Source organism: Candidatus Tokpelaia sp. (assembly GCF_008636115.1).
Lineage (GTDB): Bacteria > Pseudomonadota > Alphaproteobacteria > Rhizobiales > Rhizobiaceae > QLZD01.
In genome coordinates, this window is record NZ_QLZD01000004.1 from 1 (window position 1) to 57671 (window position 57671).

General features: G+C 52.4%; 48 protein-coding genes and 1 tRNA gene (1 of these 49 running past the window's edge). 19 read left to right on the forward strand and 30 right to left on the reverse strand.

Features of this window, described 5'->3' with window-relative positions; translation table 11 throughout:
- Positions 1-93: 93 nt before the first annotated feature.
- The 3 genes from DPQ22_RS00090 to DPQ22_RS00100 form a co-directional block, all read right to left on the reverse strand.
- Positions 94-1497, reverse strand: a complete 1404-nt coding sequence (locus DPQ22_RS00090; protein ID WP_150212553.1) for an NAD(P)(+) transhydrogenase (Re/Si-specific) subunit beta — start codon at positions 1495-1497, stop codon at positions 94-96.
- Between the two features lie 13 nt (positions 1498-1510).
- Complete coding sequence (locus DPQ22_RS00095) at positions 1511-1912, reverse strand: proton-translocating transhydrogenase family protein (RefSeq protein ID WP_150212554.1); 402 nt, start codon at positions 1910-1912, stop codon at positions 1511-1513.
- 136 nt (positions 1913-2048) lie between these two features.
- On the reverse strand, positions 2049-3335 hold the full coding sequence (locus tag DPQ22_RS00100) for a Re/Si-specific NAD(P)(+) transhydrogenase subunit alpha (RefSeq protein ID WP_150212555.1): 1287 nt from the start codon (positions 3333-3335) through the stop codon (positions 2049-2051).
- A 298-nt stretch (positions 3336-3633) separates the two neighbouring features.
- Here DPQ22_RS00100 and folD point away from each other — a divergent pair, with 298 nt between their 5' ends.
- From folD to DPQ22_RS00120, 4 genes are all read left to right on the forward strand, one after another.
- Positions 3634-4530 (forward strand): bifunctional methylenetetrahydrofolate dehydrogenase/methenyltetrahydrofolate cyclohydrolase FolD, encoded by an 897-nt coding sequence (gene folD, locus DPQ22_RS00105; RefSeq protein ID WP_150212609.1) that lies wholly within the window; start codon positions 3634-3636, stop codon positions 4528-4530.
- Positions 4531-4612: 82 nt separating this feature from the next.
- A complete protein-coding gene (locus tag DPQ22_RS00110) occupies positions 4613-5275 on the forward strand; it encodes a hypothetical protein (RefSeq protein WP_150212556.1) in 663 nt (220 codons plus the stop codon).
- Between the two features lie 15 nt (positions 5276-5290).
- Complete coding sequence (locus tag DPQ22_RS00115) at positions 5291-5479, forward strand: hypothetical protein (protein WP_150212557.1); 189 nt, start codon at positions 5291-5293, stop codon at positions 5477-5479.
- Between the two features lie 175 nt (positions 5480-5654).
- Complete coding sequence (locus DPQ22_RS00120; protein WP_150212558.1) at positions 5655-5930, forward strand: hypothetical protein; 276 nt, start codon at positions 5655-5657, stop codon at positions 5928-5930.
- Positions 5931-6019: 89 nt separating this feature from the next.
- Here the strand turns inward: DPQ22_RS00120 and DPQ22_RS00125 are convergent, their stop codons facing one another.
- The 7 genes from DPQ22_RS00125 to DPQ22_RS00155 form a co-directional block, all read right to left on the reverse strand.
- Complete coding sequence (locus DPQ22_RS00125) at positions 6020-6988, reverse strand: hypothetical protein (protein WP_150212559.1); 969 nt, start codon at positions 6986-6988, stop codon at positions 6020-6022.
- Positions 6985-7806 carry a DUF4123 domain-containing protein gene (locus tag DPQ22_RS00130; RefSeq protein WP_150212560.1) on the reverse strand — a complete coding sequence of 274 codons (822 nt, stop codon included), beginning with the start codon at positions 7804-7806 and terminating at the stop codon, positions 6985-6987. The genes DPQ22_RS00125 and DPQ22_RS00130 overlap by 4 nt, the downstream gene beginning before the upstream one ends.
- A 19-nt stretch (positions 7807-7825) precedes the next feature.
- The gene (locus tag DPQ22_RS00135) at positions 7826-9079 is read right to left on the reverse strand and encodes a hypothetical protein (RefSeq protein WP_150212561.1); all 1254 of its coding nucleotides are present in this window, start codon (positions 9077-9079) and stop codon (positions 7826-7828) included.
- Positions 9080-9332: 253 nt separating this feature from the next.
- Positions 9333-11774: a contractile injection system protein, VgrG/Pvc8 family gene (locus DPQ22_RS00140; RefSeq protein WP_190323069.1), complete on the reverse strand. Its 2442-nt coding sequence runs from the start codon at positions 11772-11774 to the stop codon at positions 9333-9335.
- A gap of 165 nt (positions 11775-11939) precedes the next feature.
- The gene (locus DPQ22_RS00145) at positions 11940-12647 is read right to left on the reverse strand and encodes a 6-phosphogluconolactonase (protein WP_150212563.1); all 708 of its coding nucleotides are present in this window, start codon (positions 12645-12647) and stop codon (positions 11940-11942) included.
- Positions 12648-12839: 192 nt separating this feature from the next.
- Positions 12840-12916 (reverse strand) — tRNA-His (locus DPQ22_RS00150).
- A 342-nt stretch (positions 12917-13258) separates the two neighbouring features.
- Positions 13259-14428, reverse strand: a complete 1170-nt coding sequence (locus DPQ22_RS00155) for a quinone-dependent dihydroorotate dehydrogenase (protein ID WP_150212564.1) — start codon at positions 14426-14428, stop codon at positions 13259-13261.
- Between the two features lie 299 nt (positions 14429-14727).
- Here DPQ22_RS00155 and mscL point away from each other — a divergent pair, with 299 nt between their 5' ends.
- Entirely contained in the window at positions 14728-15204 is a 477-nt protein-coding gene (gene mscL / locus DPQ22_RS00160) for a large conductance mechanosensitive channel protein MscL (RefSeq protein WP_150212565.1), read from the forward strand.
- A 122-nt stretch (positions 15205-15326) separates the two neighbouring features.
- Here the strand turns inward: mscL and DPQ22_RS00165 are convergent, their stop codons facing one another.
- Complete coding sequence (locus tag DPQ22_RS00165) at positions 15327-17759, reverse strand: two-component system sensor histidine kinase NtrB (RefSeq protein ID WP_150212566.1); 2433 nt, start codon at positions 17757-17759, stop codon at positions 15327-15329.
- Positions 17760-18127: 368 nt separating this feature from the next.
- Between DPQ22_RS00165 and DPQ22_RS00170 the strand changes: the two genes are divergently transcribed.
- The 4 genes from DPQ22_RS00170 (at position 18128) to DPQ22_RS00185 (ending at position 24591) form a co-directional block, all read left to right on the forward strand.
- Positions 18128-20023, forward strand: a complete 1896-nt coding sequence (locus DPQ22_RS00170; RefSeq protein WP_150212567.1) for an MFS transporter — start codon at positions 18128-18130, stop codon at positions 20021-20023.
- A gap of 63 nt (positions 20024-20086) precedes the next feature.
- On the forward strand, positions 20087-21121 hold the full coding sequence (locus tag DPQ22_RS00175; RefSeq protein WP_150212568.1) for an HlyD family secretion protein: 1035 nt from the start codon (positions 20087-20089) through the stop codon (positions 21119-21121).
- 198 nt (positions 21122-21319) lie between these two features.
- The gene (locus tag DPQ22_RS00180; protein WP_150212569.1) at positions 21320-22525 is read left to right on the forward strand and encodes an efflux RND transporter periplasmic adaptor subunit; all 1206 of its coding nucleotides are present in this window, start codon (positions 21320-21322) and stop codon (positions 22523-22525) included.
- A gap of 11 nt (positions 22526-22536) precedes the next feature.
- Positions 22537-24591, forward strand: a complete 2055-nt coding sequence (locus DPQ22_RS00185) for a MacB family efflux pump subunit (protein WP_150212570.1) — start codon at positions 22537-22539, stop codon at positions 24589-24591.
- 257 nt (positions 24592-24848) lie between these two features.
- On the opposite strand, the gene DPQ22_RS00190 is transcribed toward DPQ22_RS00185, so the two are convergent.
- The 3 genes from DPQ22_RS00190 to ftsE form a co-directional block, all read right to left on the reverse strand.
- Positions 24849-25505, reverse strand: a complete 657-nt coding sequence (locus tag DPQ22_RS00190) for a YdcF family protein (protein ID WP_150212571.1) — start codon at positions 25503-25505, stop codon at positions 24849-24851.
- Positions 25506-25659: 154 nt separating this feature from the next.
- On the reverse strand, positions 25660-26793 hold the full coding sequence (locus tag DPQ22_RS00195) for a cell division protein FtsX (protein WP_150212572.1): 1134 nt from the start codon (positions 26791-26793) through the stop codon (positions 25660-25662).
- Positions 26786-27445: a cell division ATP-binding protein FtsE gene (gene ftsE, locus DPQ22_RS00200; RefSeq protein WP_150212573.1), complete on the reverse strand. Its 660-nt coding sequence runs from the start codon at positions 27443-27445 to the stop codon at positions 26786-26788. The genes DPQ22_RS00195 and ftsE overlap by 8 nt, the downstream gene beginning before the upstream one ends.
- A 491-nt stretch (positions 27446-27936) precedes the next feature.
- Here ftsE and hpt point away from each other — a divergent pair, with 491 nt between their 5' ends.
- The gene (gene hpt / locus DPQ22_RS00205) at positions 27937-28473 is read left to right on the forward strand and encodes a hypoxanthine phosphoribosyltransferase (protein ID WP_150212574.1); all 537 of its coding nucleotides are present in this window, start codon (positions 27937-27939) and stop codon (positions 28471-28473) included.
- A 39-nt stretch (positions 28474-28512) separates the two neighbouring features.
- Here hpt and DPQ22_RS00210 read toward each other — a convergent pair whose 3' ends face one another.
- Positions 28513-29919: a M48 family metalloprotease gene (locus tag DPQ22_RS00210; RefSeq protein ID WP_246681407.1), complete on the reverse strand. Its 1407-nt coding sequence runs from the start codon at positions 29917-29919 to the stop codon at positions 28513-28515.
- Positions 29920-30268: 349 nt separating this feature from the next.
- On the opposite strand from DPQ22_RS00210, the gene DPQ22_RS00215 reads away from it, so the two are divergent.
- The 3 genes from DPQ22_RS00215 (at position 30269) to DPQ22_RS00225 (ending at position 33179) form a co-directional block, all read left to right on the forward strand.
- Positions 30269-30901, forward strand: a complete 633-nt coding sequence (locus DPQ22_RS00215; RefSeq protein WP_150212576.1) for a thiamine diphosphokinase — start codon at positions 30269-30271, stop codon at positions 30899-30901.
- A gap of 180 nt (positions 30902-31081) precedes the next feature.
- On the forward strand, positions 31082-31372 hold the full coding sequence (locus DPQ22_RS00220) for a glycine zipper 2TM domain-containing protein (RefSeq protein WP_150212577.1): 291 nt from the start codon (positions 31082-31084) through the stop codon (positions 31370-31372).
- A 571-nt stretch (positions 31373-31943) separates the two neighbouring features.
- Positions 31944-33179 (forward strand): hypothetical protein, encoded by a 1236-nt coding sequence (locus DPQ22_RS00225; protein ID WP_150212578.1) that lies wholly within the window; start codon positions 31944-31946, stop codon positions 33177-33179.
- 78 nt (positions 33180-33257) lie between these two features.
- On the opposite strand, the gene DPQ22_RS00230 is transcribed toward DPQ22_RS00225, so the two are convergent.
- The 6 genes from DPQ22_RS00230 to DPQ22_RS00255 form a co-directional block, all read right to left on the reverse strand.
- Positions 33258-35084 (reverse strand): RecQ family ATP-dependent DNA helicase, encoded by a 1827-nt coding sequence (locus DPQ22_RS00230; protein WP_150212579.1) that lies wholly within the window; start codon positions 35082-35084, stop codon positions 33258-33260.
- A 190-nt stretch (positions 35085-35274) separates the two neighbouring features.
- The gene (locus DPQ22_RS00235) at positions 35275-36000 is read right to left on the reverse strand and encodes a DUF4167 domain-containing protein (RefSeq protein ID WP_150212580.1); all 726 of its coding nucleotides are present in this window, start codon (positions 35998-36000) and stop codon (positions 35275-35277) included.
- A gap of 609 nt (positions 36001-36609) precedes the next feature.
- Positions 36610-37401, reverse strand: a complete 792-nt coding sequence (locus tag DPQ22_RS00240) for an inositol monophosphatase family protein (protein ID WP_150212581.1) — start codon at positions 37399-37401, stop codon at positions 36610-36612.
- A gap of 104 nt (positions 37402-37505) precedes the next feature.
- Complete coding sequence (efp, locus tag DPQ22_RS00245) at positions 37506-38069, reverse strand: elongation factor P (protein WP_150212582.1); 564 nt, start codon at positions 38067-38069, stop codon at positions 37506-37508.
- Between the two features lie 276 nt (positions 38070-38345).
- On the reverse strand, positions 38346-39269 hold the full coding sequence (gene rpoH, locus DPQ22_RS00250) for an RNA polymerase sigma factor RpoH (protein WP_425305129.1): 924 nt from the start codon (positions 39267-39269) through the stop codon (positions 38346-38348).
- Between the two features lie 161 nt (positions 39270-39430).
- The gene (locus DPQ22_RS00255; RefSeq protein WP_150212583.1) at positions 39431-40459 is read right to left on the reverse strand and encodes an RluA family pseudouridine synthase; all 1029 of its coding nucleotides are present in this window, start codon (positions 40457-40459) and stop codon (positions 39431-39433) included.
- Between the two features lie 139 nt (positions 40460-40598).
- On the opposite strand from DPQ22_RS00255, the gene DPQ22_RS00260 reads away from it, so the two are divergent.
- The 3 genes from DPQ22_RS00260 to DPQ22_RS00270 all read left to right on the forward strand — a co-directional run bounded on the left by DPQ22_RS00260 (position 40599) and on the right by DPQ22_RS00270 (position 41690).
- A complete protein-coding gene (locus DPQ22_RS00260) occupies positions 40599-41171 on the forward strand; it encodes a hypothetical protein (RefSeq protein ID WP_150212584.1) in 573 nt (190 codons plus the stop codon).
- A gap of 109 nt (positions 41172-41280) precedes the next feature.
- Positions 41281-41508: a hypothetical protein gene (locus tag DPQ22_RS00265; RefSeq protein ID WP_150212585.1), complete on the forward strand. Its 228-nt coding sequence runs from the start codon at positions 41281-41283 to the stop codon at positions 41506-41508.
- Positions 41505-41690, forward strand: a complete 186-nt coding sequence (locus DPQ22_RS00270; protein WP_150212586.1) for a hypothetical protein — start codon at positions 41505-41507, stop codon at positions 41688-41690. Before DPQ22_RS00265 ends, DPQ22_RS00270 begins: the two co-directional genes overlap by 4 nt.
- 185 nt (positions 41691-41875) lie before the next feature.
- Here the strand turns inward: DPQ22_RS00270 and DPQ22_RS00275 are convergent, their stop codons facing one another.
- Positions 41876-43162 carry an MFS transporter gene (locus DPQ22_RS00275; RefSeq protein ID WP_246681409.1) on the reverse strand — a complete coding sequence of 429 codons (1287 nt, stop codon included), beginning with the start codon at positions 43160-43162 and terminating at the stop codon, positions 41876-41878.
- A gap of 181 nt (positions 43163-43343) precedes the next feature.
- On the opposite strand from DPQ22_RS00275, the gene dapE reads away from it, so the two are divergent.
- The gene (dapE, locus tag DPQ22_RS00280) at positions 43344-44591 is read left to right on the forward strand and encodes a succinyl-diaminopimelate desuccinylase (protein ID WP_150212588.1); all 1248 of its coding nucleotides are present in this window, start codon (positions 43344-43346) and stop codon (positions 44589-44591) included.
- Positions 44592-45575: 984 nt separating this feature from the next.
- Here dapE and DPQ22_RS00285 read toward each other — a convergent pair.
- The 7 genes from DPQ22_RS00285 to DPQ22_RS00315 all read right to left on the reverse strand — a co-directional run bounded on the left by DPQ22_RS00285 (position 45576) and on the right by DPQ22_RS00315 (position 55061).
- The gene (locus DPQ22_RS00285) at positions 45576-46412 is read right to left on the reverse strand and encodes a lysophospholipid acyltransferase family protein (RefSeq protein ID WP_320411406.1); all 837 of its coding nucleotides are present in this window, start codon (positions 46410-46412) and stop codon (positions 45576-45578) included.
- Between the two features lie 225 nt (positions 46413-46637).
- A complete protein-coding gene (locus DPQ22_RS00290; RefSeq protein ID WP_150212590.1) occupies positions 46638-47948 on the reverse strand; it encodes a cytochrome c in 1311 nt (436 codons plus the stop codon).
- A gap of 14 nt (positions 47949-47962) precedes the next feature.
- Positions 47963-49732 carry a GMC family oxidoreductase gene (locus DPQ22_RS00295; RefSeq protein WP_150212591.1) on the reverse strand — a complete coding sequence of 590 codons (1770 nt, stop codon included), beginning with the start codon at positions 49730-49732 and terminating at the stop codon, positions 47963-47965.
- A 20-nt stretch (positions 49733-49752) separates the two neighbouring features.
- Positions 49753-50469, reverse strand: a complete 717-nt coding sequence (locus DPQ22_RS00300) for a gluconate 2-dehydrogenase subunit 3 family protein (RefSeq protein ID WP_246681408.1) — start codon at positions 50467-50469, stop codon at positions 49753-49755.
- A gap of 398 nt (positions 50470-50867) precedes the next feature.
- Entirely contained in the window at positions 50868-52400 is a 1533-nt protein-coding gene (locus DPQ22_RS00305) for a YifB family Mg chelatase-like AAA ATPase (protein ID WP_150212593.1), read from the reverse strand.
- 523 nt (positions 52401-52923) lie between these two features.
- On the reverse strand, positions 52924-53508 hold the full coding sequence (locus tag DPQ22_RS00310; RefSeq protein ID WP_150212594.1) for a DUF1465 family protein: 585 nt from the start codon (positions 53506-53508) through the stop codon (positions 52924-52926).
- A 305-nt stretch (positions 53509-53813) separates the two neighbouring features.
- Positions 53814-55061, reverse strand: coding sequence for an OpgC family protein (locus DPQ22_RS00315; RefSeq protein ID WP_425305130.1), 1248 nt, complete (start codon positions 55059-55061; stop codon positions 53814-53816).
- 290 nt (positions 55062-55351) lie between these two features.
- On the opposite strand from DPQ22_RS00315, the gene DPQ22_RS00320 reads away from it, so the two are divergent.
- Together DPQ22_RS00320 and DPQ22_RS00325 are read left to right on the forward strand one after the other, a co-directional pair.
- Positions 55352-56023 (forward strand): thiamine phosphate synthase, encoded by a 672-nt coding sequence (locus DPQ22_RS00320; protein WP_150212595.1) that lies wholly within the window; start codon positions 55352-55354, stop codon positions 56021-56023.
- A 71-nt stretch (positions 56024-56094) separates the two neighbouring features.
- Positions 56095-57141: a tetratricopeptide repeat protein gene (locus DPQ22_RS00325; protein WP_150212596.1), complete on the forward strand. Its 1047-nt coding sequence runs from the start codon at positions 56095-56097 to the stop codon at positions 57139-57141.
- A gap of 332 nt (positions 57142-57473) precedes the next feature.
- On the opposite strand, the gene fdxA is transcribed toward DPQ22_RS00325, so the two are convergent.
- Positions 57474-57671 carry the 3' portion of a ferredoxin FdxA gene (gene fdxA, locus DPQ22_RS00330; RefSeq protein ID WP_150212612.1) on the reverse strand. The gene runs 141 nt beyond the window's last position, so 198 of the gene's 339 nt are visible here — the last part of the coding sequence; its start codon lies beyond the right edge, outside the window; it ends in the stop codon at positions 57474-57476.

Consider the following 57671-nt stretch of genomic DNA (forward strand, 5'->3'; position numbering starts at 1 on the left):
CCTATGAGCCTATGAGCCTATGAGCCTATGAGCCTATGAGCCTATGAGCCTATGAGCCTATGAGCCTATGAGCCTATTGGCGCTCTCCGGTTTTTATTCATCAAGGGCTTTAATAATATTTTCCACCGTTTTTTTGGCGTCTCCAAACAGCATCATAGTATTATCGCGGAAGAAAAGCTCATTTTCTACGCCGGAATAGCCTGCCCCCATACCGCGCTTTAAAAACAGCACTGTGCCCGCTTTTTCCACATCAAGCACCGGCATGCCATATATAGGAGAGGTTTTATCGGTTTTGGCGGCGGGGTTGGTTACATCATTGGCACCAATAATAAAAGCAACATCAGTCGTGGCAAATTCTGAATTAATATTTTCCAGCTCGAAAACCTCATCATAGGGCACATTGGCCTCAGCCAGCAGCACATTCATGTGGCCGGGCATGCGCCCCGCCACCGGGTGAATAGCATATTTCACCTCTACCCCGTCTGCTTTCAGCTTGTCGGCCATTTCCCGCAAAACATGCTGCGCCTGTGCTACCGCCATGCCATAGCCCGGCACAATAATCACCTTGGCAGCATTTTTCATAATAAAAGCGGCATCATCAGCCGAGCCTTGCTTGACCGGGCGTTGTTCCTCTGCCCCGGCTGCGGCACCGGCCGCAACCTCACCGCCGAAACCGCCCAAAATCACCGAGAGGAAAGAGCGGTTCATGCCTTTGCACATAATATAGCTCAATATGGCGCCGGAAGAGCCGACCAGCGCCCCGGTAATAATCAGCGCCAGATTACCCAGCGTGAAGCCGATACCCGCCGCCGCCCAGCCGGAATAAGAATTCAGCATGGAAACAACAACCGGCATATCGGCACCGCCAATAGCGATAATCATGGTAACGCCAATAACAAAAGCCAGCAGCACAATCAGCCAAAAAGCAAAATGGCTCTCACATATGGCGAAAACAAGCAGCACCAGCACCAAAGCCGCGCCCAGGCCAATATTTAACAGCCCGCGCGCCGGCAGCAAAACCGGCCGGCCGGAAAGGCGGCCGTCAAGTTTTAAAAAAGCAATAATCGAGCCGGTAAAAGTCATGGCGCCAATAGCTGCGCCCAGCCCCATTTCTACCAAAGCGCGCGCGTGGATCTGCCCCGTTTCGCCAATACCGAAAGAAGAAGGCGAATAAAGCGCCGCCACCGCCACCATAACCGCCGCCAGCCCGACCAGAGAATGAAAAGCCGCCACAAGTTGCGGCATGGCGGTCATGGCAATTTTCCGGGCAATATAAGCGCCGATAGCCCCGCCTATGGCAAGGCCAATCCCTATCAGCACCAGGCCGCCAATCGAGGGCGCCGCCAGCAGAAGCGTGGTGATAATAGCCAGCGCCATGCCTGCCATACCGTAAATATTGCCCCGGCGAGCGGTTGTCGGGGTCGATAGACCGCGCAGCGCCAGAATAAACGAAACGGCGGCAATCAAATAAAGCAGAGCAGCAAAATTTACACTCATGAGTCTTACCCCGTCATTTATCTTTTTTGCGATACATAGCCAGCATGCGCTGGGTTACCAGAAAACCGCCGAAAATATTGATACTGGCCAGAATCAGCGCCAGAAAACCGAAAAAAGCGGCAATAGCGGAAAGAGAAAGAGCCACTGCCAGCACAGCGCCGACAATAATCACTGAAGAAATGGCATTGGTCACCGCCATAAGCGGCGTATGCAAAGCAGGAGTAACTGACCACACCACATAATAGCCGACAAAAACAGCCAGCACAAACACGGCCAGTTGAAACATAAACGGATCTGCCCCGCTTGCTGCCTGAGCTTTATGCAAGGCCAGCGCAACATCACCGCCCGCAGCCCTGACTGCTGCCGCTGCCGTTTCCAGATTATCCAATGCTTTACTAAGGGCTTCTACCGCCATTATTCAGCTCCTCGCTTGTTTCCCGTTTGTCCGCCGTAATCTGCCGAGCCGCCGGCCCTTTTTCCGACTGCAAAATATTTATTTTGTTTGCCCAATCTCCGACTCTATGCGGCCGGGCGGCCTGAGGCGAAACATCTCATATTCTCGGCTCCAGATTGACAGATTCCGCTTTATCGCTTTCTTCACCCTCAGCAGCATTATTCACCACGGCTTTGGCTGCAGCTTCATCGCTCTCTTCGGCAGTTTTTTCCGGTTTGACAGCAGCTTTATCACCCTTGGACAGATACGCAAAAGCGGGGATAACCGGTAACAGGCACCCTTCTGCCATAAGCAAACTCGCTTTGACCAGCTCATCATTGCTGTCAGGGGCAAAAATACCGCTTTCTTTATCGGTAAATTGGGCGATAAAGGCATAAAGATTGCGCGCATAAAGCTCAGAGGCTGTTGCCGCCACCCGTCCCGGCATATTTTGCCAGCCGATAAGCTTGACCCCGTCTATCTCAATTATATCATCAGCCGCCACGCCCTCAATATTACCGCCGCGCTCCACCGCCAGATCCACCAGAACCGAACCGGCGCGCATGGATTTAATCATTGCAGCGCTGACCAGACGCGGCGCCGGGCGCGAAGGAATGAGCGCCGTAGTAATAATAATATCCTGTTTGGCAATATGCCCGGCAATGAGCGCCGCCTGGCGCTGCTGATAATCCGCCGACATTTCCCTGGCATAACCGCCTGCTGTTTCCGCCGCGCGGAATTCTTCATCTTCCACTGCGATAAATTTTGCCCCCAGCGAGGCCACCTGCTCTTTGGCTGCCGGACGCACATCAGTGGCAGTTACCACGGCACCCAGGCGGCGCGCCGTGGCAATGGCCGACAGGCCCGCCACACCGGCACCCATGACAAAAACTCTGGCAGCGGGCACAGTGCCGGCGGCTGTCATCATCATCGGCAGCAGCCGGCCATAATGCGCCGCCGCCTCAATAACAGCACAATAGCCCGCCAGATTGGCCTGAGAAGACAGCACGTCCATGGATTGGGCACGGGTAATGCGCGGCATCAATTCCATCGAAAAAGCCCGCAGCCCGGTGGCGGCCAAAGCAGCCAGCTCAGTTTCGGCATTATGCCCATAAGGATCAAGCAGACACAGGCAATAAGCGCCTTTTTTATAAAATTCAGCCTCTTGCAGAGTCGGGCGGCGCAATTTCAGCACAATATCGGCTTTGGCGGCCTCTTCCCGCTCGACAATTTCCGCCCCGGCAGCGGCAAAAGCCGCATCAGGCTGAGCCGCAGCCTGCCCCGCGCCCCTTTCCACCATCGGCGCAAAGCCGAGCATTTTATATTTCCTGATTGTTTCGGGCGAGGCGGCCACCCGCTTTTCTCCCGCAAAGCTTTCTTTGGCAACAAAAACAGACAGCGCCACAGCATATCTCCCGACAATAAGGCCTTCGCTTTATATATGGTTTCGACAGCACTATACAAGCATTCTGCCGGCCAAGGCAAGGAGGCCCGGGTGCCGGCCGGCCAAATTGCGCAAAAATTTATCAGCGCGCACAAAGAGAGCAGAAAAAACAGTGGGCAAACTCTTTGGGAGAGAAAGCGGGAGCCTTGCTATAAAGATTTTTGCAACTTATAGATAAAGGCGAAACAAAACGGCCTGTCCCGGCCGCAGTGCCGATATGCGGCGCGAAACTGTCGAAATAGTAAGAGTATACGCAATTATGGCCAAAATCATTGACGGCAAATATCTTGCCGAAGAAATACTCACCAGGGTCAAAAGCGAGACTGCCCGCCTGCAGCAGCACGGCCGGCAACCGGGGCTGGCGGTTATTCTTGTCGGAGCAGATCCGGCAAGTGTGCTTTATGTTGCGTCAAAAAGCCGCAAAGCTTCAGCCTGCGGCTTTCATTCCCGCACAATCCGGCTGGAAGACACGGTTTCCCAAGATGAAATACTGGAGCAGATCCGGCAATTAAATGCTGATGAAGCAGTGCACGGCCTGCTGGTGCAACTGCCTTTGCCCAAACATATTGATACGCAAACAATAGTGCAGGCTATCGCGCCGGAAAAAGATGTAGACGGCCTCACTTACAGCAATGCCGGGCGGCTGGCAAGCGGCGGCAGCGGCGGTTTTACCCCCTGCACGCCGGCGGGCATTATGTATATTGTGCGTCATATTCACGGTGATGATTTGTCAGGCCTTGATGCGGTTATTGTCGGCCGCTCCAATATTGTCGGCAAGCCGACCGCCGCCTTGTTGCTGGCAGCCAATGCCACAACCACAATAGCCCATAGCCGCACCCGCGATTTGCCTGAAGTTATTCGCAGCGCCGATATTCTGGTAGCAGCAGCCGGGCAGGCGGAAATGATCAAGGGCAGTTGGATAAAACCGGGGGCAACTATTATTGATGTCGGCATAAACCGCATTCCCGCCTCGCGGCATAGCGGCGAAAAAACCAGGCTTGCCGGCGATGTGGAATTTGATACGGCCTCTATTATTGCCGGGCATATCACCCCTGTCCCCGGCGGAGTGGGGCCGATGACCATTGCCATGCTGATGGCCAATAATTTGACGGCAGCTTATCGCGCCGCCGGCGCCGATGTGCCGGAGCTGAGCTAAAGGGGAAGTCAGAGAGCATTAGCGGCAAATTGTGCAACCCGGGCATTTTTGCAAATTACCGCTAAACAAGGGGGGGGGCAGTGTGAATCAGCTGGTCATATCTCTCATTGTTTTACTAATTCCCGGGCTTATTGCCGCCCTTGTCTATGATTCCATCACACAGCATGAGAAATGGAATAATTTTACATTTTCTGTAGCAGCTATCTTGTTTGGTTGGTTTAGTTATCTGCCGCTTTATCTGATAAACTGGCTGTTTAGCGTCTTTTCATGCTTACATATAAATTTTCGCTTTAATATCTTAATTACATTATTAAAATTACTGAACAACGAAGCAATAGATAATTCTATTTATATGGATATTATCTTCGCTTCTGTGTTTGCTATTGGTTTTGCTTTTCTTACTTCACGTTGTGTCAATAGAAAATATTTAAATCACTTGGCGCAAAAAATGCATATTTCCAGTAAATATGGCGATGAAAATCTTTTTTCTTATTATCTTAATTCCGATGAAATAGATTGGGTTTATGTTCGCTGGCCTGAACGGAATTTAATATATAGAGGACTCATTTCAAAACATTCAGAGACACTCGATATACAAGAGATTGTCCTGCTTGATGTAGATATTTATAATTACCGGGATTCCGCTTTTTTATATCATGTAAAAACTATATATTTATGTGGCAAAGCAGGAGATTTTACAATAGAACTGGCGAAAGAAAAGAAAAAAGAAGATGACAATCCATAAATCAGGAATTTTACTATGAGCGCCCATATAAAACTGACAGAAGGGTATATAAGAGGCCAACCAAAAGGCCGCCCTGTTACAGGCGGAGTGACCCAAGTGACCAACGGGCAGATAAAAAGTGCCTCAGGCTATTCTCCGCGCCTGAAGGCGGAAATTGCGCCGCCGCCGCCGTTACAGCCGCAAAAACACAATGGCAAGAAATAAATACTTATTCTTTTTGCCGATAGCCTGCGTGTTTTTTACTTTCTGCTCCCGCCGTATATTTTCCTGACAGTCAAAGAGAGGATAAAACACTCTGCAATACAACAGGCGGGGCTTTACCGGTAAAGCTTTTATATGTAAGGCTGATTTCTGTTTTACCAGAAAAGGGAAAAATCTGATGAGTAAACTCCCCGCCTTGACATTGACTATATTGCTGGGTTTGAGCCTTCCCGGTCTGGCCTCTTCCAATGCAGACGAATATCAGAAAGAAATAGATACGCATCAGGAGGAAAAAGATCAGGCCTATTGGGAAAAAAGAGACGAACATTTGCAGCCTAGCCCTAAAGAGGCCGTAGATGATCATAAATACAGGTTTGGGGAAGACGATCCGGAATATGAAAATCAGACGGCAGTTGAGAAGCAGTTCGACAATGAGAAACACCGGAAAAAATAAAGCGTGAGAAATATGTTACGCATTATAAAAATTATTCCGGTTGGAATGCCGCATAAAAGCACAAGGATTTCTCCGGGAGGTGCGCCCTTTCACCCTCCTGCCAATCGGGCAAAGTGTTTTTGTGCCAGGCTGATAAAATGACGGGCGCGATCGGCCGCCGGTATTGTGCGGTTTTGTAAAAAATAAGCCCAGGGATAAAGCGGGCTTTGCTCAAAAGCGCGGCCGAAATAAATATTTGCCAAAAGATAAAACAGGCTGTCTTTGACAGAAAAGCCAAGATTGCGGGCATAATCCAGGCTCATACTGACAAGTTTATGCCGGGTTTGTGCTGTCCATAATCCCGCCCGCACGGGGAAAATGGTTTCCAGAATCTTTTCGCCCAAAGCCAGCCGCTCCGGTAGTGACATATTTTCCAAAACTGAATTGCCAAAATGCGGGCCGGCATAAAACTCGGCAATATAGCGCAGTTTTTTGTCAAAATCCGTAAAGTCTTTTTCACATTCTACCGCATATTCGTCAATAATGCCCAGCAGCCTGTCCAGTAACAGCATTTTGTCACTATAAGTCTCGTGCCAGCCAATGAGGCTCAGCATATCGGCATATTGCATGTCCTGCTCAAAGAAAAAACCGCAATAAACAACCGCTATTACATAATGCCAAATCTGCTTCTCGGTAATAAAGCCTTTTAACGCTGCGCGTTTTTGCACTTTTAGTGCCAGTTTCTCCAATTCGTTTGCCGTCAAGGTTCCCGTATAAGCGGGGAAAGAGCGGCGCATAAACAAGGCCGTGCGCTTCTGAAACAGCACAAGCTGATCATCGGCAAATAAATCTTCCAGCATTTCTCCGGGGCGGATAAAAGCCGGCAAGCCGGATTTATTCGCTCTTTCCGGCAGCGGCCAATCCATATGGTCAAAAATATCCTGCATTTCACTCTCATCTGCCGGTTTTTGCACAACAGGGCCAAGATAAAACAGCGGCAATAAAGGTCTTGCCGCGCCGTCCATAATCACACCAACATCAGCACCGCCCCAATAAACCGGGGAAACAGGCTTTATCAAGCAGGCAACTCAGGAAACAAAGAGCGGACAAGCGCTTCACTATTTTCCTTTTCCAGGTCATATTGTTCTTTTTTATAGCCCTGCGGATAAAAGCGATAAATATGAAGCTGACGCGGATTAAAATAGTCGAAGTAAATTATCATTTCCAGCAAAGAAGATATAGTTTGATATTCTTTTTTACCCAGATTTTTTATTAAAGAATGAAAGAAACGCGGATTATAAAAACGAAAATAGGCCGTTTTAGCATCAGAAAACCGGGCATGGCTGAAACGCTGCCAAAAAGCCTTTATTTGCAAAAACGGCGCATGGCTGACAAAAAACACGCCCAGGCGGACAAAATCCCGATTGGCAAACAACCAATCGGCAAAACCGGTTAAAGGCGCGCCGCCCGACCGCCAGACCGGCGCCTCCAGGCTGATAAGATAAGGTGCCACTTCTTCCAGATTTTCCGGCTCCGGCAAAAGTATAGACCATTGCTGCGGCGGATAATCTTCTATCGCTGCCAGTAAATCACTGGTGGCGCCGTTCATGGCGCTGCCGGCTTCCAGCAAAGCCAGAAATGTGCCATAGTGCTTGTATTGGTTCAGGAAAGCAGCAAGATTCAAAGCAAAATCACGCTGCTTTTGATATAATTCCTGCCCTGCTCCAAAACGCATTACACTTTCCGCCATAAACCGCCCCGTTTCCTGCCCTGCTTTTCTGCCCGAATCTGCGCGGCAACAGCTTGCCTGCAACAAAACACCATATTTAGGGCGAAAAACAGCCGAGGCAAAATTCAGCCCCGGCAGGCGGGCGATCATAATATAGCGATCAGACAATCGCTCTGCCGGCTCTGCTTTATCGCCATTCGGTCACAGGCGCTGCCGCCGCGCCGGAAGCCTGCTGCCCGGCAAAATTCTGCCAGATATTCTGACTATATTTTTTATTGGCAAAACCGGCTTTATGAAAATCCGTTGCGGCCCAATCCTGCTCCATCAAGTCGCGCTCTATAGCCGCCTGTAACGCCCGGTCATCAACCTGTTCCTTGCCATAGGCCCCATTAACAGGCAGGTCGCCGGCGCCTGGCCGCCGCCCGTCCGGCCCGGCGGCAGCCTGTTGCGCTTCATAAGCAGGCTTGTCGGACGCTTCCATTTGCCGCTGTTTTTGCCGCGCCAGAATTTTTTCCTCAAACAGCGCCGCCCACGGCGTTTGCTCCAGCTTGAAATGCTCCTTGCACGGGTGATACCCGGCCGGCAGACGGAAAGCCGCAATATTGGCAGCAGCAAAGGCGACAAAGCCAATGCGATTGCCCGGTGCCCGATTGCCCGGTGCCATGCCTTTATCCTTCACCCCCAGCCCCAAATAAATAATTGCGGTGCTTTTCTGCCCCCCGGCGCCGTTGACCGGCACAGACAAAACACCAAGACAAAAGGCAATATTATAAGTTCCCTGCTGCTCTGCCACCATGAGCGCTCCAAGGCAGGCCTCGCTCCCCACGCCATAATGCAGCCAGTTTTCAGCGCCAGCGGCACCCGCAGCAAGCCCGGCATAATATTGGCCGGTTTTGGGGTTAAAAGCGTGCGCCAGGCACCAATCGGCATAGAGGCCGCTCCATGAGCCTTCCCGGCGCGGCCCGGCCGGCACGGTCTGATAACCGGCCGGCGCGCGCGCTGCCGGCAAAAGTGACAATTCCTCTGCCGGTAACAAACCGTTTTGTTCTGCTCCTGCCGCCAGAGGCGAAAAAACCAGCGGCAGATTTTTCTTATCATTATTTTGCTCAGCAGCAAGAGCAGCCTGCCGGTCATAAGCCATATAAAGCCCGTTTTGCCTTTGTGCCTCGTGCAGCCAAACAGGATAATCGCAGCAAGCGCCGCCGCCGCAGGCAGCGCAGGCCGCATTTTCAGTCGGTGAAACCGAACGCCCCAGGCAAGCATTGCGCCTTTGCCGGCGCATCGGCCTTTGCGGTATAAGGGCGCGCGGCAATGGCTCACTATCATTCAGAGGCAACGGCTCACCGCCGCCTTGCGGGCCGGCAATCTGCCCCGGCATAGGCGTGCAGCCGCCAAGCAGCAAAACTATAAAGGTTAAAAAGCATAAATAGCCGTATTTCACGAAACAAATCCCTGTTTACCGCTTTTTTTCAGTTAATATTTCTTAATAAACAGTTAAATTTGGCAAATATCCTGATTATCAACATGGATATAGCAAGAAATACGGCAGAAATTATATTTTATCTGTGTTATGTGGCGGCAAAAACACAATCAAGACTTTAATAAAATAATCAATAAAGCAACAGACCCCGCTTTTATAAAAGCGAGATCTGTTGCCGGTAATATTTCCGGTTTTTCTGCGGCAGCGCGCCTGTTTAACTACCGGTGCCGCTATCTGTCTCATGAGCGCCGGCAGCATTATGGCATTCCGTTACTAAAGGCAATTCATCGCGAATGGCAATTTTTATCCCTTCCTGTCGATCAAAAGCGTCTTCTTCCACCAGCAGGCGCCCTTTAAGGCGGATAATGGGGGCCTCCAGGGTCATGGAATGTTTATCAATAATAATTTTGCCGCCCGGCCCGCGCACAACCAATCTGTCAGCGGCGTTAATATTCACGGCTTTTGTCCGGCAGAGATATTTTTCACCGCAATTCAGCTCATAAATACCGTGAATATCTTCTCTCTGATGCTCTCCTACCTGTAAGAAGCGCGAATTAACAGCAGTTTCTCCCTGTTGGTTACCGGTAAAATTATGCTTATCCAGCTCGAAGCCGGGTGCCGCCCAGCTTTGCCCGGGCGCTGTGCTGTTTTGCAAATCTGCCCGCAAATGCGCCAGCGGAATAGCAGCGCCACGCGGCAAAGCCGGCATTCTCACCCCGCTGCCGGCGGGCAAAGCCGCAGCCGGCCCTCCGGCAGGATTGCCCGTATTCAACCGGTGCGCGGGCGGAATATGGATAAAATCCTGCGGCCCGGCGGCCTGAGCATAAAGGCCGCGCGGCACAGATTGCCCGGCATAATGCGGCACAGGCGGGGAGATCTCCGCTGTCGCGCCGGCCGGCTTTGCCGCTGCCCTGTTTTCTGCCCGGTTCCACGGCATATCAGCCAGAACATGCTTGACCTGTTCTTCAAAATCCGCCTCATCAAAAGCTAAAGCTGCCCCATTTTGCGCTGCCAAATCACCGCCGGCAGGCTCTGCGCTTTCGGCGCGGCCGGTCATAGCACCGGCCACAGCACCGGCATTATTCCGCTGCAGCACAATCGGCTTATCAGGGTTACCGCCTAAAAATTCCAGTATCAGCTCATTAGCGGCCGGAGCAGCGCCAATATCAGCCGCCTCAGTGCCACTGGCAGTAGCGGCCACGGCAGCACCCAAAGAGGAATCGGCATCAGCCCAGAAGCATACTTCTTCTGCCTGCCGGCGGCCAAAAGCGCTAATAAGCAAAGCCAGCCTGTAACGGCGCGCTCTTTTATCTACCTCGACAATTTGCGCCGCTTGCGGCCCGGCAATAACAGGGCGCATAGTCATAGGCGGGCGATAGCGGGCCGAGCCGGCCAAAGCAGTAAAGGCACAGGCATAAACAGCCTTGTGCCCCGTTTGGGCTTTATTTTGTCGGGTATGAGCACTGCCCGGCATGGAAACAACATTAGACACGGCCTTATTATAGGGCACACCATAGGCCGAAAAACCCGCCGCCTCATCTTCACAAACCGGGCCGCCATTGACCTGACACAGCCGCGGCAACAGGCTGGTGGCGCCAAAAGCACGGCCATAAGCGCCGTTCACGGCCGTCTTTTCGGCATAAGCGGCGCTGATACTGGCCCCGCCTTCAGCAAAATAATCGGCCAAATCCCGCGTGAGCCGGCTGCCATCGGCGCCAAGCCCCTCATGCCGCACAGCGGTGAGATACCATATGGCATTCAGGCTTTTATCAAAAGGACATTGCAAAGATAATTTGTGCCCGCATAAAGGCAAGGGCAAATGCGCAATGCCGGAAAGCATGGCGCCGCCGGATATATCGGCCGCGCCGGCAAAACTGCCTGCCGGCTGTGCCGGCCGGTTTTGGCCGCTTTGGTGCAGAAAATCGGCCTGCGACATTTGCCGCGGCATTTGGGTGCCGAAACTGCGGCGCAGCGAATGGCAATAAATTTCTTCCGCCCCGGCTATATCATAAAGACCGTGCGAACCATGGCTGTCATGCTTTAAACTGCTGCGATTCGGGCAATCCAGCAACAGGCTGATATTATTGCATAAAACCGGGCGCTGGCGGCCTTTGTCTTCATGAATAAAATAATAGAAAATATCTTCTTCTGCCAGAATACGGTGCATAAAAGCCAGATCGCTTTCACCATATTGCATACAAAAACTACGCGGAGCAAACTCACCTTCCAACTGCCACAAAGCATTGACAATGCCGTGCTCGCATAAAATTGTTTCGACAATATCCGGCACTGTCAAATCCTGAAATACGCGATAACGCGGCTCTTTTTCCAGTTTTGCCAGTTCAGGCAGCAGGATAAACCGCGTCAATACATTGCCGGCTTCAAAAAATTCTGTCACCTCGGCAATAAAGCCGGAAAAACAGGCCGGCACAGCCAGACCTTCCGCCTTGATCTGCAGGCTGGCCCGCTTGCCCAGACGATCGGCAGAAACAAAAGTGGAAGAGGATAAATTCAGCAAAACTTCAATTTTTGTCAGCGAAAACAGCGCCTCTTCCACCTTAAAGGCAGTGAGGCGATATTCTGCCTGCTCGTCCCCCTCCAGCCAAAAGGAAAATTGCACGCCTTCCTCTTTTTCGGCAAACAGACTTTTTGACATTAACTTCTTCCCTAAAGCTACCAACATAAATACCGGCGAAAAACCAGTCGCAGCCTTATGGTAAGACAAATAAAACCTGACAGCAATTATAATAATACAAAAATAATACTTATTAACAACTGCTTTATAATATAGAAAACACTGAAATATACTTAAATTACTCTATTATAGTGAGAAGAAAACCTGCACCGGCTGCCTTGCTGCCCGCAACAGGGCGCGCACCGGCATATCCTTCGCCGCGCCCTCCTGCTCTGCTTCTTCCAGAACGGATAATTTTTTCCGGCCATTTAGCGGTAAAACAATCAGCCCGGCTTCTGCCAGCAGCGGCAAGGTCATGGTCAAATGTGTCTCACCGGAAAATTTAACATAATTAGGCAGCACCAAAGCCCGCCCTTCTCTATTCAACGCCGCCTGCAACCGGCTGCTGCCTTTAAAGAACCCTGCTGTTTGCCCTTGAATATCCATATCCAGCACAGCACAATCAAAAGGGCGGCTTAACCGGTTTATCCGCGCCGAGGCAGAAAAAGCTGCCAGTTCTGCCGTGCGCGCTTCGTTATAAAGGCCGACAAAACGCGCCGCAGCAGCCCGGTTTTGCAGCAGGCCGGCGCGCAAGGCTCTTTCACGCGATTGCGGCGCGGTAACAGGCACATAGCATTCATCAATCAGGGCCAGGGTAACAAAGCTCCAGGGAATATCTGTCTGTGATAAAACCGCAAATAGCAGTTGTGTATCCGCACTGACAGAAACAGCCATAACAGCGCGGCCGCGCTCATGGATCGCCAGGCTCAGCTCGGCAGCCAGGCGCAAGGCGCATTTTTCAGCAGCTTCCTCGCGGCCGGCGCAATTATGGCACTCTGTATAGGCAAGGCGCATTTCCACTCTTTACTCTCAGGCGTCAGCATGACGATATTTGCCGCTGTTTTTTAAATTTGGGGCGGATTTTCACCGCGGCAAATAAAAAGCCGGCAAATGCCGGCAAAACCGCAAATAAAGATCGGCAGGCAGAGTATAGCGCGCCTGTAAGAAGCTCTAAAAACTGGTGTGATACTGGCAGGAATAAATTGATGGTACGGTTGGTAGGGGTCGAACCTACGACCTCAGGTGCCACAAACCTGCGCTCTAACCAACTGAGCTACAACCGCATAATCAGGCCGCAAACACCCCGCTTTTGCGGGAAGGCGCGCAATGCGCTTACACTCGGCCTTAATAAAGAATACAGGTCTTCATACGGAAAATTACGGCCGTTTGCAAGGGGGAAGCAGCACTATCCCGGTTTTTTGTCACCTTGATAGAGAAACAGATACGGCCTCCTGCCGCATGAGACCGCCCCCGCGCCCGAAAACCAGTTTTCAACCTGTCGGCTATTGCGCCAAATATTCCGGGGCAGCGCCGCCGCACCTAAAACCCTGTATATTCAGCCGGGACGAATCTTTCCTCTTTATTGCCCCATGTTTTGGCCGCGGCAATTCCTTTCAATGTTTGCCCTAATCCGCTGCCAGCGGGCGGCTTGCCCAGTCGGCCGTTTTTGTATCACGCAAGGCGCTGATATGCGCCACACCGGCATTGCGGCAGGCACTGGACAGGCCTTTGATAATAGCGGGCACCGTCCAGGGCCCCTGATAAACCAGGCCGCTGTAAATTTGCACCATATCGGCGCCGGCCTGTATTTTGGCCAAAGCAGTCTGGCTGTTGGATATTCCGCCCGCACCAATAAGCGGCACAGTCTTGCCCAGCCTTTGGCGCATTTTTGCTAAAATAATGGTAGAAAGGGCAAAAAGCGGCGCGCCGGAAAGACCGCCGGCCTCGGCCGCATATTTTTTGCCTGCCAGCTCGGGGCGGCTCAAAGTGGTATTGCCGATAACCAAGCCGGTGAGCGGAGCCCTGGCAAATTCTGCCGTAATATTATCCAAATCATGCTCATTTAAATCGGGCGCAATTTTCAAAAAAACGGGGCGCTTGCAACCGTATTTCGCCGCCTGCTCATCATTAGCAATAGTCAAGGCGGCCAATAGACGGCGCAAATTCTCTGAATTTTGCAAATCCCGCAGCCCGGGCGTATTGGGAGAAGAAATATTAACAGTAAAATAATCGGCTACAGGATAAAATCTGGCCAGCCCCGCCGTATAATCGGCAATTTTATTGGCTGAATCCTTATTGGCGCCGATATTGATGCCAAGCAAGCCTTTATGCGGCGCGCACTGAGCCGGTCTGGCCGCTTTTTCTTTAATTTTATCTGTCCTTTTTGCCAAATATGCCTGGCGCGCCGCCAGTTTTTGATAAACCGCCTCATAGCCGGCATTGTTAAAACCCAGACGATTGATAATAGCCTTGTCGGCAACCAGACGGAACAGACGCGGCGGCGGGTTGCCGGCCTGCGGGCGCGGGGTAACCGTGCCGATTTCGGCAAAGCCGAAGCCAAGCCGCAACAGAGCCTCAACCGCCTCGGCGTTTTTATCAAAACCTGCCGCCAGCCCCAAAGGATTGGCAAAATGCAAACCGGCAATTTCTGTATGCAAAAGCTCACAATCCCGCGCATTGAGACAGGGGGCAAGGTGCAGAAAACCTGTTTTTAAAGCAATAATGCTCAGCCTGTGCGCCATTTCCGGCGCCAGCATAAACATAATGGGGCGTGTAAGCGGATAAAAATCTATCATGGCGCAACTCCCTTCAAGCCTTGCCTGCTTTGCAGCATTCCCCCCCCGGCCGCAAAGACAATGAGAGGGCCGAGTTTATAACAGAATTTCCTTTTCTGCCAATACAGAATACGGCAATAAAACAGGAAGACGACAGGCCGCATTATAGATTTACGGCGATAATGCGGCCGGGATACGGCGCAAAAGCGGATTTGCCGATAACCGGCCTTTTGCGCCGCGCCAAGGCTTGGTTTTTTATTTCCCTGCCCTATCTGACAAAACTCGGCACAGGGTAAAACTCATCTTTATTGAGATATATCATGTTGGAAGAATTCAAGAAATTTGCCCTTAGGGGCAATATGATCGATTTGGCTGTCGGTGTTATTGTCGGCGCAGCTTTCAGCGGCCTGGTCAGCTCTATTGTCAATGATCTGTTTATGCCGGTTTTAGGCCTTATCACCGGCGGGCTGGATTTTTCCAATATATTCTGGCAAATGGTGGGGACAAAACAGCCGACACTGGATTCGGCGCGGCGCATGGGCGCCACTTTGGCTTACGGCCATTTTCTCACTGTGCTGATCAATTTTTTAATTATCACTTTTGTTTTGTTTATCACCATTAAAGGACTCAACAAATTATCGGCCGGCAATAAAAATGCTGAGGCCGATAAAAAGAGCAAAGAAGCTCCCCTCCCCGCCAAAACACGCACAGATATGCTGCTGGAAGAAATCCGCGATATTATGCGAAAGGAAAATGCGGCAACGGCCAAAGCTCTTAAAACAGACAAAAAGAAATAAAGCAGCAGGCACCGCCCGCCTCACTTCCAGCCGGCAACAGCTCCCCCCGCTTCTGCAATTTACCGCTTTATATTGCCTTAAAATTTCAGCTCCTGCCAGCTCGCGCCCCCGGCATAACAGGCTCACTTTGCGCCTGCCCCGGCCCCGGCATTGACCCCGGCCATTACGGGGAAAAGCAGCGCCGCTATTGTGCCCTTGCCCTGTTCCGATGTCAGCGATAAGCGGATATTATTGGCTTCTGCCAGTGCATAGGCCATAGGCAGCCCCAGACCGGCCCCCTGCCGCCCGACAGCCGCGTTTGCGGCTGTTTCCGCCTTGTTTTCCTGCTCTTCGGCTTTGTTTATGTTTGAATCTGTCTGGACAAAATCCAGCGGATCGCGCAGAGAATGCGCAATTTGCCCGGCACTCATGCCGACACCCGTATCGCTAATGCGCAGTAACAGGCAGCGCCGGGCAGAAGCAGCGGTAAGGCTCCCGGTTCCTGCCTCTTCATGGCTGGCAGGCAGCGCCGGCATTACCCCGTCTGTCTGCTCCGGCAATTCATGCGCTGAAATAATAATTTGCCCGCCCGCCGGGGTAAAATGTACAGCATTGCCCAGCAGATTAAGCAAAATCTGCCGAACCGCCCGGCTATCGGCCCAAACCTTTGGCAAATCAGCGGCAAGGCTGGAACGCATAATAATATTGGCGGCATTGGCCTGCGGTATCATCAGGCTCAAAACCTCGTCCAGCACGGCAGTAATCGACACAGCCTGCCTGTCCATTTTCAGCCATTCGGTTTTATTGCCGGCGATTTGCACCATATCATTGACCAGGGTCATAATATGCTCGCCCGCCCGCAAAATATCCGCCAGATATTCCTTATATTTGCTGTTGGCCAATGGGCCGGCCTGGCCGGAGGCCATAAATTGCGCCATGCCCAAAATCGCATTAAGCGGGGTGCGGATTTCATGACTGACAAGGGCAAAATAGCGCGATTGCCGCAAGGCTGTCTGCGCTTCTTCGTTGTTTTTGCGTAATAATGTGGCAATAATATCATGAAAACGGGTCATATCGCGCATCAGCAAAAAATAGCTTTTGCCCGGCTCGACACAGCCGAAATTCAACCGCAATTTTACCGGGCCGCCTTGAGCAGTGCGGCCTTCCGCCTCACGCCCGGGGTTTAAAAACACTCCTGCCTTTTGCCCTTCCGCCTGTTTTATATCCTGTTGCAAGGCCGCCGCTGCCGGTGCTGCCAGCAATATTGCCGCCGGCCTGCCGGGCAAAGCTCCCGCCTGATAACCGAAAAGACGCGCCGCCGCCGCATTGGCTGAGCGCACAAGGCCGGTTTTATCAATAACCAGCACGGCTTCCGAAACGACATTGAGCAGAAAATCAAGACGATCTTTCTGATATTGCAAATCGGCTATATTGGCTGCTTTTAGCGCCTCATTTCTACCGGGCGCGGCAGCAGCAGGCCTATCGGCCGCTTTGACCGCCTCTTGTTTGCCGCCTGCCGGCGATTCTGCCGGTCGCGCGGCCGCCCCTGCGGCAGCAGGCAAAATTATTGCCGCGGCGGCGGCCGGCGGTACAACTGCATCTTTATCAGGCCCGGCCTTTGCCGCACTCTTTTGTTCTGCCGGCAATTCTGCCGTTTTGTCAAACGATTCCGGCGATTCTGCCGCTGCCGCGCGGCTTTGTGCTCCGGCTGCATTCGGTGCCGCGGCTGCGCGGCCGGCAAATACTGCCTCCCCGCCCGCGGCCGGCGCTGTTACCGCTTCACTTTGTTCCTGTTTCTTCTCGCTTTTCAGCGTTTGTTGCAGGCGCTGCGCAATAGCGGCAAAGGCCTCCTGCTCTTGCGGGCTTAAATGACGATTGCCTGTTTCTTTCGCTCCGCTTTCATCATCACGCATAATATTTATCACCTCATTTGTTTTATCCGCCGGCTTTGTTTCACCCGGCGGCCGGCGGGCCGCAATCATCAAAAATACCGGCGGCTCCTTACTCAGTCGCAAAACGCCGACAGGATAAGGCTTTTTTGCCCCCAAAAGGCGCTTTTTCACCCCGCCGTCATGAAACGCCTCAGCCAGCAGCGGGCGCAAGCCCGGCTCACGGGCATGAGCCAGGTCAAAATCCTTGTCGGCAGACATAATGCGCCCGGACAGATCAAACAAAGCGGCTTCACTTGTTTCATCACTCAGGCCATCTGTCAAATCCACCAGGCCGTTGCGGCCGACAGCCGCCGCAACCGAGCGTAAAAACGCAACTTCTCCCCAGGGGGCGAGCCGCAGCCGGCTGGCGAGGAAACGATGCGCCTGCCCGGCGCCGGGCAGCAAAAAAGCCACCCCGCCGGCCACCGCCTCCTCAACCCGGCGGCGCAAAACAGCGTCAAACCGACACGGCGCCGCGAGCGATTCGGCCACTGTGGCAAAGCCCATAAAGCGCGCGCCGGCTCCGTTTGCCCATAAAACAGTCTCCATATCCGCCGAGAGCAGCAGCGTTACCCGCCCGGCCAGATAAGCATCACGCAGCGGCGCATTGGCCAAAATATCCAGAAATGCGTGCGATACTGCCATAATTTCCACCGGAACACAGGTCTATTATGCTTAAATATGTTCAAATTACTGACAAATTTAACTATTTCATACAGATTATGAAAAAAATTTCAATTCCTTTACCCAAAATAGAGGACTGTTTTGCAACTATTCTCTTGCAAAAGAGAAAAAAATGAAGCAAAAGCAGTGCCTATTTGCACATATCCTTGTAAGATAGCAAACCAGGCTTGTGGGAAACGGGGTTTTGCCTCTTTGCTCGCCACCGGGAGGGAGCCGGTTGCGCGCCTGATCGCCGGCGGCAAGCCGCTTTGGCGGCAAAAGGGTGCGGTGAGTTTTGAGCTGTCAATACAGGAAGAAACTGCCAAAGGGCCAGGATTAAAGCAAACGGAATGAAAGACAAGCAAACCGGAAAACCGCTTTCTCCCCGGGCAAAAAAGGCAGCGGAGGGGAAAGCGAAGAAAATTGCGGCCGGGCCGGAACAAGGCAAAAAACAGCCGGGATTGACCGCGCAGCTAGAGGTTGCCGCCTCTGAAGCTGCAACCGATATGCGCGCCGGTTTCAAACACATTAAAGAGGATATTGCCCACGCTCTGGACGATGAAGCGCGCCGCGATACGCTCAGCGATAAAATGGCCGGCCTCCTGGCCGCCGCGTCAAAACAGTTCCGGCCGGGGCAAATTTTCACTATGCCGCGGCCGCGCGCCATGCTTTTTATACTGCTGGGCTGTCTCTGCGTGCAGATTCAGGCTTTGTCCATGAATATGTTCCAGAATAATCTGCCGCAGATGGAAGCCTATTTTCAGGCCACGACCATGGAATCCATGTGGTTTATCGGTGCTTATATGGCGCCTTATATTTCCTTTGTCGTGCTGTTTATCAAAGTGCGCACCCATGTCGGATCGCGTCCCTTTATTTTCAGCTCTTTGGCCGGTTTTATTGCCTGCTGCGTAGTCAGCAGCTATGTTTCCACTTATGAAGCAACGCTGGTCATGCGTTTTTTATCCGGGGTGACGACAGCGCCCATTACCGCTATCGGCATTTCCTATACGGTTGAGCCTTTTGTGCCGGAGCGTAAGGTGACCATCGGCATGAGCCTGGTTATGATGTATATTTCGCTCGGCACGCCGTTAACGCGTATTGTTGTGCCCGTTCTGGTGCTGGACAGCCAGGTGGCGCATTTTTATATTTTTATGGCAGCTCTCGCCGCTATTGCCATGGCCTGGGTCTATTTCCTGAAACTGGCACCAACGCCAAAAGAAAAAGTGCTGGAACCACTGGATTTTATCAGTCTGCCTTTATACGGCCTGGGCGTCGGGCTGGCGGCCGCCATGATGCCGGTGGGCAAATTTTACTGGTGGACTTCGGCGCATTGGATGGGCTTTGTTTTTGCTATTGCCATTTTCTGCCTGACCTGTTCAATTTTAATCGAGCTTAATCGCAGCAAACCAATATTTGATTTTCGCTGGCTGTTTTCCCCCGGTATGCTGCATGTTATTCTCATTATGCTGGTTTTCCGCCTGCTGGTATCGGATCAGGTCTCCATGATCAATATGTATTATTCTTTTCTGGGGCTGCAAAATGAGCAATTATTCACTTTGTATTTTTTCATTGCCCTTGGCACGCTTGCCGGAGGCGCGGTGTGCTGCCTCTGCCTGAAGCCCAATGGCGGCGATTTTTTGTATATTCTGGGTTGCGTGGCCATTGCCATCGGTTCTTTTACCGACAGTTTTTCCACCAATGCCACCCGCCCGGTAGATATGTATTTTTCACAAATGCTGATCGGCTTCGGCATGGCTATTTTTATGGCAGTTTCTTTTTCCAAGGGAATTCTGGCCGCGGTGGCCAATGGCGCCGGCCAGTATCTCACCAGTTTTGCCGGTATGTTTCTGCTCAGCCAGGTGGGGGGCGGGCTTTCCGGCACGGCTATTTTCGGTACCGTGCAGATTTATCTGGAGAAATTTCATTCCTATTTTTTAACCCAGAATCTGGTTTTGAACGACAGCCAGGTGGCGACGCGCATCGCCGCTTACGGCCAGACTTATAGCGGGGTGACGACTGATTCCGCTATTGTCCAGGGCGGAGGTTTGTCCATGTTAAACAATAAATCCAATATTGAGGCCAATATTCTGGCCTATAATGATATATTCCGCCTTTACAGCTGGCTGGCCGCCGCGCTTTTTTGCGTGCTCACGGTCAGGCTGTTTATGAAGATCTGGCTGGCGCGCCGGCTGGCGCTGGAAGAAGCGGCCGCGGCGGCCGGCCCTTCTCCGCAAGCGGCGGGATAACGGCAGGCGGTGCTCACCCTGTAATATCAAGTAAAGCAGAAAGATTTACCGAGAAAACCTGATATGAAAAACTTTTTTAAATCTATCACCAATATTGTTATTATCATTATCGGCTTTATCGGCATATTGGGCATTTTATATGCCTGGGGGCTGCCGCCTTTTACCAGCGCGGTAATGACCACGGACAATGCCTATGTCAAAGGTGACGTCACCAATCTGGCGCCGCAGGTTTCCGGCAATGTGGTGCAGGTTACAGTCAAGGATTTTCAAAAAGTAAAACAGGGTGAGCTGCTGGTGCAGATTGATGAGCGCATTTATCAGCAAAAGCTGCATCAGGCCATTGCCTCTCTCAATACGGCAAAAGCCGCGCTGGACAGCTCTTACCGGCAGGAAGATTCGGCCAAATCACAAATTTTCAGCGCAAAGGCCGCCCTGCAAAAAGCCAAGGCCGACTGGGATCGGGTGCAGCCGCTGACGCGCCAGGGTTATCAAAGCCAAAGCCAATATGACGCAACACGGGCAAGTTATGATAAGGCCCAGGCCGATTACTCGGTCGCCGAGCAGAGTTTAAAAACCATTCTGGCCAATCGCGCCGGGCTGGTAGCTGATATTGCCGGAGAAGAAGCCGCGGTCGAACTGGCGCGGCTTGATTTGGGTTATACCCATATTTATGCCCCGGTAAATGGCCGGGTCGGCGAAGTGGGGGTAAAGCTGGGACAATATGTCTCAGTCGGCACCCAGTTAATGGCGGTTGTGCCTGATGAAATCTGGATTACCGCCAATTACAAGGAAACCCAGCTCAGTAATATGAAAATCGGCCAGCCGGTTTCCTTTACCGTTGATGCGTTGCATCATAAACGCATGACAGGCTATGTAGAGCGCTTTTCCCCTGCTTCCGGCAGCGAATTTGCGGTGCTGAAATCCGACAATGCCACTGGTAATTTCACCAAAGTCGTGCAGCGTATTCCGGTGCGTATCCGCCTTACCCCCAATCAGGACGGCCTGGACAGGCTGGTGCCGGGCATGTCGGTTATCACTTCTGTAGATACAGCCAAACCGGGCATAATACCGACAACGGATAATCAGGCTGCAAATTGACATATGGCAGCGTGAATTATAAATACAGAGCGGCGCAGAATCCTGCCGGCGGGGCGGGTCTGCGTTTTTCCGCTTTGATTATGCCGTTGCGGCAATAAAACAAAGTGAGGCACAGCCAGGCGGGATTTGCCCAAAAGGAGTGCAGGCAGGCTGCTTGCCGGTTTTCCTGGCCGGCAACCGGGGAGATAGGGTGAATTCATGGCATTTTTCACGCGCAAGCGCTGCGTTCAGCTTTTTGTCCTTATTGGCATTATGCTGGTTCTGCTATTTGGTAAAGCCTGGTTTTTTGGCAAACAAACACCTGTTTATCTGACTGTGCCGGTTAAAAAGGGGGATATTGAGGCCACTGTTCTGGCCACGGGTATTGTCAAACCGCACCAGTTAGTGGCTGTGGGCGCCCGCGCTACCGGGCGGATTGTTTCGCTCAAAGTGCGCCCGGGGCAAGATGTCAAACAAGGGGATTTGCTGGCGGAGATTGACCCGACAACTCAGGAAAATGACCTGAAAAGCAAGGAAGCCGTGCTGGCGCGGCAAAGAGCCGGGCTGGCCGAGCAAGAGGCGCAGCTCACTCTGGCGCGGCAAAATATGCAAAGGCAGCAAAATATGATAGCCAGCCATGCTGTTTCCCGCGCCGATTATGATTCGGCCGCCGCTCAGGTAAAAGTGGCGGAAGCGGAAATAGAAGCCTATCAGGCGCAAATTGCCCAGGCAGAGGCCGATGTCGATATGGCGCGGGTGAATCTGACCTATACGCAGGTCACCGCGCCTTTTAGCGGCACAATTCTGGCGACAGTGGTGCAGGAAGGGCAAAATGTCAATGCGGTGCAATCGGCGCCGACCATTGTTATTTTAGGCAATCTGGAAGTTATGACCGTGCGGGCAGAAATATCGGAGGCCGATATTGTCCATGTCAAACCGGGGCAGGATTTATATTTTAACACTATTGGCAGGCCCGATCGCCGCTATAATGGCAGGCTGGAGGCTATTGAGCCGGCGCCGGAATCTATCCGCAATGATATAAGCTTTACTTCCCTGAGCACCGGCAGCAGCGCTACCTCAACCGAGGCGATTTATTATAACGGCCTGTTTAATGTCGACAATAAAGACCATGCTTTGCGCACTTATATGACCGCGGAAGTGCATATTGTGCTGGGGGCGGCGCAAAATGTGCTGCTGGTGCCGCTTGGCAGCCTGAGCGGCCCGGAGCAAGACGGTTTTTATCATGTCCGCATTTTGCCGCGCAAAGGCGGCCCGATCGAGCGTAAGGTGAAAATCGGCATAAAAACGCAAGCGCAGGCAGAGGTGCTCTCCGGCCTGACGGAAGGTGATGAAGTTATCACCGGTGAAAGCGGCGGCTCAGGCGGCGCGGCACGGGCGTCAAGCAGCAAAAAAATGCTTTTTTAACAGGCGGCACTATGGCAGGGAAATCACGGCACAAAAATGAGAAGCAGGATAAAGCGCTTATCGTTTTGCGCAATATTTGCCGCTGTTTTAACAGTGGTGATGCGCCTGTTACCGTGTTAAAAAACATAAATCTTACCATTGCCCGCGGAGAAATGGTGGCGATTGTCGGCTCTTCCGGCTCCGGCAAATCCACTTTAATGAATATTCTCGGCTGTCTGGATCAACCTTCCAGCGGCAGCTATCATATTGACGGCCGTGAAGTCAGCACTCTGGACGCCAATGCGCTTTCTGCTCTGCGGCGGCATCATTTCGGCTTTATTTTTCAGCGTTATCATTTAATGGGGGCGCTCACCGCCCTCGGCAATGTGGAAATTCCCGCTATTTATGCCGGAGTGCGGCCGGAAGAGCGCAAAAAGCGGGCAGTAATGCTGCTGGCAAGGCTGGGTATGGGCAGCCGCACCCATCACCGCCCCGGCCAGCTTTCCGGCGGGCAGCAGCAGCGCGTTTCCATTGCCCGCGCTTTGATGAATGACGGCGAAATTATTTTGGCCGATGAGCCGACAGGCGCACTCGATAAACATAGCGGCGAAGAAGTCCTGACCATATTGGAAGAAATTCATGCTTCAGGCCGCACCATTATTCTGGTAACCCATGATATGGCGGTAGCCAAACGGGCGGAGCGGATTATTGAAATCAGTGATGGCGAAATTTTATCTGACCGCCCCAATAAGCGAAAAACTGCCTTTAACCCGAAAATAGAGACTATCAAAACAGAAAAAGCCATTGCCCCGCTTTTGGCCGATGCAGAGAATGAGCCGGCCGAGCACCGGACACAGCGGCAAAAACTGATGAGCGCCGCTTCAAGCTTCTGGGATCGCTTTTTTGAAGCGCAGCTTATGGCTTTGCTATCGATGAAAGCGCATAGAATGCGCACTTTCCTCACCATGCTGGGGGTGATTATCGGCATTGCCGCAGTGATTGATGTTGTCGCTCTGGGCAAAGGCACGCAAAAGCAGATTCTGGCCAGCATTAACCGGCTGGGCACTAATGCGCTGACCATTTTTGCCGGCAAAAGCATGGCTGATGTGCGCGCCGCCAAGGTTACCACCCTGGTGGAGGCTGATGCCAAAGCGCTGGCGGAGCTGCCTTTTGTCGATGCGGTAACGCCCATGGTTTCCACCTCCACTATTGTTCGGCGCGGCAATGTTGACGCCAATGCCACGCTTTCCGGGGTGAGTGAGCAATATTTTGCTGCCGATGGTGCCAGGCTGGAGGCCGGCCGGCTGTTTGACGCTGATGATGTCAAAGCGCGCCGCCTCAGCCTGATTATCGAAGCAGAAGCCGCACAAACCCTGTTTCCCAATGGGGAAGATCCTGTCGGCAAAATTGTGCTGGTCGGCAATGTTGCCGCTCGCATTGCCGGCACAGTCAATGTGCGCAAATATGGGCCAAATGGCGGCGTTATCGCGCTTTATCTCCCCTATACAACGGTGCAGACCCGGTTTTTGGGCAATACGATTTTGCGCTCCATTACCGTATTGCTCAGCCAGAATGTTGATTCCCGCTGGGCGCAGGCGCAAGTTGCCCGTTTTCTGGAACAAAGGCATAATGGCACGCAGGATTTCTTTATTCGCAATAGTCAGGATTTTATGGACGAAGTCATGAGCACCACCAATGTGCTGACTATGCTGGTTATTTCTATTGCTTTTGTTTCGCTCTTTGTCGGCGGTATCGGGGTGATGAATATTATGCTGGTAACCGTTTCCGAGCGGATCAACGAAATCGGCGTGCGCATGGCTGTCGGCGCCAGGCGTGAAGATATTTTACAGCAGTTTTTGATTGAGGCGGTGCTGGTCTGCCTGACCGGCGGCCTTATCGGCATTGCTTTCGGCTTTTTCACCGGCTTTATTTTTGATGCTACGGACGCCCCGTTTAAAATGATTTATTCGCTGTCTTCCATTATCACTGCCTTTATCGTTTCCACCCTTATCGGCATTGCTTTCGGTTATTTGCCGGCGCGCAATGCCTCGCGCCTTAACCCTGTCGCCGCTTTGTCTCAGGATTAGCAGGCAGGCTCTATAGCGCCGTTATCGCCCGCAACCCAGCCGGGGCCGCCCGGCGGCGGCTGCTCTCAACCACCCGGCGGCCTGAGAGGCGCGGCTATTTATCTTTTTCTTTCTGCCGGTTCCTTTTTGCCTTAAGCCCCTGTATTACCGCGGCCAGGCCAAAACCTAAAAGACAACCGCAAATAGCGCTTAATACAATAAAACTTGCCGAACTCAACCAGGCTGTCATGCCAAAATCCTTTTGATGAATAATATTATCAGGGCCGGGCCGGCCAGCCGGTAAAATTGCGCGCCCAAACCACCAGAAATTTTATATATTCTGAAACAAAAAGGCGAAAATTTTCTGATGAGCGAAAAACCCCTCCCGTTTGCTCTACCGGAAAAGGCACAAGCTCTGTCTGTGGCATTTGATGACGCAATTCCGCCAGAGAGCGCAATATATGATAGCGATTGGTTACAATCAACACTTTATGATAATTGTGTTTTTTTACCCAGGCAGCGCTTTCAAGCGCATTGCCGCTGGTGTTTAACGCCTCGCGTCCCAAATCCACGCAGCACTCCAGAAGCTCCGGATCTGCCCCCAAAATCCGGGCAAAATCGTGCCGCCCGCCAATAATCGGGCTGACACCGCTTATCAGCAGGCGCGTGCCGCGCCGCTCGCGCAGCAGCGCCAGCCCCGTTTCTACCCGCGCCCGCCCGCCTGTCAGCACAATAATAGCATCTATTGATATTTCAGGCCCCGGCTGGGAAACAGTGCTTGTTCTGGCTACAAACAAGGCAAAACCCAACAAAAAAAACAGCAAGGCCAAAAGCAAAAAACCGCCGCCGCCAACGCCGCAATACCATAGAGCGCTTTTGCCGCGCGGCGGTTCAGGGGTAGAAATCTGCCCGGCCTCCCCTTTTTGCCCTTGCATATAAACTCCCCGAATTTCCTCTCTGACTTAGGTCAAAAGAGACTTATTAAAGGAAATAGTCGCATTAAAAGCAGATTTTCACAAGATAAATCTGCGGCTTGTGCCACGCCTTTGGGCAAAAGGGCAAAGCCCGCTGCCGAAGCTCGAACCGGCCTCACCCCCCGGTAGAAAAGAAATTACTGCTTTTGCGATCTATCAGGCGCAAACGGCGCAAAACTGTACAATGGCTGACGGCCGCAGTGATACAGGCAATGAACAATATCAGGGCAAAAATTTCGGCAAGCGCACTCCAATCCGGCGAAAGGCGGCCAAATAAGGCAGTTATCTGGCTACCCTCAGGTGTAGCGCGGCGCGTCTCAAGCCCAAAAAACAATAAAGCAAACAGGCCGCAGGCGGCAGTGCCGCCCAAACAGGCCCCCTTAAGCCCGGCGCGGAAAAAATGCGCATCAAAGCGGCGGGCAATAAAACGATCATCAGCGCCGATAAAATGCAGCACTTCAATAATATGCATATTCCCTGCCAAAGCACCGCGTGTGGCAAAAATAACGGTTAAAATCATCGCCGTCAGCAGCAAAATCAATAAAAACAGCGCCCCGCCCAGCATAATATGCGCCCCGCGCACCAGCCTTGCCGCCCAGGCCTGCTGCCGGTCAAAACGCACACCTTTAATATTTTGGCGCAGAGCTTCGTCCAGCCCGTCAAAATCCGGCCGGCTTTGGCCGTCAAGCTGCAGGGCAACCAGCCGCGGCACCGGCAGCGCCGCAATATCAGCCTTTGTTCCCAGCCAGGGCGCCAGCAGCGCCTGCGTTTCCTCACGGCTGACAATATGCGCCGCTGCCACCCCGCTAAAAGAGCGGGCAATAGCGGCTGTTTCATGCAGCGCCTTCTCCATATCCTGCCCAGGCACAGGCATAAGCTGCACCACAGCCTCACGCATTATGGCCGCGCTCCACGCCGCTGCCGAGCGATTGACAAAATGCGCGGCAAACAAAGTCCACGCTGCCAGAAAACTCATAATGGCAATGACAATTATCAGCGCAAAATCGTGCATATCTTCCTTTGGTATAAGTGACGGCAAGCGCACTGGAAAAGTTTTGCCGCGCGCGCCGGCCGGCCGGGAAGAAGGCAATAAAGCGCCGCTATTGTGCCCAATAGCAGCCTGCCTGCCAGCGATAGCCTGCGGGCCTGCGGGCGGCAGCGCCGGCCCGGACAATGGCGGCGCCCCGCTCTCTTCTTTCGGCTCAATGCTGCCTGATTTTGGCGGCCGGATCTCCTGCTTATCAATCATGAATTTCCAGCCTCCCTTTATCCAGAATCATACGGCGCGCATCTATTTTATCCATTAGCGAAAAATCATGCGTGGCAATAATCACCGCCGTGCCAAGACGGTTGAGCTCAATAAACAGCCGTAACAGCCGCAGAGCCAGTTTGGGGTCAACATTGCCGGTCGGCTCATCAGCCAGCAGAATTTCCGGACGGTCAATCAGCGCCCGGGCAATAGCGGCGCGTTGCTTCTCTCCGCCGGAAAGCACAGGCGGCAAAGCATGGATTTTTGCTCCCAGCCCCACCCAATGCAGCAGCTCTTCCACTTCGTGCCTTGTTTCGCGCCTTTGGACGCCGCGCACATAAAGCGGCAAAGCCACATTTTCAAAAGTGGTCAAATGGTCAAGCAGACGGAAATCCTGAAAAACCAGACCAATGCGGCGGCGCAGCCGCGGCAGAGCGCGCCGGTGCAGCAATGAAGTATCTTCGCCAAAAACAGTAATAAGGCCGCGTGTCGGCTTTAAAGCCAGAAACATCAATTTTAACAGCGAGGTCTTGCCGGCACCGGACGGCCCGGTTAAAAACTGGAAGGAAGCAGGCGGAATATTAAAACTGACATCGCGCAATATTTCCTGCCCGACAGCATAGCGCAAGCCGACATTTTCAAACCGTATCACCGCGCCCTCCGCCTGTTTTCTATTATGCAGCCTGCCCTGGCCTGCTCCGGGCTGAGCCTTGAGCCTTGAGCCTTGAGCCTTGAGCCTTGAGCCTTGAGCCTTGAGCCTTGAGCCTTGAGCCTTGAGCCTTGCATATAGGCTATAGCTGCAAGCGTCAAATTATATTGCGCCTGGCCCGGGCGGTTTAACACTTCCTGCCGACAGCCGCCGCTTGCCCGGCTGCGGCATTCGGCGGCAGATCAAAAGCATTCAAGCCTGTTTTGCCCAAAATTGCGGGTATATTTTGTTTTTTCCGGCATTTGATCTGCCCATTTGCCGGCAAAAGCCGTATCGGGGCTTTATTTTTTGCTCAAATTATGCGCATAAGCGCAACTATCCCTGTTCAGGCTGCCGGCGCTTATGCTTAATATTCGGCGCTTCAGACTCAAACAAGGCGATAACAGCAAAACCGCTATGCAAGGCAGATTGCCGCGGATAAGGGACAGTTTTTCATGCCGGTTATCAATGGGAAAGTAATTGATATTCTCTTTACTGAAGAAGCCATAGCCCGCCGCAATGCCGAAATGGCTGCTGAAATTGCCGCGGCGCAACCGCGCAATTTGCTGGTTTTGCCTATTTTAAAAGGCTCTTTTGTTTTTGCTGCCGATATTATCCGCGCCCTTTACCGCGCCAATGTCGCGCCGGAAGTAGAATTTATCACTGTTTCCAGTTATGGCGCCGGCCTGACAAGCGGCGCTGTCCGCCTGTTGCATAATATTCAAAGCCGGATAGAAGCGCGCGATATTTTGCTGATTGATGATATTCTGGAATCCGGCAAAACCTTGCACTTTGTTGCCGACCTGCTGCGGCAGCAAAAGCCGCGCAAGCTGGCGCTCGCCGCGCTGCTGGACAAGCCAATGTGCCGCAAAACAGCAATAGAAGCAGATTATGTCGGCTTTACCTGCCCCGATAAATTTGTTGTCGGCTATGGCATGGACGCCGCTCATGCTTTTCGCCAGCTACCCTTTATCGGCACTCTCAGAGATTGAGCGGGCAGCCTGCCCGCTTTTTGCCCGGCGGCGCGCGCTTTATTGCATAATCAGCTTGACCATAGCGCCGGGGCGCAGCGCCGGCCCGGCAGCAAAGCCGTTAATCAGGCGGAACAGCTCCAGACTGCGATCATGAAATTGCATTTCAGCGGCCAGACTATCCGCTGTCTCACCGGCTGCGACCGTGTGAATACGCAAGCGCAGCGGCTTGATCGCCGCTCTTTCCTGCGGGCTTAACAGGCGGAAGCTATTGGCGGTTTCCAACCCTGCCGGCGCCGGGTCGCGCCCATTCCTGGGCGCTGCCGTCAAAAAGCGGTAAACACGGTTTTTGCCCATCAGCACCAATATTGAAAACCGCCATTGGGCATTTTGCGCACCTGCCGTGGCCGCCGGCAGGCCGCCAATATTACTTGTCCTTATGCTGGCTTTATCCAGGCCGGAAACCCAGCCCCCGGCAATATAGGCCCGGGCCGATTGCGGCTTGTCCAGCGCCACACTGTCAAAGCGCAAAGCCATATCATCGCCCCCGGCCGCCATAATAATATTATTCTTGTAGTTTAGGGAGAAACCGCGCGGCACAGAAAATATTACGCCGGATTGACTGTCAATAAAACTGCGGCCGCGAATATAAAGACCGGAGCCGATATTGTCATCGCCGAAAATCATGCCGTCAATACCGCGCAAAAAGGCAGTGCGATCCCTGTCGCCCACGGCCGGTGCCCCAACTTTGCGCGCCTGCTCCACCGCCAGCCGCACACGCTGCGGGGTAGAAGGGTGGTTCGATAAAAAATCCAGGCTGGCATCTTTCGCCCCGGATATATCGCGAAAACGGCTGTAATCCTCCATTGCCTGCAAAAAACGCGGTGCTGCAAACGGGTCATAGCCTGCCGCGGCAATCATGCGAATGCCGATAATATCGGCCTGCAATTCCTGACTGCGAGAAAAACCCGCCAGTTTCAGCCGGCCGCGTTTTAACGTTTCATCTCTTTGATTGCCGGCCAATATTTCATTGGCCACCCGGTCGGATAAAGCAATTTCCTTTTCCTTGCGCGCGCGCAAAATGCCGTGATTAGCGGTAATATGCGCCATTTCATGGGCAATAACGGCTGCCACTTCGGCGGAATCATTGGCCAGCGCCAACAGGCCGCGCGTTACATAAACATAACCGCCGGGCAGAGCAAAAGCGTTAATATTGGGAGAATTCAAAATCACCACCCGATAAGTCTGCCCCGGGCTTTCAGAAACTGCGGTCAAACGGCCGACAATTTTTGCCACCATGCGCTCCAGCCGGGCATCACGATATTCGCCGCCATAGTCTGTCAAAATACGCGGATTTTGCTCTGCCCCCAGGCGGGCAAGGCTGTCATTATTGCTCTCCGGATTATCTACCGCCCAAGGCCGCGGTGCCGCGGCAAGGCCTCCGTCAGCGCGGCTGTAATCCAGCATAGTGCAGCCTGCCGGCATAAACAAACAGGCAGAAAGACAGAGACAGGCAGCGGCATGAGACCGCCTGCCCCGGGGCCGGCCGCGGCAGCTCTGCCTGCTGCTGTTTGTCAGGGATATAGGCATTTGTCTTTGTATTCCTGCCGGGCCGGCGCGGGCCATACAAAGGCTTCCGGCGGAGAGGTTTTGGCAAACGGGCTTTTTCATGTGATAAAAATAGGTTAAAAAGCAACAAAGATAAAGCTGTTTTCACAGTTTTACCGCCGGTTCAAACTGGGGAATTTCTCCTTATATTATGCTTGCCGCCCAGCCCAAAGCCCGTGCCGCGCCCGGCGCTACTTGAGAGAAAAATATGAAATTATTCACCATTTTTTTAGACGGCACACTAACCCCAAGCGCCCGGCTCAGGCAGCAAATTGCCGGATCAATCTGTATTGCTGCTGATGGCGGCATAAGACATGCGGCCAGGCTGGGGCTGCAACCGGAGCTTTGGCTGGGGGATTTTGATTCGGCCGGGCCGGCTGTGCCGGAACAGTTCCACTCCGTGCCGCGACAATATTTTCCGCCGGATAAAGACAAGACAGACGGTGCGCTGGCAATAGAGGCTGCCCTTAAACGAGGAGCGCAAAAGCTGGTTTTATGCGGTGCTTTTGGCGGCGAGCGGCTGGATCACAGCCTGCTGCATATTACTCTTGCCATTGCTTTGGCCAAAAAAAATATTCCCTGCCTGTTGACCAATGGTGAAACAGAAGGTTATCCGCTGTTAAAGGGAGATACCCACCTTGATTTGCCGCCGGGCACAATGTTCAGCCTTATCGGCTTGAGCGCCATAAAAGGGCTGACGATTCGCGGGGCCAGGTGGAATTTGGAAAATCATAATGCCCGGCTGGGTTCTTTACACGCTCTTTCCAATGAAAGCTGTGGAAGAGTGCATATTTCCCTGCGGGCAGGATATGGAATTTTACTGGCAAAGCTTAATTTGTGAAAAATAATGTTTTATCCTTGCAAAACAAATGGTAATATTGATTGCAGGTGAGTTCGAGCATTATGCTCGTGCTTGTTATTCCCCTGAAGCTTTTATAAAACGGATAATAGGGTCTTGTCCGCTTTATATGCCCCTGTTTTGCGATTTTTAAAGACCCTTTTTCTGATAAGGAATCATGAGATGATAAAACGCCTTTCTGCCCTTGCTGTTGTTGCCGTAATGGGCTTTGCCGCAGCCGCCTGCACCCAAAATGAAAAACGCTATGCCGAATGGGGCGGCGGCGGTGCCGCTGTCGGTGCCGTAGCCGGACAGCTTATCGGCCGCAGCACAGAAGCCACTTTGATTGGTGCGGCTGTCGGCGGTGCCGGCGGATCGCTCATTGCGCATGAGAAAAATAAAAGCCATAATAGCAGAAAATGTAATTATCGTGATTCCAGAGGGCGCGTTTATCAGGCTCCCTGCACGCAATGAACTGGCAAATTATCCGGGCATAACCGGCTCAAAGCCGATAAAGCCGCGGTGTGCCCGGATAAAGCCGTTAAATTGTATTTTGCCTGCCCGTTATACGGGCAGGCTTTTATTTTTGCTGCGAGACGCAAAGCGCCCGCTTCTGTCACCGCGAGTCAAGAAACAGCAAAGATCGAGCACCGGCGGTTTAGCGCCGATTGCCGCCTGCCTCTCCGGCCACTCAAAACCCTGTGTATTGCGGCAAAACATTAGTACCACTGCCGGCACAGTGATTGCATGGCCCTTAAAAAAACAATACAAATAAAGAGAAATTTAAACAATGCGGCTTTGTAATTTTGACGCTTTTTCCTTTTATCGCAGCAATAAACCGCTATAATAGGGGTATGAGCGCCGAAGCTCGCCGGGCGGGCATTGTTTTGCGCCGGGATATTTTGCCAGCTTTGAGCCGCATATGGCCTGGGCAGGACGGCCTGGCAGCCTGGTCTGTGGCGACTGGTGCAAACAAAAACCGCACGGGCTTGCCCGGGCGGCGCGCGCAACGGCGTCCGGCGCGGGGTTATAAAGGAGTGTATTCGTGTTTTTCCGTTACGCTGTTTTTTTGCTCACAATCTGGCTGTCTTTTATCGGCAATGCTGTGTTTACCGGCGGCAAGGCCGTGGCGCAAGCTCTGCTACAGGCACAGGCCATGAGCAAGGCTGATGCGGCAAATGCCGGCTATAAGCGGCAAATATTTTCCTTTCAAGCGCCAAATCTGGATTTTGAAACCTATATTCCGCAAAAGGCTGAAGTTAAAACCCTGCCCTATAAAACCGAGCCTATTCCCGCCGGGCAGATAGGCCGTGTTTTGCCTATTGGTCAAGTCAGTTTTACCAAAGGCAATACGGCTTATGAAGATATTATTTTTTCTTACCGTTTGCGCAGCCCGCCGGCTGCCTATCATACATGTATGTGGTATATGACCAATGACGGCTATCGCATTATCCACTCTTATGCGCCTGATCCGCTGATTGAAGCGCAAATATTGGGGATAAAACTGGGCGACAACAACAAGCCGGAGACGGCGGGGCTGGCTTATTGTTATGCCCGCGGCGATAATCTTATCGGCCAGTATTTTATGGCCAAACTGCCGGAAAATGAAGACGAGGCTGAAAGAACGGTTATTGCCTTGCGTGATAGTGCCGCCGATTTTATTGCCAATATGCAATTTCTGGATAAAAAGCCGATAGGGCTTGATCCCGGCCAGCTTGATACCAGAATTGTAGAATTAAACAGCGGCAATCTGGAGCTTTCTTTCCCCAAAGGGCTGGAAGTTTCCAGCCCCGGTAATAAAGTTTCCACTCTGCCTTATGAGCTTTATTTTACGCAAAAGCTGCAAAACGGCCGCCCTTTCAGTTACTTGCTGTTTGCTGTCCATGCCATTAGCGGCCCCAATCGTGAGGAAGCTTTTCGCAATCTGGCAGAAGCCTATGTCAATACCTATCTGGATATGCAAATGAAGGCAGATATTATACCGGCCGGCACCACGCAGGAATATATTGAAAGCAATTCGGCACCGGGTTATGCGCAGGCAGATATTGCCGCCCGCTCTTACCGCTATAAAATTACTGCCAAAGATAATCCCGATATGCCGACTTTGTTTCAGATTACCCTGGTGCGGCAGAATAACCAGCTTTATGCTATTTATTATCACAGTCTGCGTACAGATTCCGCCTCGGCCGGCGGTTATTTTACCGGCAGCACCGGCGATGTCGCTTATGATATGCTGCGCGATTCGCTCCGCAGATTTTTGCTGAAAAACACTGAAAGATAAGGCAGAATATTTACCGCCCGGCCATAAAAGTAAATTTCGAGTAAATATTTATAATTATATGAATCTATATATCTTATTCTATTCATCATGCAGCAGCTTTTCAATAGAATCGACTGTATTTATTGAAAAATCAATAAGGCCTGTCTGCGCTCTTATTTTTACTTTTTCACAATAATCACAGCAGAAACGACGTTTGAAAACTGGCGGCTCTGCAACATAAAGTTTTGCTACAATCCATAATGCCAGACGGCTCAGCCAAAATTTTGGCTTTACTGCTGCCCGCGCCGTGTCCTGTTCGCCATAGGCTTGTTCAAAACAGGCAGAGAGAGCGCGGCGAAAACAGGCATTTGCTGTTATCATGCCGTGCAGCGCGGCAATATTCTCATATTCTGTCTGCCTGATATTTTCCTTATCATCATCAAGCTCTGCTGCTTCCCACTCGGTTATTTCTTTATTTTTTTCCATTATCTTCCGCCCTCGCTCTCTGACAGCATTTTCCACCGTTCTATCGGCCATAAATTCCAGCAGCTTTATATCATCATGGTGCGCCTGTATCCGCGTGCCGGCTTCCCCGCCGTAAAAAACAATCGCCACAGCCTGCCTGCCGTCACGCCCGGCACGGCCATATTCCTGCAAATAATCTTCAACCGAAGCCGATTGCTGCCAGTGAATCACCATACGCACATTGGCAATATCCAGCCCCATGCCAAAGGCTTTGGTGCAGATAAGCCAGTTTATCTCCGGCTTGCTTTCTCCTTTAAAACGTTTTACTATTTCCTGACGCTCAAAAGCGCTATTCTCCGCTCGCGCATGATAAAACGGCACATCGACACCGTCTTTCTTTAAATCCTCGCGCAGCATTTGGCCTATTTTTACCGTAGGCACAAAAATCATAAGTTTTTTACCGCCTATAGCAGGCAGGCGGAGCAAGCGCAAAATTTCTGCCGATCGCTCTGCCGCCGCAGCTTTTATGCGAAACAGAGCAATATTCGGCCTGTCAACATCGCGAACAAAATAGCGCGCCTTGTCACAGCCAAGTGAGCGCATAATGCGGCTTTGCATCTCCTTCCCCGCTGTAGCCGTAAAAGCCAGCACCGGCGGGTTGCCAAGCAGCGCTCGCACCTCGGCCAGGCGTGCATATTCAGGGCGAAAGGCCGTGCCCCAGCGATCGACACAATGGGCTTCATCAATTATCAAAAAAGCGGGGCGCAAGCGCGCCAAAGCCTGCTGCTCAGCTTCATTGGCAGTAAAAAAGCGCTCAGGTGTCATATAAGCGAGCTTAACCGCATTATCACGTAAATCGCGATAAAATTCCCGGCGTGTGGCGCGCGGCAAATCGGAATTGATAAAAGAAGCAGCAATTTTCTGCCGCCATAATTCGCTGACCTGTTCTGCCATTAACGCCTTAAGCGGGCAAATCACCACAGAAAAATAAGGCTGCATCAAAGCCGGCAGTTGAAAGCACAGGCTTTTGCCTGATCCTGTCGGGCTGACAAATAAAAAAGATTGTTTTTTCAGCGCCGCTAAAATCAGCGGCAACTGCCCGGCGCGGAATTTTTCTTTGCCAAAAACGCGCAGGAAACTGTCAAAATTACCCTGCTCAGGCAACAGCCCTTCTCTATCGCACAATCGTGCCAGATTATAGCACTGCGCTTTAAAAAAACAGCGCAAATTCCAGCTCATGCCTTGATTCGGGTGGTGTGCCGCATGGCATAAAATACACAGGCTGACAAGATTTGCCGCTGCATTATTGCCCCCTGAGGCAAGCGGAACGACATGGTGAATATGCGCTGCGCCGGCAGCGCCGATGTCTGCCTTGCACTCAACACAGCGATATTTATCGCGCGCCAGCACAATAGGGCGAATTTTTTGCCATTCTGCCTTTGATAATCTTTTGCGCCGCATATAAGACCCCGCTCCAAACAGAATTATATAGAGCCGGTATAATCAAATATGCCGTATTATTTGCGCGGCAAATCACAAGCCGGAACACGTTTAAAAAACTAAGGGAAGCCGCATAAAAAAGACACATTGCGCCAAAGCGGCACAGTGTATTTATTATATATTTTGTGCCGTTCGGAGCACTATCGAGCCTCTATATATCCGGCTGTTCAGTTTCGCCTTCTTCTACCGCTCTTTGGCGGCGCGGCTTTCTTAACTGAGCCGACGGCATTGAAGCCAAGGCAGCCTCACCGGCGGCGCCATCAGCCTGAACACCGATATTGCGGCCATCATAAGCCGGCCTGGCGGCGCCTTTATCCTGAGCCGGCAGCTCACCTTCTTCCCGGCGAAGGCGATTGGGCTGACGTGCGGCCTGATTACTGCGCCGGGCGGGTAAACGGCGCCGCGGCGGCACACGCCCATATTTTTCTTCTTCCGCTTCATAATCACTGCCATTATCGGCTTTATTATAACTGCCCCTCTTATCCATCAAAACTACTTCTCTGGGCAGGCCGTCAATCACCGGCTGCGCTCCCTCCGCCAGCTCTTCAGAATCGGCGCTTTCAGCATCTTCTGCCCCATATACCTCATTATCTGCCCGGGAGGACGACTTATTATCCTTTTCTCCCGGTTGGGCAGCAAGAATAATACGCAAATAATGCTCGGCATGCTGAAGATAATTTTCACCCATTACGCGATCACCGGAAGCCTGCGCATCACGCGCCAAAGCCAGATATTTATCGGCAATATGCTGCGCATTGCCGCGAATTTTGACATCAGGGCCGCTGCTTTCATAATTACGGGTCAAAGGATTGGGAGCACGGCGCAGGCCATTATTATTGCTCCGCCGGTTCAAGCGCCTGTTTTGTTGTGGCCTCATTGTCGTCCTTTTAGATTGCTTTCTTTTCATTAAACGAAGTGCTAAAGGCAAATTTGCTTTATACCGCGGCAAAAAGCCCCGCAGACGGGGAAAATCGAAGAGCCATAGCCCTTATTTTTCAGCCCATGCCGAAACAATGCCCCTTAAGGCTTTGTCTCTGTATCATTTATCAGAACTTTTGCAAAATATACCGCCGCGGATCCGCATAACCCGCCCTCAAAAGCCGGAATCACGGCCTATATGCCTTATATCCGCTCGAAACGTCTATGTAAAATATGGCGTTTAATTTTCCAAAGCCGCATAAAATTCTGAAAATACCAAAATTTTATACTGATTTTGTCTTTGCCTGTTATCCCTGTCTCACTCCGCGCCTGTATCAAGGCGTCCTCTCCGGCAAGACTAGCGAATTTCTGTCATATTGCCAAGCTTTTTTTAGCATTATTTCTCAAAATTCCAGCCTTTTTAGCCGGAATTTTTATTTATGGTGCAAACACTGAGTTGAAAGGCACCGGATACGCCGCACCGGCGAGGTGAAAACACAGCAGCGGCAAGCAGCTATTGAGCCCGGCAAAGCAGCAGCACAGCAGCACATCGCCACGGCATAAAGGCTTAAACCGGCTTTTTAAGCGTTTTCATCAAGGCGGCGTGAATATATTCATTCCCGGCAATAATATTTTTGCAGGCAAAAATTTCCTGCCCGCCGGTCTTATCTGTGACAAAACCGCCGGCTTCGCGCACCAAAAGCAGGCCGGCAGCCATATCCCACGGCTTTAAATTTTCCTCCCAAAAGCCGTCAAGCCGCCCGGCAGCAATATAGGCCAGATCCAGCGCCGCCGCCCCCATACGGCGAATACCGGCCGCTTCCGCCATAATATTGCGCAATTCCACCAAATAGCTGCCGTGATTTTTGCCGCCAAAATGCGGAATACCCGTGCCGATAACGCAATCTTCCAGCCTGCGCCGGGCTGAGACGCGCAAACGCCGATCATTTAAAAAAGCGCCGCTGCCGCGCTCTGCCGTATAAAGCTCGTCCGTAATCGGATTATAAATCACGGCCGCGGCCATGCGCTCCTGGCTTTCCAGCCCGATTGAAACGGCAAAATGCGGAATGCCGTGCAAAAAATTGGTCGTGCCGTCCAGCGGATCAATAATAAAGCGATGCTGTTTGTCTTCACCAATAATTTCGCCCGATTCTTCCAGCAAAAAGCCATAAGACGGACGGGCATATTGCAATTCGCGCCGAATAATATTTTCGGCCTTTTTGTCGGCCTGGCTGACATAATCGGCCGGGCCTTTCATTGATACCTGCAAATTTTGCACTTCGCCAAAATCACGCGCCAGCGCCCGCCCGGCTTTAAACGCCGCCTGCACCATAATATTCATAATTGCTGAACGCGCCATTTTCTTTTTCCTTAAACCTGCTTTTGCCGCTGCCGATTTTTAAACAGGGCTAATGCGGCAACCCGGCCGCCGGCCTGTCAAAGCCGGCGGGCAATAAAGCCCGCTTAATCGGCGCGGCGCAAATAGGTAATTTCGTTAGTGTCAACCACCACCCGCTCGCCCGATGCAATAAAAGGCGGCACCATAAGGCGAATGCCGTTTTCCAGAATAGCCGGCTTATAGGAAGAGGCCGCTGTCTGCCCTTTGACCACCGGATCGGCCGAAATTATGGCCAGAACCACCTGATCCGGCAGGGTAATGCCAATAGGCCGCTCTTCATAAAGCTCAACTGTTACAGTCATGCCGTCCTGCAAAAAGGCGGCGCGTTCGCCGACAAAATCTTTCTGCAATTCCAGTTGATCATAAGATTGCGCGTCCATAAATACCAGTGCTTCGCCCTGCTCATAAAGATAGGTGAAATCTTTCTGCTCCAGCCGCACTTTTTCTACTGTTTCGGCAGCGCGGAAGCGCTCATTCAGCTTGGTGCCGTCCAGCAGGTTTTTCAGCTCGACCTGATTAAAGGCCCCGCCTTTGCCCGGCTTCACCGCATTGCATTTCACCGCCACCCACAGGCTGCCATTATGTTCAATCACATTGCCGGGGCGAATTTCATTGCCGTTAATTTTCATAAGATCTATCCGCTTGGTCTTCTTTATCAAAAGGCCTCAACAGCCATGCGCAATCAAGGCCGCGCCTGCCGACTCCCCAATTTGCCGGCAGCGCAAAATACCCCTCTCCCGCTTTAAGCCATTTTTCAGCAAAATATAACCGGAAAACGACTTAAGGCGGCATTTTTTCGTTAAAACTGCCAATAAAGCCTCACTCAAGCAGAAAAACAACAAGCACATTTTCGGCAAAACCGGCAATTCTGCCGCGCTGGCCGGCCGGCACAGCAGCCGGGCAGCCTACCCTCTGCCGGAAAATGCCTCTATTTGCATTTGCGCCGCCTGGCGCACGGCTTCCTGCACTTTTTCAAAAGCCCGCACCTCTATCTGGCGCACTCTTTCACGGCTAATACGAAATTCTTCCGACAAAGCTTCCAATGTTTTTGGCTCTTCCCTCAGGCGGCGATCAGCAAAAATCTGCTTTTCGCGCGCATTCAGCCCGGCCATAGCCTGCGTCAGCATAGCGCGGCGATTGGCAATTTCATCTTGCTCAATCAATATTTGTTCCTGGCCGGGCGTGTCATCTTGCAGCCAGTCCTGCCATTCGCCGCCGGTCTCTTCTGCCCCGCGCACCGGCACATTAAGCGAAGTATCGCCGGAAAGTCGCCGATTCATTGAAATAACATCAGCAGCGCTGACATGCAGCGTATCGGCAATTTCTTTTACTTGCTCAGGGGTTAAGTCGCCTTCATCAAGCGCCTGAATACGCCCTTTCAACCGGCGCAAGTTAAAGAACAGCCGTTTTTGATTAGCCGTTGTCCCCATTTTAACCAGGCTCCATGAGCGCAAAATATATTCCTGAATGGCAGCCTTTATCCACCACATGGCATAAGTCGCCAGGCGAAAGCCTTTATCCGGCTCAAACCGCTTTACCGCCTGCATCAGGCCGACATTGCCCTCAGAAATAACTTCACCCATAGGCAGGCCGTAACCGCGATAAGAAAAAGCGATTTTTGCTACCAGCCGCAAATGGCTGGTCACCAGCCTGTGCGCGGCTGAGCGGTCATCATGCTCCAAATAGCGCTTGGCGAGCATATATTCCTCACGCGGCTCCAACAGAGGAAAGCGGCGAATTTCCTGCAAATAGCGGTTCAGGCCGCCATCACCCTGCCCAATGGCAGGTAAAGCTGTTTGCGACAAAATACTCTCCGTGACAGCGGGCATAAGCGCGCTGCTCCATAAAACCGCGTCATTTTAGCGATAAATTGCGTCAAAATAAAGCCCTGACAGCCGAGACAAGCCAAATCCGGGCGGCAAAACCCCGCCGGGGAAGACGAAAAAGGCGTTTTTGCAATATTTCAGGACAAAGCGCCGGGCACTGCGCCTTATAAAGCCAAAGCCTGCAATAAATTTTGCATATCGGGCGGCGGCTTTACGGTAAATTCCATAATGGCGCCGGTTTTCGGGTGTTGCAGCCGCAAAAAGGCGGCCAGCAATGCCTGCCGCGGAAAGGCCGCTACCTCTGCCCGCACAGATTCCGGCAACAGGTTAATCTTGGTTTTAAAAGCCTGCCCATAGGTTTTATCGCCAATTAACGGGTGGCCGATATGCGCCATATGCACGCGAATCTGATGGGTGCGCCCGGTTTCCAGCCGGCATTCGACCAGACAGGCTGCGGGAGCCTTGCCGTCACCCATAGCGGATTGGCGTAAAATTGTATAATGGGTTATGGCGCGGCGAACGTCTCCGGCGTCATTGCGGGCAATGGCGCGGCGAGTTCTCTCCCTTGGGTCGCGCGCCAAAGGCGCATTGATTATACCGCCGGGCGGTGAAGGAACACCCCACACCACGGCCTGATAGCGCCGCTCCAGCACACCGCTGCGGCCGTGATCGGCAAATTGCCGGCTTAAATGCCCATGCGCCGCATCATTTTTGGCAATCACCATCACCCCGCTTGTATCTTTATCCAGCCTGTGCACAATACCGGGGCGTTTAACCCCGCCAATGCCGGAAAGGCCAAAACCCGCCGCCGCATGCTGCCCGCAATGGTGAATAAGCGCATTGACCAGCGTGCCGCCGGCATTGCCATTGCCGGGGTGGACAACCAGCCCGGCCGGCTTGTTAATTATAATTATATCGGCATCTTCATAAAGGATTTCCAGATCTATGTCTTCACCCTTCGGTTTTGCCGCCACCGGCGGCGGCAAGATAAGCTCCACTTCGCCGCCTGTTGGCGGCTTGAAGCGTGGCTCCAGCACCGGCTTGCCGTCAATGCGCACCTGCCCGCTGCCAATCAATTTCGCTATGCGCGCGCGTGACAGCTCAGGCGCGCATTGCTGCGCCAGCCATTGATCCAGCCGGCGGCCGGCGGCTGTTTTATCAATTTTTATCAGGCGCACCAAAGATTGCGACATGGAAATTGCTCTTTTTGCCTTTTGCCTTGTCCCATTCCCTCTGTTCCGGTATATTATAAAGGGATTACAGAAAATTTGCAAAACAGGGCGGCAAAGGGTCGGTTCATGCCCAAAGGCAGCCGGCGGGAAAGAGTATAAAGTGACACAAGAGGCAGAAACACCAATAAAAACAGCAGAGCCGGGCCGGCAGCCGGCAGCGCCGGCAGACACTGCCCAATCCCGGCCGGCCGCTGAAGTGCACATAATGCGGGAAAAAGCCGCGCAAAATAAAACGGCGCTGGGGCGTGTGCATCGCAAATTGCTGCGGCTTATGCTGGTATCGCTGACAGTCACCTTTATCGCCCTAACCGTGGTAGCCGGCGCTATTATCTACAAAGTCACCCATATTTACAGCACGCCCAAAACCGCCCCTGCCGTGCCGCAAGCGCAAAATAGCGGCGGCATATTTATCCAGACCGCGCCCAATAGCGGCGCAGCCAGCGCCTTCCCGCCGGCGGCCGGCACAACGCCGCCAACGGCCAAAAGCGCCGCTCTCCCGCCTGAGCAGCTTATTACCGCGACACCGGGAGAAAAGCTGGAAGAAGTCAGCCTCTCCGGCAATTTGCTGCTGCTGCGCCTGAGCAATAAAAACAGCAAGGATAAAGTGCTGCTGATTTATGATTTTGTCAAAAAACAGCCAGTTGCCCGCATAAGGCTGGCGGGGACGGAATAAACGGCATTGCCGGCTTTAAAGCGACTCACCGACAAACAGCCGGGAGACAGCGCCAAAGGAAAAAGCGGGAAGCAGGGAAAAGGATTATATAAAGCTGTCAGAAGAGGCAGTGCAGAAAAAAGATTTATCCCCGCGGTATATGTCTATGGTTGAGCTGTTTCTGGCTGTAATTCACTCCTCCTCTGTTTCTTTATACATGCTTGAAGCGCTGATTCCAAACGGGAATATAACCGAAGCTAATCAGCAAAAAGCAGTCGCAGATATGCGAAAATCAGTAACTGCCTGTAATGAATTTATAAAAATTACGGTGGAATCTTTGAGCGGGAGTCATGAATGAGCAATATTTCTCAAATTCCTGATATGGAGGAAAGATTAAAAAGGTTGCAATCCGGCGCTGGGGGCGGCATATACAATGCTATGGAAGCGCGCATAGCGACACGGGAAGCCGATACAGAAAATATGAAAACCAATATTGCCGATATAAAAATGGATATTCGCAGTATAAGAAAAGATATGTGATCGGATTTCAGGCTGATATTCGGCCCTGTAATCACGCTTGCTGTCGGCTTGGCAGCCCTTATGGCAAAAGGTTTTGGCCGGCTTTAACAGCGGGTCATATTTCCCTCCCTTTTAGCCCGGTTGCGTGATTTTTTGCCTTTGTCTACAGCCAAAAGAAGAGCTGTGTAACGGGTCGGCTCTATATTTCAGGGGTAATGCTCTTCCGGAAAAGCGGCATAAGCGGCAATAGCCAGCAACAGCATGGGGCCGAGATAATAAAACGGTGTCAGCTTTGCCGCCCCGGTTACCATCATCAATTTTGTCACTATGGCCTGGGCTGTGCTGCCAAACAGCACCGAACCCAGGGCCAATGAAAAGCCAAAACCGGTTACCCGCACATTGCGCGGAAAAGCCTCCATGACCAGCAGCGCCTGCACGGTCATCATCATGCCCAGCATAATAGTGCTGAGCAAAAGCCCGCCAATAAACAGGGCAAAATCTGTGGCCGCATAAAAATAAGTGATAAAACAACCGCAAAAAGCCGCGCTCAGGCAGATAACAGCAAAAATCTTGCGGCGCGCAATTTTATTGCAAATCAAACCGCCGCAAAAAGTGGCCGCCATCATGACCAGACTCATAATAATAGTCAGCACATAACGGCTATTGCCCTGCAACCCCGCAGCTCCGCCCGCCTTTAGCGCAATCAGGCTGAGATAAGTGGGCATATAAATAATCACAATATAAACCAGCAAAGTGACCGGCATAACGGTGATAACAGCCAATAAAAACCGGCCCAAATAGTGTTGCCCGATAAGGCGCACAGGGTGCAAAGCAGTGTCATTTTCTGCTTTATCACCGCGCCAGCTCTCCGCTATATGAGCGCGAATATAAAAGCCGACAGGGATAATAGCCAAAGCAAAAATAAACGGTATGCGCCAGCCCCAGGCGCGCATTGCAGGCTCAGAAAGAGTTGAAAACAGGCAAAAAGCAAACAGCGCCCCCACAGCCGCACTCATGCCCTGCATCATAAACTGCCAGGCAATATAAGTGCCGCGTTTTGTCGCCTGGGCAGATTCCAGCAGCAGCGCCGCGGCCGAGCCCATTTCACCGCCGGCAGAAAAGCCCTGCAACAGCCGCCCCAGCACAATAAGCGCCGGTGCCGCCAAACCGATAACAGCATAAGGCGGGGTAAAAGCAATCAAGGCGCTGCCGGCACCCATAAGCATAATAGTGATAAACAAAGCGGCTTTGCGCCCGCGCCTGTCAGCATAGGCGCCCAGTATGACACTGCCGATAGGGCGCGCCGGAAAACCAAGGCCAAATAAAATAGTGGAAATATAGGTGGAAAGCAGCGGATCATCGGTTTTTAATATGGAAAAGCCGATAATGGTGGCAAAATAGCTGTAAACGGTAAAATCAAAACTTTCGAGGAAATTGCCAAAACCGGTAGCGACAATCAGCCGGGTTTTACCGCTTTTCCCTTGTGCTTTCATCACTGTTTGCTCCATTTCCGGCCTGGGCCGCGCCACCGCAGCTTTTTGCCGAGCCGGGCAGTCTGGCACAAAAAATTACCGATAAGAAGATAGATTTTTTAGCCAAACCGCATTACATAAAACCGGGCGGCCGTTTTATGCGCCGGCAGCAAAGCTGCCGGCAAGGCCAAAGGGTAATTTTATGACCATCACCTCTCCCGCTTCTGTGTTGCAGCAACTTATCCGCTGCCCTTCCATAACACCGCAGACAAGCGGTTGTTTCGACCTGCTGCAAACCCTGCTTGCGCCTTTGGGTTTTGCTATTGAGCGGCCGCGTTTTAGCGCCGCCAATACACCGACAGTAGAAAATTTTTATGCCAAACGGGCAGCGTCCGGAGCGCCCGCTATGGGCGCGGGCAAATCAGCGCCGGCAAAGGCTAAAGCCGGCCAAAGCCCGGCAAAGCATTTGCTGTTTGCCGGGCATATTGATGTTGTGCCGACCGGGGCAGAGACGGCGTGGCGCTTCCCGCCTTTTGCCGGGCAGATTGCCGATGGCCTGCTTTATGGCCGCGGCGCGGTGGATATGAAAGGCGGCATTGCCTGTTTTATTGCCGCTTTGGCGCGCCTGACAGCAGAGCAGCAACAGCCTGATAGCGGCGCTATTTCCCTGCTCTTGACGGGTGATGAAGAAGGCCCCGCCATTAACGGCACGGTCAAATTGCTGCACTGGGCAGCGCAAAAGGGTGAAGACTGGAGCGCCGCTCTGGTAGGCGAACCAAGCTCGGCAGAAATATTGGGCGATATGATAAAAATCGGCCGCCGCGGCTCACTTTCTGCCATTTTGCGGGTAGAAGGCAAACAAGGCCATGTCGCTTATCCACAGCGCGCCGGCAATCCGCTGCCTGTGTTGGCCCGGCTTTTAACCGCGCTGACAAGCGCGCCGCTGGATCAAGGCACCCCGCATTTCCAACCGAGCAATCTGGAGCTGACAAGTATTGATACCGGCAATGAGGCGGCCAATATGATCCCCCCCGCCGCCGCCGCGCGCTTTAATATCCGCTTTAACGATAGCTGGACTATTGAGCGCCTGCAAGCCGAGTTGGAAAACCGGCTGGCGCGCGCCGCCGGGCAGGTGGGCAGCAGCAGCGCCGTTTCTTATCATCTTGAATTTGCTGCCAATCCTGCATCTGCCTTTATCACCGATAATAAAGCGCTGATTGCGCCTTTACAGGCGGCCATTACGGCATTGACAGGGCAAAGGCCGGCGCTTTCCACCAGCGGCGGCACCTCAGACGCGCGCTTTATTAAAGATTATTGCCCGGTGGCAGAATTCGGCCTTGTCGGCCAAACCATGCACCAGATCAATGAATGCGTGACTATAGAAGATTTGGAAAATCTGACAGAAATTTACCGCCATTTTATCCGGAATTATTTTGCCGGCCGGGATTAGCGCTCTTATTGCCCGCTCTCTCCTTTTTCAGGCTTATAGCGGCAGTGCCCGTTACCCGGCGCCCGCTCAATCAGACAGATTGTATTGAAATTTTCCAGCCGCCATTGTCCATAACAAAAATTCCGACAGGCAAAATGCTTTTACAGGCAGGCCCGCCTGCTCCCCCGCGCGGCCGGATAGCTGCCGCGGCCGCTGGTGCCGAACAACAGGTTTTGGAACTTTTGACAACAGGTTTTGGAATCTTTCCGCTCTCAAAATTAAGCTTTTGAAGCATACGCAAAGGGCCTTCAAAAATGGTTTGAAGGGAGTGGAATAATCCGCCCACCAGTATTTATCCGAATCTTTTTACAACCAAAAGAATTATCATTCTTTGTTTTTTTTACAAAAATTCCATTATTTCAGATCCGGACACTGCGTCCGGATCTTTTTTGCATTTTTAATGCTCCTATTCCTGTTTATTGATACCAATTTCATACAAAAAACCGCCTATGAGGCGGTTTAATCGGCTTTAAAAGCCTTTTCAAAGGTGACGAGAGTGATTTTCAAAGCCCTTTTGAAAGTTCCCGCATATGCGGCCGATTTCCACCAAATCACGCCCATCTGGCAAAATTATATGTCAAATTCTTCCCGCCGCCACTCACCAGTTTCCTTCTTGACAAACCTCTTCAATCCCCCGATTTTACTGACCTATCCCACTTAAAACCACCTGATCACACCTAATCCCACATATTCTAAAACTGTGTGTCAAATAACAGAAATATTGATAGCAGTGCCAGGGAGCAAACCCGCTCGGCTCTCCCCCGCGCGGCCGGATAACAGCAAAGCAGAGAGCAGCCGGTTTGCACCGTGCCAAGGCCGCGCAGGATTTTACCGCTGCCCCAATCACCTCCCCAAAGCAGCACATGGCAGTATCCTGAAATATATTTAAGCTGTTTCATTACCGCTTTTCTGCCCCTGCTCCGTTTCGACCGGGAGCGGCCGCCACTATTCCGGTGCCCTCAGTGCCTCTATAGCCCGCAATCTGGCGGCGGCAACAGGCGGCAAATAAGGCGGGCGGGGCGCTGCCGCCGCTTCTGCCAGCAAAATGTCACAATTATTTTCAATCACCGCTTCCAGTTTTTGCATAAAATCACGCCGCGGCAGACCGGGGGGGATTGGCGGTAAAATCCGGCATTTTATTGTGCCCGGATAAAGACAAAAACGCTTTTTTGGCCAATAAAGGCCGGAATTCAGGGCAACAGGCACTACCGGCAGGCCAAGCTCGGCATAAATGGGGAAAAGGCCCGGCTTATAAGCAGGCGCGGCACCCGGCTCCTTGCGCGTGCCCTCAGGGAAGATAATAATCTGGCGGTTTTGCGCCGCTTTTTCCTTCCCCTTGGCAATCAATATTTTCAAAGCCTGCAAGGGCGCGCCGCGATTGATCGGTACCATACCCATTTTAGCCAGAAACCAGCCGAGAAACGGAATCCACAGCAATTCCCGCTTCAGGATAAAGCTCGGATCGGGGATATAAAGCGGCAGAACCAAAGTTTCCCATGTTGATTGATGCTTGGCTGCCACAATATAAGGCCCTTGCGGCAAATTTTCCGAGCCTTCCACCCGGTAATTGAGACCGACAAGATATTTTTGCAGCCAGAAAAGGGAACGCGCCCAGCTTCGCGGCACAATCCACGCCGCTTTATGCGGCAGAAAGAAATAAAACGGCGTAAACAACGCCATTTCAATAATTGTTACCAGAACAAGACATATTTTAAAAAGCAGCGAACGGATAAACAGCATATTTCTCGCCTGATTTGGTGTTTCCCCATATTTTGCCCGCAATCCGCCGCCTCTGCCGGGCGGAATAGCGGTTAATTTAGCCCGCTTCCCTGCTTTTGCCGGGGGAGCCGGGCTTTATTATAGCCTGTTGAGCGCCAATGGAAAAGGCGCGGAATAAAGAAAACGCCCCATAGCCATGGAGCGCTTCTCTGACCGGCCAGAGCCGGCAGCATTGATAAATTATTATTAGCGGCCGGCGGCACCGGCCCCGCCCCGCCCCGGCCAGCTTTAATCGACATAAGGCTGGGCGCGAATTTTTGCTACTTTTTCGGCCGTAACCGGCGCCGCATTATTTGTCCACGCTGTCCGCAGAAAATTCACCAGCTCGGACACTTCCTCATCACTCAGGCGCCAGGCAAAACCCGGCATGGCCAGATCTTCCGGCCGCAAAGCGGTAGAAGGCAGGCGCGAACCCTGCAATATGACATAAATCAGCCCGGCCGCATCTTCGGCATTAACAATAGCGGCACCGTCCAGCCGGGGGAAAACTTCCGGCGCACCCAGGCCATTGACAAAATGGCAGGCACCGCAATTATCCAGATAAAGCCGCGCGCCCAACGGCATGGAAGGCTCAGCCTTTGTCAGCATGGCAATAGTGGAACCGGCATCACGCACGGGCTGCTGCGGCCCGGCTTTTGTTTGAATATGCTGCAAATAAGCGACAATGGCATCAATATCCTCGCTTTTTAAATATTGCAGCGATTCCCTGATAGCAAAATTCATCGGCCCGGCGGCAGAACTATAATGATTACGCCCGGTTGTCAGATAAAATTTCAAGTCATCATCTGTCCAGCCGGCAAGAGCAGAATTGGCGCCGCGCAAATCGGGCGCTGACCAGCCGCCCACTGCCGAACCGGTCAAATAAAGCGGCGAAGAAGCGTCAAATCCTTTTTGACGGAAGATAATATCACGCGGCGTATGACAGGCGCCGCAATGCCCCGGGCCTTCCACAATATAAGCGCCGCGATCCAGCTTCGCATTATTATAAGGCGGGGTAAAGCCGGTTTCAGGACGCAAAACCAGCCAGTTCCACAGGCGTATGCCCCAGCGCTGATTAAAGGGGAAGACAAGAGCGGTTTTTTGCACCGGCTGCTCCACCGGCTGCACATTATGCATAAAATAATCATAGAGAGCGACAATATCCTCGTCAGTCAGTTTGCGATAACTGTCATAAGGCATAGCCGGGTAAAGATGGCTGCCGTCCGGGCGCAACCCGTCACGCAAGGCAGCAGAGAAATCTTCCAGGCTGTAATTGCCAATGCCATAGCGCTTGCCCGGCGTAATATTGGAGGCGTAAATTTTGCCGAAAGGGCTGTCAATCGGCTTGCCGCCGGCAAAAGGCTGGGCACTATTGCCGGTATGGCAGGCGGCACAATCAGCCATAATCGCCATATATTGCCCGCGCCCTTCCGCCGATTGATAATTTTCGGGTAATTGCGCTATTGGCCGGGAGCGATGAGCCGGCACAAGAATAATAGCAAGCACGGCAATAATACCTAAAATCACCAGCCAGAAAATGAGTTTGAGCAAAAAGCGCATATTTGTTCTTTCCCTTATACCAGCGGACGCGGATTTTTAAGGTAATTATTTTTAATCGCTGCCACCATCCAATACGTCAAAGCGCCGACTGTGCCTGTCGGATTCTGTTCCAGATTTTGCGGATAGGCATTGGCGCCAGGGACAAATAAATTATGATAATCCCAATGCTGCAAATAACGGTTTAAAGCTGAATTTTGCGGATTTTCCCCCATAATGGCACCGCCTACCGTGTGCGTGGTCTGGTAGGCGGTGGCGTCATAAGGCTCATTATCCTGCATACGCCGCAAATTATAGGAATCAGGATTAAGCGCCTTGACAATTTCTTCCTGCCGGGCTGAGCCGAATTGCGCCAGCTTAATATCATTCTCATGCCAGTTAAAAGTCATACGCATTAGCGGCCGGCCATATTTATCTTTATAAGTCGGATCCAGATCAAGATAAGCATCGCGGTAAGACATGCAACTGCCATGCAGCCCCAGGCCAAGATTGCGGCCATACCAGTCGCCAATAGCCTGCTTCCACCCCGCGCCCCAGGCAGGCGTGCCCGTTGGCAGCGGCAGAGAGCGGTTCGGCTGGCCGTTAGTCTGGTTACAATCAATGCGCACCCCGCCGATAAAACCTTCTTTGGCAAAATCAATACGGTTAGTGGCAAAATCGTCCAGCGCCATACAATTTGCCCCCGTGCCGATAAAAGGATTAAAGTTTTTATCTTTAAAAAAAGCGGTGGCGCTGCCGACATTGATTTGATACGCATAATTGCGGCCGATAACCCCCTCATTTGTTTGCGGATTATAAGGCTGCCCCAGGGCAGAATGCAGCAAAAGCCGCACATTATTCATCTGAAAGGAGGCCAGAACCACCATATCGGCCGGCTGGAAAATTTCTCTCCCTTCCGGGTCTATATAGGTCACGCCGCTTACTGTCTCGCCATTGGCTGATTTTTCAATCCGCAGCACTTCCGACCTGGTGATATACTGAAAATTTTTATGCCTTTTGGCCGCTGCCAGCACGCACATTTGCGGCGAACCCTTGGAATAATTCAAGCAGCCGAAACGCTCGCAATAACCGCAATAATTGCACGGCCCCATTTGCATGCCGTAAGGATTGGTATAAGATTGCGTAGCGATTGCAGCGGGAAAAGCAAAAGGGTGATACCCAAGCGATTTTGCCGCTTGCGCAAACAGCTTGCCGTGATAAGTCACCCCGCCGCCGGGCATGGGGTAGGTATTTGAGCGCCAGGCTTCAAACGGATTGCCCTCCCCGGTTTTATGCCCCTTTATATTGCCGGCCTCACCTGCTACTCCGGCCACTTTTTCAAAAAAATCATAATAGGGCTCAAGCTCATTATAGCTCACTCCCCAATCCTGAATTGTCATATCTTCCGGGATAATCTGCTCGCCAAAGGTTTTTTCCACATAACTGCGCAGATGGAATTCTTCCGGGTGCGCCCGCCAGGTCTGGCAGTTCCAATGCGCGCCGCAACCGCCCACCCCGGTGCCGATTAAAAAACTGCCTAATTGCCGATAAGGCAGGGCTGTGTCGCTCAGGCTGCGGCGAATGGTAACCGTTGTATTGCTCAGTTTTTCCATTTCTTCCAGCCGCAGGGCATATTTAAGCTCATCGGCCGTAGTGGGATAAGACCAGTTCGGCACAATATTGCGATCATGCCCGCGCTCAATCGCCAGCACATCATAACCTTCACGCGCCAGCTCCAGCCCGACAATAGACCCTGTCCAGCCAAGGCCGACAATAACCACATTTTTTTTCTTTTGCTGTATCGCCACAATCACCGCTCCATAGCCTGTTATGCTCTTTGCCCGTCAATGCTGACAGGCCCCAGACGATAGCGGACATTATCCTTGTCCACCCAATCCAGAAAGCTGGCACGCGCACCGGGAAAGCCGATATAAACCCACGCAACCATATCATAATTGCCGCCATATTTCGGATCGGCAAAATAGCCTTCTTTGGTATTTTGCCACAAAAAGCTGAAAAAATCGCCGGAGCGCAGCTCATCTATCGGCACCCCGTCTTTTTGCACCTGTTCCAGCACCGCATCTTGCCTGGCGGCAGACAAACGGGCAAAAATATTGCCATAATTTTCCTGCGCCCATTTATCAATGGCGGGAATAGCAATGCGATAGGCCTCTGCGGGGGAATAACGCCCCTGATAGCCGGTATAATGCGGGGCATCATAATTAAACGGTGCCTGATGATACCAATCTTCGCCGCGCGCCCATGGCGTTATCATTTGCCGGTCAATAAAAACCGGCACCCTTGCCTCAATAGCGCCGGGGCCGCGGCCGTCTGAGGGGATAAGCCGCGCCACGGCCGCCATAATAAAAGCCCATTCCTGCCCGTTAAAATAAACGCGCTGATAGTGTTCAAGCGGCACCGGCCCGGCCGGCTGAGCGGCAATATGGCGCGCCGACAGCGCACTGGCGGCGCAAGCGCCCGCGCCAATAAGCAAATGACGGCGGGTCACCCCGCTTTTTATCACAGATAAGATTTTTTCGGTCACGAGAAGCCCTGTTTTTTCTTGAAAAGAATCCGTCTTGTAAAACATTTTACTGAATGTGAGAACTGTTTTCCGGAAATTGTGTAAAAATTCCTGTTATCAATAACAGTCTCATATGCTCTTTACCAAAAGCCATAATTTATATCTGGTAACTAGCGCCAATATAATGCGGCACAGGGTGCATTTTATAAATAAATAGTATTTTCTGTGAATAAGAAACACTAAAACGGAAATAAACGCGCTTTGCTTTACTATGCAAAACAATAAAGATCGAAATTTCCTGCACGGGCAACAAGGCCGCTCACAGCCTGGCCGGTCTGGCATGCAAGGCCCGCCACATTGCGGCAGGCTGTCCTGTAATCATATACTATCAGGCCTGATAGGCAATATGACCGGCGCGCTCAGGCAGAGCCGGCCAGATTTTCGCTGCCCAGACGGTAAGCAAGCGCTTCGGCCAAATGCTTGCGGCTAATAATTTCCGCTTTATCCAGATCGGCAATGGTGCGCGCCACTTTTAGCACCCGGTGATAAGCGCGAGCGGAAAAATGCCTTTTTTCACTAATATTACGCAGCAGTTCCGCACCGCCTTTATCCGGCACAGCCATTTTTTCTACCAAAGCGGCCGGGCAATCGCCATTGGCAATAATATTATGGGTTCCCAAAGCAATAAAGCGCTGCTTTTGCCGCGCCCGCGCGGCAAGCACCCGCGCCGCCACAGCGGCGCTGCTTTCCGCTTGCGCCGGCTGTAGCAATTCAGCCGCCGTCAGAGCCGGCACATCAATGCGCAAATCAATCCTGTCCAGCAGCGGGCCGGAAATACGCGCCTGATAATCGGCACGGCAGCGCGGCTGGCGACCGCAGCCCCGCCCGTCTTCCCCGGCCATGCCGCAGCGACACGGATTCATGGCCGCTACCAGTTGCACCGCAGCCGGATATGTCACATGATGATTGGCGCGGGCAATAACACATTGGCCGCTTTCCAGCGGCTGGCGCAAACTATCAAGCACACGGGGAGAAAATTCCGGCAATTCATCTAAAAACAGCACCCCATTATGCGCCAGCGAAATTTCGCCCGGCCGGGCTTTGAGCCCGCCGCCGATAAGCGCGGCGCAACTGGCCGAATGATGCGGAGCGCGAAACGGCCGCTTGAGCGAAATCATGCCGTCCGTATTTTCACCGGCAATAGAATTGATAATGGCAATATCCAGTAATTCCCGCGCTGCCAAAGGCGGCAAAATAGAAGGCAGGCGGCTGGCCAGCATGGATTTGCCGGCACCGGGCGGGCCGACAAATAATATATTATGCCGCCCGGCGGCCGCCACTTCCAGCGCCCTTTTGGCGGTTTCCTGCCCTTTAATATCTGCCAGATCTGCCGGTTCAGCCTGCACTTCCCGCGCCAGCGGCCTTGGACGTGTCAAAATTTGCACACCTTTAAAATGATTGGCCAGCGCCAGCAAATTTTCCGGGTTTAAAATATCCAGCTCTTCACCCGCCCATGCTGCTTCCGAACCGCAAGAGGCCGGGCAAATAAGCCCTTTACCCATGGCAATAGCTGTCATGGCTGCCGGCAGCACACCGTTGACCTGGCTGATTGAGCCATCTAAAGCCAGCTCACCCAGAATAATATAATCTTCGCCGATTTGCGGCGGCAAAACCCCCATAGCCGCCATCAGGCCGACTGCTATCGGCAAATCATAATGCGAACCCTCTTTGGGCAAATCGGCGGGTGCCAGATTGATAGTGACTTTCTTCACCGGCATAGACAAAGCAGCGGCATGCAAGGCCGCCTGCACCCGCTCACGACTTTCAGCGACAGTTTTATCTGGCAGGCCGACAATCGACATGCTCATTTTCCCCGGAGCAATCATCACCTGCACATCAACAGGCAAGGCTTCCACGCCACTAAAAGCCACAGTGCCTATATGAGAAACCACGACCCCTGAAACTCCTCCAAACACTTTATTGCCTGTTGATTCTTCCGCCGGCGCTATTATTACCCGAAAAATTATTTTAATGACGCCTTTGACCTGCCACCGCACATAATTTCCGGCCACAGCCCGCGGCAAGGCTCTCATGCGGCGCAAAATGCCGTGCCTGTATAAGAGGCAGACACTCTGAAACTCCCGCCGCCGCTATCCGGGCAGCCTGCCGCTTGCCCTTGTTTTGTCCTGTTTTCAGTTGAAAACCTGCGCCCGCCTGCCGCCCTTAACAGCCGACAGCGCAGAGTTTTTCAGCAAAAGCGCGATGGCGAGTCTTGCGCCCCGGCGCAAAAGCTGCTGCGCCTATATGAAAAGCATACACCCTGAAACTCCCGCCGCCGCAGCCTATCTCGCCGGCACTGTTTTGTCTGGAAATTACCCTGCTCGCTAAGGCAATACAGCCAATAATGCCGCGCTTTACTGCTTTTTTAGCGCTTGCTTACAAATAAAACAATGCAAAAAACGAAAAAATCGCTCTTCACTTTTTTCTGCCGAAACTGCGGTGCAATTTCTGCCATTGCAGGGTGACGGGATTGGGCACCCGGAGCTGCTGCCGGGCCACGGCCGGCGCGGTTTCCTTATCCATATAAGGCAGCCGGCTGACAAAATACTCTACTTCCTGCGCCAGCAGGCGATAGGCCGGCGGTAATTGGGCAAAATATGTGTCATAATCGGCTGAGTCTGCCGGCTGAGAGGCAGTATTTTCATGAATCGGGGAGAATTGAGCAACAAATACCAGTTTCCTTTTTTCTGCCGCCGCCTGTTCGGCACTCATCTCGCCATCACGCAGCGCCCGCTCCAGCCATAACCAGGCGGCCATTTGCATGACTTTTATTCCGAGTTTTTTTCTTTCCCGCTCATAAAATCGCGCTAAAGCCGGGGAAAAATATTCTGCCCCCTCACTGCCGGCGCCGTTAAAATAGCGGCTGACTTTATCTGCCAGGGCCAGACCGCCGGCAAATAATATATCAAAGCCGCGAGCAAAGGCCTGATGCTCCGCCATAATTACCATATTGGCCGCCTGTTTGGGCAAATTATGTTTCGCCGGCGCTCTTTTCGCCATTATTCTGCTTCCCCGGGGTTGCACCCCAATATTTGCGCCAATCTTAACGAATCTATTTGTCAATAAAGGCTAAAACGCCACTGTTCGGCCGGTTGTCCCGGTCGCGAAGGTGCTTTCTATCAGTATTTTCATTATAAAACAGGGGCGCCGACCGGCCTATGAATTTTTTCATTTATGCAAAGAAGCCTGCCGTTAAAGTTAACGCCCCTTCGTCAAAACAGGGTAAGGACACAATAAAGGCCGGACAGTGATCTGCTCACTGTCCGGCCTGTCAGCCAAATGGCAGAAAACAAATTTCAGCGCAATCAGACCTTGAGCGCCGCCGGTTGCAAAGCCTCTATTCCGCCGGCACTAAAAGCTGCTTCAGCCGCGGCCGGAGCAGCCTTATCAGCGGCAATAACAGCGGCTGGGGCAACACTATCAGCCGCCGGAGCCGGCGTCCCTTTGCGGAAACCGGACAGCCATTCCAGATAATAGGCATAAGCAAATTGTGCCGTAATGCCGGCAGCTATCAGCAAACTGTCTGAAGCAAGGCCGCCCGCCGGATTTGCCTGTTTTAACACCTGGCCGATCATGGCCAGCACTGTGCCGCAGGCAAAAACCGGCAGGCTGTATTTGCCTAAAATCGCCAGAGGGTGATGCGCACCGGTGCGCGCCAGCCTGGACAAAGCCGGTATTGCCATAATCACATAGGCAATAGCCAGAATATGCAGCAAACGCGGCAAGGATAAAAATGTTTTGTCAAACCCGGCCAGGTTATAAGGCAGGCCGAAAGTCGGGTCAATCCACCACAAATTCCACCGCACCCAAACCAGCGCCAAAATCAGATAGCCAATGGCAAGCGCCAGCAAATAAGGGCTGCGCGGCAAAACCCCGCCCTTTTTGCTCCAGATAGCGGCGCACAGGCCGATAATGAACAAAAACTGCCATGAAAGCGGATTTAAAAACCACACGCCCTCAGTGGGGTAATTAGGCGGTGCAATGCCCCAAACAGCAGCAAACACATAAAGCGCGCCGGAAAGCACCAGCAAAAGCGGCATATTTTTATGCGCCATATACAGCATTAGCGGCGCACACAACATCAGCACCATATAAAGCGGCAAAATATTATTATAGCCCAACTGGTGCCCCAGAGTCACAATACCGATAAAGGCTCTGGCCGGCTCGGCCATAATCGGGGCAATATTGATCTCAGCCAGCAAGCCGGCCCGGTGCAGATAAAGCGCACCGCCGCAAAATACGGCAAGACTGACCAGAGTCAGCATAATATGGGTGCAATAAAGCGTGAAAGAGCGCTTCCACATTTTAAACATTAGCGGCAGGCGCCGGCCAAAGGTAAATTTGTGACCATAGGCCAAACCCACAGCCAGGCCGGAAACCAGCACAAAAGCCTCGGCAGAATCGGAAAACCCGAAATGCTTATGGGTGATATATTCAAATATTGTGCCGGGAATGTGATTGATAAAAATGGTCAACAGCGCCAGCGCACGCAATACATCAAGCCGCGTATCCCGAAGACCGGCCGTATTATGCGCAAGGGCAGCCGCCGCCAGGCGGCTGCCCACTGCCGCTTTTTGCTCAGCCGCCGGTATTTTATTATCTGTTTTTGCCGCAGATAAATACACTGTTTTCCCTCCGATGCGCCGAATTTTGCCTCTGTAACTGTTTTTACAAGCGAAAAACTGCTTCTCTATCAGGCATTATACGGCTTTTGGCCTGAAATTGAGAGTCTTAATTGCAATTTTGCTTTCACTTTATTTTGCCTGTTGAAATATTCTCTGCTCCGGCTTTATAGTGCCGCAGCCGGCAGCAAAACCGGCAGGACAGCAAACAGGAAATTATCATGGCCGCGACAGATTATGACCGCTTTCCCCGCCTTATGCTGACTTATGATATAAGGCGCCGCCTTGCCCCGGCTTTATTGGCCGATATGCTGGCTATTGAGGCCTGCGCCGCCATTATTCTTTATGATTCCGGCGATAAAGCCGAAGAAGCCGTTTTTCAAAAAGCCGCTGAGCCGCTGGTGCCGCTTATCCGGAATTGCGGCCTGCCGGTCTTGATAGCCGAAAATAGCAGCCTTTGCGGCCGCCTGAAGGCTGACGGCGTGCATATAGAAGAACAAGACGCCCAAAGCCCGGAAATTCTGGCCGATATGCGCCGGAAATATGGGGAAAAGCGCCTGCTCGGTTATGGCAATCCGCATAATCGCCATAATGCGCTGGAAGCAGGAGAAGAGCGGCCGGATTATATGTTTTTCGGCAAATTGGGCAAAGATAAAAATCCGGCGCCGCATCCGCGCAATGTGGCGCTGGGGGCATGGTGGGCAGCCATTGTGCAGATTGATTGCATTATTCAGGCAGGCAGCGCTTTGGCCAGTCTGGCCGGGCTGGCGGCAACACAGGCTGATTTTATTGCCGTGGAGGAAGCTGTTTTTGCCGCGTCTGACCCGCCAGCAGCCTTGGCGCAAGCGCAAAATCTGCTGGCGCGCCGGGTGCAAACGGGGCAGGAAATATAAACGGTCAGGGCTTCCGGCATTCATCAGCCGGCATAACGGGCCTGTCAAGAGGCAGCAAACAGGGGTTATATATGTCACACAAATTTTTCGGTGCAGCCTTGCTGGTATTTTATGCCGGCCTTTCGGGTTTTGGCGCCCATACCGCTTTCGGTATCAATAATGTCACCCTGCCGGTAACAGTGCAGCCTGGCGAGACAGCGGCCGATACGAGCAATAATGCAGGAACCGACGGAGACGAAAATCCGCCGGCGCCGGCGGATCCCGGCAAATGGTTAAAAAAAGGTGATTATGATTTTGCTTATGACGCTTATAGCTCCGGCCATTTTAAAACCGCCTTTCAAAATGCCATGCCGCGTGCCCAGGCAGGCGATATTTACGCCCAGACTTTAATCGCTATACTCTATATGGAAGGGCGCAATGTCCCGCTTTCCCCGCAAAAAGCCGTTTACTGGTATGGCCGCGCTGCCAAAGGCGGCGATCCGACAGCGCAATTACGCTACGGCATTGACATATTTAACGGCCTGCACGGTATAAGAGACCAGCAACAGGGAGAGGCCTATATTCGCCGCGCGGTTCAGGCCGGTGTGCCGCAGGCCTATTTTTATTACGGGCAAATTATGATGGATAATGCCCCGGCTGACGAACGCCCGGATATTGGGCTGGAATGGTTTTTGCGCGGTGCGGCTTTGGGTGACAGCAGCGCCGCTTATGCTGCCGCCAAAATTCTGGCCGAAGGCACGGCCAAAATTGCCCGCAATGACAGCCAGGCGCGCTTATTGCTGGAGGCCGCAGCCAATAGTGACAGCGTAGCCGCGCAGATTGAGCTGGCCGGGTTTCTGGTAGAAGGCCGCGGCGGCGCCAAAGATGAAGAACAGGCTTTTGATCTGATGAAAATGGTGGCCGTAGCCGGGGTGCCGCCGGCGCAAGTCACCCTGGCGCGTTATTATCAACAGGGTATCGGCACCAAAGCCGATATAGTAAAAGCCGCCGCCTGGTATATGGCGGCCAAAAAGGCCAATTATCCTTCTGATGATCTGGAAGATATGATGGCGAAATTGACGCCGCAGCAAATAAAGCAGGCAAGGCAGGCCTCCAATCATTTGCTTGAGGCACCTTGATTGCCGTATTCTCCCCTGCCATAAACGACACCAGGCCATTATCGAGGAATCCGATGGGCGGATTTCACTCAGGCGCGGCCGCCGTCAGCCCTTATTTCGGTTTGCTCATGCAAGCAAGCGAAGAGAGACAAGCCGCCCCGCCCCTGAGGAAGACAGCCCGCTATATGAAAAAGCTCAATTATGTGAAAAAAGAGAATACCGCTTATCCCTATAGCAGTTCAAGCCGGGCGCTGAAAAAGATTTTGCCGGGAAACGCAGCCAAACTGCAACCTAAGACCTTTGCGGCTTTCATAGGCGCCGAGTATAGCTATGAAGACAAACAGCAAGGAAAATCAGTCGCCGCTGCCGGGTTTGGGGGAGAAATATTGGGCGAATTTATCCTCAACCCCGTCCATTTGCCGCGCTTCCGGCAATTCGGCTTTTTTAACGGTGATATTCGGCCATTTGGCGGCATATTCGGCATTCAGCTCCAGCCATTTTTCCAGCCCCGGCTCGGTATCCGGCTTGATTGCCTCGGCCGGGCATTCCGG

Bases quoted from the DNA above. Each gene is read 5' to 3' on its own strand.
- efp (WP_150212582.1), bottom strand. From the start codon at position 38,069: ATGAAAATTAACGGCAATGAAATTCGCCCCGGCAATGTGATTGAACAT.
- DPQ22_RS00215 (WP_150212576.1), top strand. From the start codon at position 30,269: ATGAAATTATTCACCATTTTTTTAGACGGCACACTAACCCCAAGCGCC.
- DPQ22_RS00120 (WP_150212558.1), top strand. From the start codon at position 5,655: ATGAGTAAACTCCCCGCCTTGACATTGACTATATTGCTGGGTTTGAGC.
- DPQ22_RS00235 (WP_150212580.1), bottom strand. From the start codon at position 36,000: ATGAGGCCACAACAAAACAGGCGCTTGAACCGGCGGAGCAATAATAAT.
- dapE (WP_150212588.1), top strand. From the start codon at position 43,344: ATGACCATCACCTCTCCCGCTTCTGTGTTGCAGCAACTTATCCGCTGC.
- DPQ22_RS00155 (WP_150212564.1), bottom strand. From the start codon at position 14,428: ATGATAGATTTTTATCCGCTTACACGCCCCATTATGTTTATGCTGGCG.
- DPQ22_RS00310 (WP_150212594.1), bottom strand. From the start codon at position 53,508: ATGGCGAAAAGAGCGCCGGCGAAACATAATTTGCCCAAACAGGCGGCC.
- mscL (WP_150212565.1), top strand. From the start codon at position 14,728: ATGTTGGAAGAATTCAAGAAATTTGCCCTTAGGGGCAATATGATCGAT.
- DPQ22_RS00180 (WP_150212569.1), top strand. From the start codon at position 21,320: ATGGCATTTTTCACGCGCAAGCGCTGCGTTCAGCTTTTTGTCCTTATT.
- DPQ22_RS00185 (WP_150212570.1), top strand. From the start codon at position 22,537: ATGGCAGGGAAATCACGGCACAAAAATGAGAAGCAGGATAAAGCGCTT.
- DPQ22_RS00145 (WP_150212563.1), bottom strand. From the start codon at position 12,647: ATGCGCCTTGCCTATACAGAGTGCCATAATTGCGCCGGCCGCGAGGAA.
- DPQ22_RS00325 (WP_150212596.1), top strand. From the start codon at position 56,095: ATGTCACACAAATTTTTCGGTGCAGCCTTGCTGGTATTTTATGCCGGC.
- rpoH (WP_425305129.1), bottom strand. From the start codon at position 39,269: ATGCCCGCTGTCACGGAGAGTATTTTGTCGCAAACAGCTTTACCTGCC.
- DPQ22_RS00210 (WP_246681407.1), bottom strand. From the start codon at position 29,919: ATGCTGGATTACAGCCGCGCTGACGGAGGCCTTGCCGCGGCACCGCGG.
- DPQ22_RS00270 (WP_150212586.1), top strand. From the start codon at position 41,505: ATGAGCAATATTTCTCAAATTCCTGATATGGAGGAAAGATTAAAAAGG.
- DPQ22_RS00230 (WP_150212579.1), bottom strand. From the start codon at position 35,084: ATGCGGCGCAAAAGATTATCAAAGGCAGAATGGCAAAAAATTCGCCCT.
- DPQ22_RS00115 (WP_150212557.1), top strand. From the start codon at position 5,291: ATGAGCGCCCATATAAAACTGACAGAAGGGTATATAAGAGGCCAACCA.
- DPQ22_RS00140 (WP_190323069.1), bottom strand. From the start codon at position 11,774: ATGTCAAAAAGTCTGTTTGCCGAAAAAGAGGAAGGCGTGCAATTTTCC.
- DPQ22_RS00175 (WP_150212568.1), top strand. From the start codon at position 20,087: ATGAAAAACTTTTTTAAATCTATCACCAATATTGTTATTATCATTATC.
- DPQ22_RS00095 (WP_150212554.1), bottom strand. From the start codon at position 1,912: ATGGCGGTAGAAGCCCTTAGTAAAGCATTGGATAATCTGGAAACGGCA.
- hpt (WP_150212574.1), top strand. From the start codon at position 27,937: ATGCCGGTTATCAATGGGAAAGTAATTGATATTCTCTTTACTGAAGAA.
- DPQ22_RS00290 (WP_150212590.1), bottom strand. From the start codon at position 47,948: ATGCGCTTTTTGCTCAAACTCATTTTCTGGCTGGTGATTTTAGGTATT.
- DPQ22_RS00190 (WP_150212571.1), bottom strand. From the start codon at position 25,505: ATGCAAGGGCAAAAAGGGGAGGCCGGGCAGATTTCTACCCCTGAACCG.
- DPQ22_RS00275 (WP_246681409.1), bottom strand. From the start codon at position 43,162: ATGAAAGCACAAGGGAAAAGCGGTAAAACCCGGCTGATTGTCGCTACC.
- folD (WP_150212609.1), top strand. From the start codon at position 3,634: ATGGCCAAAATCATTGACGGCAAATATCTTGCCGAAGAAATACTCACC.
- DPQ22_RS00320 (WP_150212595.1), top strand. From the start codon at position 55,352: ATGGCCGCGACAGATTATGACCGCTTTCCCCGCCTTATGCTGACTTAT.
- DPQ22_RS00240 (WP_150212581.1), bottom strand. From the start codon at position 37,401: ATGGCGCGTTCAGCAATTATGAATATTATGGTGCAGGCGGCGTTTAAA.
- DPQ22_RS00090 (WP_150212553.1), bottom strand. From the start codon at position 1,497: ATGAGTGTAAATTTTGCTGCTCTGCTTTATTTGATTGCCGCCGTTTCG.
- DPQ22_RS00170 (WP_150212567.1), top strand. From the start codon at position 18,128: ATGAAAGACAAGCAAACCGGAAAACCGCTTTCTCCCCGGGCAAAAAAG.
- DPQ22_RS00165 (WP_150212566.1), bottom strand. From the start codon at position 17,759: ATGGCAGTATCGCACGCATTTCTGGATATTTTGGCCAATGCGCCGCTG.
- DPQ22_RS00220 (WP_150212577.1), top strand. From the start codon at position 31,082: ATGATAAAACGCCTTTCTGCCCTTGCTGTTGTTGCCGTAATGGGCTTT.
- DPQ22_RS00255 (WP_150212583.1), bottom strand. From the start codon at position 40,459: ATGTCGCAATCTTTGGTGCGCCTGATAAAAATTGATAAAACAGCCGCC.
- DPQ22_RS00195 (WP_150212572.1), bottom strand. From the start codon at position 26,793: ATGATTGATAAGCAGGAGATCCGGCCGCCAAAATCAGGCAGCATTGAG.